We start from the raw sequence: 55,499 nt of genomic DNA, 5'->3' as shown, positions 1-55,499 counted from the left end.
GCTGACCACCGAGGACATGGGCCAGCACGACGACGCGACCGAGGGGCCCGAGAACGCCGTGCTCGCCAGCCTCACCAACGAGATCCTGCTGGAGTCGCTCACCAAGCTCCCCAACGAGCAGCGCGACTGCCTGATCATGCGCTTCCTCCAGGGGATGAGCATCGCCGAGACCGCGGCGGCCCTCGGCCGCAGCGACGGCGCGATCAAGCAGCTCCAGCTGCGCGGTGTCCGCAATCTCGCCAAACTGATGCCGGAGGGCATCCGATGAGCGCGCCGCGGCCGATGGTCATTTCGGGCCATGCCGGTGTGACCTTCCGGACCGTAACCACCCGCCTTGCCAGGTCGTTGGCTGTTCGAGAGAACACGAGGGCGGGCTCCTCCGGGGCGCGGTCCCTCCTGACGCGAGGATGGTCGTGGTGATGCGCGGGAACGCCTGGTCGGGCGGCGCCGAGGAGTTCGACGCTCTGGTCTCCGGTGGTGCCGGGGACGCGGAGGCGCACGCCGAGCTGCTCGAGCTGGTCGCCGCGCTGCGCGCCGTCCCGCCGGTCACCGCTCGCCCCGAGTTCGTCGCCTCCCTGCGCACCCAGCTGGTCGCGGCCGCCGAGCGCGAGCCCGAGCGCGCCGAGCAGGCCCTCGCCGCCCGGCTCACCCCGCGCCAGCGCCGCGGCTCCCGCGAGCGCCGCCTCGCCGCGGTCATCGGCGGCTTCGCGGTGGTGTCGGCGACCGGGTCGATGGCGATGGCGTCCCAGGACGCGCTGCCCGGCGACGTGCTCTACCCCGTCAAGCGTGCGATCGAGAACGCCCAGACCAACCTGCAGTCCGACGGCGCGGCCAAGGCCGACGCGCTCATCTCCCACGCCGACGCCCGGCTGCGCGAGCTCGAGTCGCTGGTGTCGCGCGGTGCGAGCGCCGACGCGGTCAACGTGACCCTGCAGGACTTCACCGACCAGGCCCGCCAGGCCTCCGAGTTCGCGCTCGACGACTACGCCGCCACGGGCAAGGCCGACCGGATCGCCGACCTGCGGGCCTTCGCGGGCGACAGCATGGACGTACTCGCCGGCCTCGGCCAGGTCATCGCGACCGACAGCCGGCCGAGCCTGATCACGGCGTCCCAGACCGTCCGCCAGATCGACGCGGCCGCCTGGGAGGCGTGCCCGTCGTGCGCCGAGGGCGGGGTCGCCGAGGTGCCCGACTTCGCTGCGCTGCCGCTCAGCGCGGTGCTGACCGGCAATGTCACCGCGTCGGTGACCGACGTGGCGCCGATGGTGCCCGAGGCCACCACGCCGTCCTCTCCTCCGCCGTCGAAGGGCCCCGAGTCGAACCCGACCGGAATCCCGCCGCTGCCGCCGGTGGACCTCCCGAAGCCTCCCGACCCGACCAAGACGCCGAAGCCGTCCAACCCGATCGGCGAGACCGTCGACAACGTCACCCGCAACCTCACCGGCACCCTCGGCATCGACGGCGGCAGCCAGACCACCGACGGCACCACCACCGACCCCGGCCTGGTGCCCAACCTGGTCGACGGCGTGACCGGCATCCTCGGCGGCCTGCTCGGCAGCAAGTAGCGGTCGAGAGCGGACTCCCCGTCCGCGCTCGCTCAGCGGAAGACCGACTCCCGCTGCATGAGCAGGCTGTAGAGCGTCTGCTGGATGGTCTCGCGGACCTGGTCGGTCACGTTGAACACCAGCATCGGGTCCTCGGCCGCGCCGTCGTCGTACTCGTCGGTGCGGATCGGCTCGCCGAACTCCAGCAGCCACTTCGACGGGAGCGGCACCAGCCCGAGCGGGCCGAGCAGCGGGAAGAACGGTGTGATCGGGATGTAGGGCACCCCGAGCAGCCTCGCCAGCGACGGGATGTTGCCGACCAGCGGGTAGATCTCCTCGGCGCCGACCACCGACAGCGGCACGATGGGGACGCCGGTGCGCAGCGCCGCCGAGACGAAGCCGCCCCGCCCGAAGCGCTGCAGCTTGTAGCGGTCGGAGAACGGCTTGCCGATCCCCTTGAAGCCCTCGGGCCACACGCCGACCAGCTCGCCGCCACGCAGCATCCGCTCGGCGTCCTCGCTGCAGGCCAGGGTGGCGCCGCCCTTGCGGGCCACCGAGCCCACCACGGGCAGCCGGAACACCAGGTCGGCGCCGAGCGGGCGCAGGAACCGGCCGGTGTGGTCGTGGATCGACACCATCGTCATCAGGCCGTCGACCGGGATGGTGCCGGAGTGGTTGGAGACGACCAGGGCGCCGCCCTCGGTCGGGATGTTCTCGATGCCGCGGACCTCGATCCGGAACCACTTCTGCGCCACCGGCCGCAGCGCGGCCATGAAGAAGCGCTCGGTCACCTCGGCGTCGAAGCCGTACTCGTCGACGGTGTAGTCGCCGGTCACCCGGCGCCGCAGGAACGCGAGGAAGCGGGCCAGCTGGGGCTCCCACTGCTCGCCGAACAGCTCCTTGCTGGCGTGCTGGAAGCCGGCCAGCCAGTCACCCACCGGGATCCCGGTGAGCGGGCTCGCGCCACGCTCCTGGGTGCGGGCCGCCGCCACCAGCGGCGCCTCGGGTACGTCGGCGGGCGGGTCGAGCAGGGACGGCGTCTCGACCACGGGGGTCTCGTCGACCGGCGGCTCCGCCGCGGGAGTGGGCTCGGCCTTCGGAGCCGGCTTCTTGGCCGGAGTCTTGCGCGGCGTACTGGCCTTGGGCGCGAGCCCGCGGGCCGCGGCCGAGGGCCGCTTGCCGGTGCCGCGGCCGGGCTGGCCGCGGGTGCCGATCGGGATGATCTCGGCGTCAGCCATCCGTGCCTCCAGCGAGGGTGAGCTGGGCGGGACGGTCGTCGTCGACCGCGGGGAGACGCTCGGCGAGCGCGCCGAGCACCCGGTCGGTGCGACGCGAGCCGGGCGGGAGGGAGGCGGCGAACTCGGCGAACGCCGAGGCCGTGGAGTAATGGGGCTCGAAGCCGAGCTCGCTGCGCATCCGGGTCGTGTCGACCCCGCGGCCGTAGGTCAAGAAGGCGACCAGCTCGGGCGATAGGTCGGCTCGGCGTACGGACTTGAGGACCGAGCCGAGGCCGCCGAAGGCGACGCCCGGGACGGCGACATTGGGTCGCCCGGAGCGACGCAGCGCCTGGGAGAGCATCAGCAGGCCGTCGCCGGCGACGTTGAAAGTGCCGGCGACGTCGGCCTGGACGGCATGGCGCAGCACCCGGCTCAGGTCGCTCTCGTGCAGGAACTGCAGGCGCGGGTCGAAGCCCAGCACGGTGGGGATGACCGGCAGCCGGAAGTACGACGCCAGCGGGCTCACCACGCGCGGCCCGATGACATTGGCGCAGCGCAGCAGCGTGGTCGTCACGTCCGGCCGCCGGCGGGCGAAGCCACGGACGTACTGCTCGACCTCCGCGACGTCCTTGGCGTAGCCCGTGCGGGCCGGACGGCGCGGCTCCATGTCCTCGGTGAACATGGCGGGGTCGCGGCTGCTGGCGCCGTACGCCGTCGTCGAGGACTTCACGACCAGGGTGCGCAGCCCCTCGGCCTTCTGGCAGGCGGCGAGGAGCTGCATCGTCCCGATGACGTTGAGCTCCTTCATGGTGCCTCGGGCACCGGCGGAGCCGGGGGTCGCGATCACGCTCATGTGGACGACGGTGTCGACGTCCTCCTTCGCGATGACCTTCGCGATGACCGGGTTGCGAATGTCGGCGCGCACGAACATGACGTCGCCGAGATCGCCCCGCGGGGGGACGACGTCGACACCGACGACCCGGTCGATCCCGGGGTCGGTGGCCAGGGTGCGCGCAAGGGTGCGGCCGAGGTCTCGCGAGACCCCCGTGACCAGGACCGTGCGTCCGGCACCCATCTCCACCGACTCCTCGGAATCAGGAAGCTACTGGTCGGCTCGGGTCACTTACCGAGCTTGCGACGCTGGACGCGCGTCTTCTTGAGCAGCTTGCGGTGCTTCTTCTTCGCCATGCGCTTGCGGCGCTTCTTGATGACTGAACCCACGTGGAACCTCTCCAGAGCGCCGGGCGCGGTGGCGCTCGGCGTGACGTACGACGCCCCGGGGACCCCGGAGCACCGGGTCAGCCTATCCGCAGGCTCGTGAGCGCGGTGAATCAGCGCGGGAGATGGGATGAAGATCGCACCGCGGGACTCGGGGGCTCAGCCGGGTGACGGAATCGCCGGTCGACCGGCGAAACCGTCACTTGTCGGCCGTTGCAACGCCCGTCAAGTGCAAGAAGAGCCCGTCAAGTGCAGGAACAATCGGTCAACCGGCGATTCCTGCACCCGGCGAAACCACCCCGCCGACTCAGCCTGCGGAGTAGAACGACTTGCGCAGGTACTCGTTGACGTCTTCCTCGGTGACCCGGAACGAGCGACCCACCCGCACGGCCGGAAGCTCGCCGCCGTGGACGAGCCGGTAGACGGTCATCTTGGAGACCCGCATGACCGAGGCGACCTCGGCGATGGTGAGGAACTTCGGGTCCGGAAGGGACTCGGCGCGCTCGCGCGACGAAGGAGCCATGACACACCAACTTTCCGCGCCCGGGGTCACCGCCTTCCCCAGCTGTGATCCGCCGGACGCCACTTGCGTGAGAATAGGGCCAGATGTGACTCGTGGGGAAGAGATTGATCAGTGAAACTTTCCCGCTCCGGCGTGTCGGCTTGACCGCCAGAACTCCCGGGACGATCGACCCGACTCCTTGTCGAACATTACTGTTCAACTTATGATCTTGAACATCCATGTTCGAGATGATTCCGGGAGGTGTCCGATGACCAGCCGACGGATCCGCAGGTTCGCCCTGCACTACGGCGAGATGGTGGCCGCCATGCTGATCGGCATGGCCGTGCTCTGGCCGGTGTGGCTGCTCGCGACCGGCGCCGCCGGCGACGGCTCGTGGCTGCGCTCGGTGAGCGTCGAGACGCTGGTCATGGCGACCACGATGGCGCTCCCGATGGCCGGCTGGATGCGCGTGCGCGGCCACCGCTGGGCGCCGATCGCCGAGATGTGCGCGGTGATGTACGCCGGCTTCGCGGTCGCGCTCCCCCTCTACTGGACCGGCGTACTGGACGCCGGTGGACTGATGGTGGTCGGCCACGTGGCGATGTTCGTGCTGATGCTGGCCGCGATGGCCTGGCGCTGGGAGGAGTACGCCGGGTGCCACGCCCCGCGCCGCCGCGACCGGAGCGCGACCATGATGGCCTCGTGACGACCCGTACCGACCGTCCCCAGCGCGCCGACGCGCGCCGCAACGTGGAGGCGATCCTCGACGCCGCCACGGCGACCCTGGCCCGGGATCCCGACGCCAGCGTCAACGACATCGCCAAGGCCGCCGGCGTCGGACGGGTGACTCTCTACGGCCACTTCGAGAGCCGCGGGGTGCTGGTGGCGGCCGTCGTCGCCCGGGCGATGCGGGACTCGGAGGCGTCGGTGCGCGATGTCGACCTCTCCGGTGACCCGGCGGCCGCGCTGGTCCGGCTGATCGAGGCGACCTGGCAGGTCACGCTGCGCTACGGCGCGCTCGTCGTCGCCGCCGACCAGAGCCTGCCGGCCGCCGAGATGGACGCCGCCCACCACGAGCCGCGCGAGCGGGTACGCCGACTGCTCGAGGCCGGGCGCGACCAGGGCCGGTTCCGCACCGATCTCCCGGTGTCGTGGCTGCTGACGACCATGCACACGGTGACCCACGCCGCGGCGGCCTCGGTGTACGCCGGCGACCTGGCCCCCGACCAGGGCGCCACCGCCATCGCGGCGACCATGCTCGGCCTGCTCACCCCGCCGGGCCAGGTAGTGCCGGAGCTCGCCGCGCTGTAACACGCAGTCTGCTGGTGTCCCGGACCCGCGTCGGCTGTAACACGTCGTTCGCGGCCCTTCCCTCCCCGTGCCGGCTGTATCCGACCCGTACGGGCGCGGTTTCGCGACGTCTCGGGCCCGGTAGAGCGGCGAACTGCGTGTTACAAGCCCGCCCCGACCCCGACTCCGACCCCGACCCGCCCCCGCCCCACCGTGCGATGATCGTGACGTGTCGAACCCGATGAACCGCTGCTGGTGGCCCGCCTGACGGCGGCCGCCCCTCGACACCTCCCCTCACCGGCCGCCCACGGGCGGCCGTCGTGCCTCTCCGGACCTGCTCCGGCGCCCGTGGGCCCTCACCCAGGAGCTCCACCATGTCCCGACGCCTCTCCCTGCTGACGCCCAGCGGGCGGCTCACCCTCGGCAACCTGCTCGGCGCGCTGCGCCCGATGCGGGCCGCCCAGGCCGACGCCGACTGCTTCTACGGCATCTCCGACCTGCACGCCCTCACCACGCCCCGCTCCCCGGAGGACCTGCGTGCGGCGATCGCCGAGCAGTCCACGCTGCTGCTCGCCGCGGGGCTCGACGCCAGCACCCTGTTCCGGCAGAGCCAGGTGCCGGCGCACGCGGAGCTGTCGTACCTGCTGGAGTGCGTCGCCACCACCGGCGAGCTCGGCCGGATGATCCAGTTCAAGGAGAAGTCGCGCCGCCAGGAGTCGGTGCGCACCTCGCTGTTCACCTACCCGGTGCTGATGGCCGCCGACATCCTGCTCTACCGGCCCACCCAGGTGCCGGTCGGCGACGACCAGCGCCAGCACATCGAGCTCACCCGCGACCTAGCCCTGCGCTTCAACACGACCTACGGCGAGGTGTTCACGCTCCCCGAGATCACCGTGCCTGCGGCCGGCGCCCGGGTGATGGACCTGGCCGACCCGACCCGCAAGATGAGCAAGTCCGGGCCCGACGCGGGCTCGATCGCGCTGCTCGACCCGCCCGACGTCGTACGCCGGAAGGTCGCGCGGGCGGTGACCGACTCCGACACCGGCCCGGGCGCCGTGCGTCCCGACCGGGCCGCGAAGCCCGGCGTCACGAACCTCCTCGAGATCCTCACCGCCTGCGGCGGCTCCCCCGACGGGATCACCACCTACGGTGCGCTGAAGGCGGCCGTCACCGACGCCGTTGTGGCTGAGCTCGAGCCGCTCCAGGATCGGTATCGGGCCCTCGCCGCGGACCCGGTCCACGTGACCGAGGTGTACGCCCGTGGGGCGGAGCGCTGCCGGGCGGTGACCGCGCCCGTGCTCGCCGCGGCGAGGAGCGCGATGGGGTTGTAGCCCTGTCGGCGGCCGCTGGCAGACTGCACCGCATGACGCTCCAGGCCCTGCTCCTCGACCTGGACGACACCCTCGTCGACCACCGCGGCGCCTCCGAGCGCGGCCTGCGGGCGTGGCTCGCCGGCCTCGGCCTGGCCCAGACGCCGGCCGAGCTGGAGGCCCATGTCGAGCGCTGGTTCGTGCTCGAGGCCCGCCACTACGAGCGCGCCCAGCGCGGCGAGGTCAGCTACGTCGAGCACCGCCGGGCCCGGATCCGCGACTTCCTGCCGGGCTGGGACCTCGCCGACGACGCGCTCGCCGACGACGTCTACGCCGGCTTCCTCGGCTGCTACCGCGCCGCCTGGCGGGCCTTCGACGACGCCGCGGCGGCCATCGCCCGGGCCCGCGCGGCTGGGCTGGCGGTCGGCGTCCTCACCAACGGCCAGCTTCCCGTCCAGACCGAGAAGCTGCGCCGCACCGGCCTGCTCCGCCCCGACGTGCCCGTCTTCGCCTCGTCCGCGCTGCCCGCCGCCAAGCCCGACCCGCGCTCCTATCTCACCGCCTGCGCCGCCCTCGGCGCCGACCCCGGGGCGACGCTGATGGTCGGTGACTCGCTGCGTCATGACGTGGTCGGCGCGCAGCGGGCGGGCCTGCAGGCGCGGCTGCTCGACCGCCACGGACGCTACGACGCGCGCCGGGCCGGCGTCCGCGTGACGGCCGTTCGCGGCCTCGCCGAGGTGGCCTAAGACCTGTCCGGGACCTGTCGGTCGAGCGCGGCGATCCAGTCCGACGCGAGCCGGTTGAAGCGGTCGGCCTCCTCCCACATCGGCATGTGCCCGCTGTCCTCGAAGACGACCAGCTCGGCGTTCTTCGCGGTCTCGGCCAGCCAGACGCCGGCCGCGACCGGGAGGCATTTCTCGTCGCTCCCCCACACCGCCAGGATCGGCAGCGTGAGGTCGGCGAGGACCGCTCGGTAGTCCCGCTGCGTCTGGTCCGCCAGGATGCAGGCCGCGGTGTTCGGGAGCAGCTTGAGCTCCTCCTCGACCATCCACGCCTGGTCCGCCTCCGACGGCAGCTCCTTGGTGAAGATCGTCGCCACCTCGGCACACACCGCGCGGTAGTCGTCCTGTGCCGACCTGATCATGTCGCGCAGGCCGTGGCGGTCGGTGAAGCCGTGCTCCCAGCCGTCGGCCTTCAGGTCCATCGGCCCCTGGGACACACAGATCTGGGCGGCGATGCGGCTCGAGCCCGCGGCCTGGGTCAGGTACTCCCAGATCACGAAGTTGCCCATCGACCAGCCGACGGCCACGGCGTCCTCCAGGCCGTGGCTGCTCAGGAAGTGCTCGAGATCGCGCGCGTACTGCGCGACCGTGTTGCCGCCCTGGCTGTCGCTGGAGTCGCCGTGGCCGCGGAAGTCGAGGGCGAACACGTGGAACCGCTGCGCGAGCGCGTCGATGTTCCGCTCGTAGAAGCGTCGCGAGCCGAGCACGCCGTGGAGCAGGACGACCGCGCGGCCCGCGCCGGCCTCGGTGTAGGCGAGGCGCGTCCCGTCCGGCAGCCGGTGGTGCTTCGTGGTCATCGGGTTGCCTCCTCAGGCTCCTCGTCCGCGCCGAACGGGGCGTCGAGCGCGCCGATGCGACGACGGTTGACGAGCAGGACGACGACGCCGATGGCGATCCACGCAGCAGCGTAGAGCGGCAGCTGGTTCAGCGGCGCCGGCGGCGCGGGATAGAACTGCGCTGCCAACGGGATCACCAGCACCAGGGAGCCGGCGACCGGCACGACGACGTGCTTCAGCACGCGGAACTCGTCGTGGTGCTGCCGTCGGTAGAAGCGCGCGAGACAGAGGTTCGACGCGATGAAGACCAGGATCAGCAGCAGGCTGGCGGGCGTCGACACGTAGGTGTAGGCGGTGAGCCCGTCGACGTGGCCCAGCGACAGCAGCAGGGCCGAGATCACGCCGGCCGCGCCGCCGGTGACGAGGGCGACCTGCGGCGTCCGGTGGCGCCGGCTCATCCGACCGAACACCGCGGGGATCACGCCCTCGCGGCCGAGCGCGAAGGCCACCCGGGCGAAGCTGTTGACCACCGCGATCTCCGCGCCGATGAGCGAGTTGATGAGAATCAGGTCGACCAGTGGGCGGATCGGACCGGCGTACTGACGAGCGAGCGTGTCGAACGACGATGCGTCCGTGGCCAGCTGGTCGATGTTCGACGGGCCGTAGCCGATGACCACGGCATAGCTGCCGACGATGTAGATCACGCCGACGACGACGGTGCAGCCCAGGACGGCGATGGGCACGCTGCGCAGCGGGTTGCGGGTCTCCTCAGCCAGGGTCGCCGAGATCTCGAACCCGACGAAGGACAGCACGCCGAACACCATCGCGAGCCGGATGCCCGAGAGACTGCTGTCGCCGAGGTCCAACGGAGCGGCGCTGAAGCCCTCCGCCCCGCCCTGGAGGAAGATCGCGCCGATGACGACCGCGATCGCGACGAGCTCGACGGCCAGCATCACGATGCTGAAGCGCTCGGAGAGCTTGATCCCGCGGATCGAGAGCGCGACCGTCAGCACGAAGACGACCGACGCGCACCAGAAGTAGGAGACGCTCACGCCGAAGTCGGCCTCGATGATCGAGGACAGGAAGGCGCCGGTGATCAGGCCGCCACCGATGGTCGCGCCGAAGTAGGCGCCGAAGGTGGACCAGCCGACCAGGAAGCCGACGCGTGAGCCGGCCGCGCGCTGCACGAAGCCGTAGAAGGAGCCGGCCGAGGCGACCTTGGCGGCGTACTGGGCCACGGCGTATGCCGTGAACAGGATCCCGACCATCGACGCCAGGAACGCGAGCGGCAGTGCCGCGCCGGCGGAGGCGGCCATGACCGGACTGTTGAAGAACAAGGAGATGGCCGGTCCCATGAGGACCGCTGACATGACGACGATGCCGACGACGCCGAGCGCGCCGCTGGGCAAGCCGTGGGTGGACTCATCCTTGGCAGACATGCGGATTGCCTTTCGTGGAGGCTGCTGGAGATCTAGGCAGCGGTGAATCCGCCGTCGACCGGCAACGCGACACCGGTGACGAAGGAGGCGTCGTCCGACGCGAGGAAGAGGACCGCCTGAGCGATCTCGATCGGCTCGGCGAGCCGACCCGTGAGCGGGTGGATGGAGCCGTACTCGGCGAGCGCCCGCTCGCGATCGGGATGACCTTCGAGCACCTCGGTGATCATCGGCGTGCGCACGGCGCCGGGACAGACGCAGTTGGAGCGCACGTACGGCGCGTAGTCGAGCGCGACGCCACGGGTGAACTGGACGACCCCCGCCTTCGAGGGGCCGTAGGCCGTCTCCTGCGGCCAGCCGACCAGCGCCAGCGCCGAGGCGATGTTGACGATGGAGCCGCGTCGCTCGACCAGGTGGGGAAGACAGTGCTTGACCGTGAGGAAGGTTCCGCGCAGGTTGACCGCCTGGGTCTGGTCCCAGTCCTCGACCAGCGTCTCGCCCGCGGCCGACTGAGGACCGGCGACACCCGCGACGTTGACCAGGATGTCGACCGTGCCGAAGGCGTCGGCGGTCGCCGTCACCGCGCGCACGACGTCCCGCTCGACGGAGACGTCGGCCGCGATGGTGATCATCCGGTCGTCGTGCGGTTCCCGCCAGGTCTCCCGAAGCCGGTCGGCGTTGAGATCGACGCAGGCGACCCTGGCGCCCTCGGCCAGGAAGAGGCCGGCGACCGCCGCCCCGATGCCCTGCGCCGCTCCCGTGACGAGAGCGACCTTGTCGCCGAGGCGTGCCGTCCGCCGGGGGCGGTCGTCGGTCGTCATCGCGCCGTCACCCCACCGTCGACCGGGAAGGCGACACCGGTGATGAATCCCGCCTCGTCGGAGGCGAGGAAGGCGATGGCGGCCGCGATCTCCGAGGGGTCGGCCACCCGGCCCAGCGGCTGCTCGGCCGCGATCTCCCGCAACGCCTCGGCGGGGTCCGGGCACTCGGCGATCCATCGTTCGACCAAGGGAGTGCGGGTGAACCCGGGGCAGACGGCGTTGACCCGCACACCGTGCGCGGCGGCGTCCATGGCCGAGGCCCGAGTCAGCCCGAGCACGCCGCTCTTGCTCGCGCAGTAGGCCGCCTGGCCGGGCCAGCCGACGAGTCCGGCGTCCGACGACGTGCTGACGATCGCGCCTCGGCCGGACTCGATCATCGCCGGGATGACCGTCCTGATCCCGTTGAAGACCCCGGTGAGGTTGACGCCGATCACCTGGGCCCAGTCCGTGGAGGTCGTCTCCCAGACCGCTCCGGCCAGCGTCACGCCCGCGTTGTTCACCAGGACGTCGATGCGCCCCTCGCGGCCGAGGATCTCGCGGACGAGTCCGTCGAAGGCATCGGCATCGGTGACGTCGAGCTCGGCGGCCTCGGCCGATCCTCCGGCCGCGTGGATCTCGTCGGCGGCGGCGCGCGCCTGCTGGCCGTCGCGGTCGAGCACCCAGACCCGTGCGCCCTCGTCGGCGAGCCGGTCGCCGGTCGCCCGACCGATGCCGGACGCCCCTCCCGTGACTAGGGCGACCTGGCCCTCGAATCGATTCATGTTGCATATGGTGCAAGTAACTTGCATAGAGGTCAAGACTCTCCATGCAAGCTGTTTGCACCTTGCTCAAGTAGGCGATACTGGGACGGTGACCGGCCATGACGACGAGGACGCCATCGAGCTCGGACGACGCATCCGCGGACTGCGTCAGTCGCACGGGCAGTCCCTCGCGGAGCTCGCGCGGGGCGTGGGCCTCACCGAGTCCTTCCTCAGCCGCCTCGAACGCGGCCAGACGGGCGTGACGGTCGACAACCTGCGCAAGATCGCCAGCTTCTGGAACATCGAGATCGTCGACCTCCTCCAGCGCGAGACCGGCCCCAAGCCCCTCGTGATGCGCAGCGGCGAGGGCCCGGCGCTGGAGGCCGAGGCCAACGGCGGGCTCCAGGCGCGCGCCGAGACCCTCATCCCCCGCGCCGGCGCCGCGCTCCAGGCGACGCTGTACCGGACCGAGGCAGGCAGCGGCCGGTTCGAGGCCTTCGGCCACGCGGGCGAGGAGATCGTCTTCGTGGTCGCCGGCAGGGTGCGCTACTTCGTCTCCGGCGAGGTGCACGAGCTCGCCGAGGGCGACAGCATCTGGCACAGCAGCGAGAGCCCTCACCGCTGGGAGGCCCTAGCCGGAGACTCGGTCACCCTTCACGTCAACACGCCCCCGGCGTGGTGACCGGCACCGTGCCGAGGCTCAGCTGCCCAGCTCGCGCGAGCGGTCCCGCGCGGCCTCCAGGGCCGCGAGGAAGGCCGCGCGCACCCGGTGCACCTCGAGCTCGCGCAGCGCCGCGGCCGTCGTACCGGCGGGCGAGGTGACCTGCTCGCGCAGCACCGCGGGGTGCTCGCCGGTCTCGCGGAGCATGGTCGCCGAGCCCACCAGGGTCTGCACGACCAGCTCCTGGGCGATGGTGCGGGGGAGCCCGAGGTGGACGCCGGCCTCGATCATCGACTCGACCACGAAGAAGACGTACGCCGGCCCGGAGCCGCTGATCGCCGTGACCGCGTCCTGCTGCTTCTCCGGGACCTGGACCACCCGGCCGACCGAGGCCATCAGCTCCTCGGCCTCGGCGAGGTGGCTGTCGTCGCAGTGGGTGCCGGGCGAGATGGCGGCCATGCCCTGGTCGACGAGGGCGGGGGTGTTGGGCATCACCCGGACCACGGCGACGCCGTCGGGCACCCGGGCCTCGACGAAGCCGGTGGTGATGCCGGCGGCGAGGGAGACCAGGAGCTGGCCCGGACGCAGCGCCGGAGCCAGCTCGGCGAGCACGTCGGCCATGTCCTGCGGCTTGACGACCAGCAGCACGGTGTCGGCGGCGCCGGCGGCGGTGACGTCGTCGACGACCCGGACGCCGTACTTCTCGGCGAGCTCGGCGGCCCGCTCGGCCCGCTTCTCGACGACCACGAGCGCGTCGGCGCTCCGGCCGGCCCGGATCAGGCCCGACAGCAGGGTCTCCCCCATCACTCCCGCGCCGATGACGGCGGTCCGCTTCTCGCCCACGCCCTGCTCACTCACCTTCCGGAGACCAACGACGTGACGAAGAGTCTCAGGTCGGCGGGACGCTCCGCCACCCGCCCCATCAGGTACCGGTGCCACTCGGGGCCGTAGGCCAGCCGGACCCGGACCTGCTCCCCGCTCGCCGCCAGCCGGCGCTGCTCGGTGCGGCGGACGCCGTACGGCAGCTGGATCTCGTACGTCGACGGCGCCCGGCCGTACCTGCTCGCCAGGGCGATCGCGATCTCGATCAGCCGCGGGTCGTGGGTCGCGACGACCGGATGCCCGGCACCGCCGAGCAGCACCTTGAGACAGCGCACATAGGCCTTGTCGGTCTCCGCCGCGTCCTTGCCCGCGCCGCGTACGAGACGAACCCGCATGCCCGGTCCGGCCAGCGCGCGGCAGTCGGCCTCGGTGCGCGGGAGGGCCGCGTTCAGCTCCACTCCCATTCCGGGGAGCTCCGCGCGCACGGCCGCGACCAGGGCCAGCCGCACGTCGACGTCGGCGATGTCCGCCCCTGTCGTCACGGTCGCGCCCGCGCCGAGGGCGGCCCGGCAGATCCTGCGGGCCTCGTCGAGGGAGCACGCGCCGATCGTGATGTCGGTGCCCGCCGCGAGGCCGGCGTCGGAGAGCCGGTCGATCAACGTGAGGTGCTCCGCGACCACGGAGCCGGTCGGCTCGCCGAGTCGCTCGACACCGGCAACGAAGCCCGCGGCCCGGAGCTCACCGACGACCCGCACCACGTCCTCGACCCGCTCGCCGGCCACCACCTGACGCAGCAGGCGACGTCCGGGGCTGGTGCGCGACAGCAGCGTCAGGGTGTCCCGGAGCGGTCGCATGCCCCAAAAGTACGGGCCTTCCGGTGACCTCGATCAGTCGGTACGCCGCCGGAGGGTCACCGCGCCGAGCGCCAGGGCGGCGAGCGCGAACGCCACCACGACGCCGACGTCGCGCCACACCGCACCGGTGCGGGTGGTGGTGGCGAGATGCTCCATCGCGTCCACCGCCCAGGTAAGCGGCAGCACGTCGGCGACCACCTCGAGCACCCGCGGCAGCCGGTCTCGCGGCACCAGCAGTCCGCAGAGCAGGATCTGCGGCACCACCACCGCGGGCAGGAACTGCACGGCCTGGAACTCGGTGCGGGCGAAGGCGGAGACGAACAGGCCGAGCGCGGTGCCGAGCACGGCGTCGGCGACGCCCACCAGGACGAGCAGCACGTCGGGTCCGCGCAGGTCGAGGTCGAGCAGCCCGATCGCCACGGCGGCGGCCAGCGCGGCCTGCACGGCGGCGATCGCACCGAAGGCCAGGGCGTAGCCGACCAGGAAGTCGAGGCGACCCATCGGCATCGTGAACAGCCGCTCCAGGGTGCCGCCCGAGCGCTCCCGGAGGGTGGTGATGCTGGTGACCAGGAACATCACGAAGAACGGGAAGATCGCCAGCAGCGCCGGGCCGATCCGGTCGAAGACGAGCGGCTGGTCCTGGAAGATCCACCACAGCAGCGCCTGCAGCAGGCACGGCAGCACGAGCAGCATCGCGAGCGTGCGGTGGTCGCGGCGCAGCTGGGTCAGCACCCGGACGGCGATCGCCAGCGTGACCCGGGGCGTCATGCCGCGCCGTCCTCGACCAGCGCCAGGAAGGCGCTCTCGATGTCGGGTACGCCGAGCCGCGCCTCGAGCGCGGCGGGCGCGCCCTGCGCGATGATCCGGCCCTCCCGCATGAGGAGCAGCTCGTCGCACCGCTCGGCCTCGTCCATCACGTGGCTGGAGACCAGGACGGCGGTCCCGGAGGCCGCGATGCGGTGGAAGAGCGCCCACAGGTCGCGGCGCAGCACCGGGTCCAGGCCCACGGTGGGCTCGTCGAGCACGAGCAGCGCGGGGCTGCCCAGCAGCGCCACGGCGAGGCCGACCCGCGAGCGCTGGCCGCCGCTGAGCCGGCCGACCACGGCGTCACGGTGCCCGGTCAGGTCCACCGCCGCCAGCGCCTCCTCGACCGCGCCGGGAGGCAGGCCGAGCACCCGGGCGAAGAAGCGGAGGTTCTCCCGGACCGTGAGGTCGTCGTACACGCTCGAGGACTGCGTCTGGTAGCCGACCCGGTCGCGCAGCGGCGCGCTCCCCGCGGGCTCGCCGAGGACCGTCACCCGGCCGGCGGCGACCCGCTGCACCCCCACGACCGAGCGCAGCAGCGTGGACTTCCCGCAACCCGACGGGCCGAGCAGCCCCGTCACGCCCGGGCCGATCTCGAGGTCGAGGCCGTCGAGCACCGTCGTGCGGCCGCGGACGACGCGGAGCCCGGCGATCCCGACGACAGAATTCATCATGTGTTGAATAATGCGCCTCCCCCGGTGGGAGCGCAAGGGTCAGGGCAGCGGCGCGGTGAGGAAGCCGTCCAGCACCGGGGCGTACGTCGCCACCAGGCTGTCGACGTCCATCGCGACGATCGCGTCGGCCCGCACGACATAGCGCAGCACGATCACCCCGATCACCTGGCTCGCGACCAGCTGCATCCGCCGCTCGGCCGCATCGATCCCCAGCGCCTCCCCCAGCGGCACCAGCACGACAGGGAGGAAGCCGCCCCGGAACAGCGCGTCGCCACCGGGCTCGATCAGCCGGCGCACCATCGCCAGCAGCGCCGGCCGGACCGCGGGGTCGTCCCAGACGCCGATCAGCGCCCGCAGCAGCCGCTCACCGGCTCCGGCGACCGGCCCGACGACCTGCTCGGCGAGCACCGCTCTCGGATCGACCGGCAGCTCGAGCGCGGCCACGAACAGGTCGTCCTTCGAGCCGAAGTAGTGGTGCACCAGCGCCGGATCCACGCCCGCGTCCCCCGCGACCCGGCGGATCGACGTACCGGCGAAGCCGGACTCCGCGAACCTGGCCCGGGCCGCGGCGAGGATCGCCGCGCGGGTGTCGGGGCTGCCCCGGCGCCGGCCGCGCGCGGCGGCGGTCACGAGCCCTCGTCGGCGTCGACGGCCACGGCGGCGAGGTGCTCGATCGCGAACTCCAGCGACTCGCGCAGATCGGCCTCCCGCTCCTCGCGCGTCGTACAGCGCCGGGTGTTGATCTCGAGCACGACCTCGCCCGTGAAGCCCGTCGCCGCCAGATGGCGCAGGAACGCCGCCGCGCCGATGTCGCCGCGGCCCGGGACGAGATGCTCGTCCTTGGCGGAGTCGGTGCCGTCGGTGAGGTGGATGTGGCGCAGTCGCGGGCCGAGCCGCTCGGCCATCGCGACCGGGTCGGACCGCGCGATCGCCGCATGGGAGAGATCGATCGTGGTGTTGGCATAGGGCTCCGCGGAGGGATCCCAGCCGGGGAGGTACATCTCGAGACTGCGCCGCGAGGCCCGCCACGGGTACATGTTCTCCACCGCGAACGCGATCCCCGACGACTCCTCGAGCGCCGCGATGCCGTTGACGAAGTCGCGGGCGTACTCCCGCTGCCAGCGGAACGGCGGGTGCACGACGACCACCTCCGCGCCCACTGCTCGCGCCATCGCGGCCGAGCGCTCCAGCTTCCCCCACGGCTCGACGCCCCAGACCCGCTGCGTGAACAGCAGACAGGGGGCGTGGATCGCACTGATCGGCAGCTGGTGGTGCTCCGAGAGCTGGCGCACGGCGTCGACCTGCTGCGACAGCGCGTCGATGCCGACCATCACCTCGACCGCCTCGTAGCCGACCGAGGCGGCATACGCGAACGCGTGGGCCGTCGACTCCGGGTAGACCGAGCTCGTGGAGAGCCCGATCCGGGGACGGCCCCGCTCGCTCATGACGGGTCGTTGACGCTGAGCTTGTCGATCCGCTCGAGGATCACGCCCTCCCGCAGGGCCCACGGGCAGATCTCCAGCTCGGACAGGTCGAAGATGTCCATGCAGGCCTCGGCGACCAGCGCCCCCGGCACGATCTGGTGGGTGCGACTCGGGGAGACCCCGGGCAGCGCGGCCAGCTCCTCGGGCGTCATCGCCACCAGCTTGGGGATCCATTGGCGCAGCTCGCCCAGCGGCAGGGTCCGCGGCACCAGCGGGCCGTCGGCGGACGGCGCGGCGCCGCAGATCCGCGCCAGGGAGCGGAAGGTCTTCGACGTCGCCGACGCGCGGTGCGTCGTGCCGGCGCGCAGCAGGTGGCCCGCGTCGCGGGCGATGTCGGCGCGGATCCGGCGCCGGATCTGGCGCAGCTGCTCCTCGTCGGGCTGCGCCGCGAACTCCGCCCGCGCCAGCCGGGCCGCGCCCAGCGGCAGCGACCACGCCACGTCGGGGCGCTCGTCGGAGCCGGCCGCGATCTCCAGCGAGCCGCCGCCGATATCGAACACCGCGAGCCGGCCGGCCGACCAGCCGAACCACCGGCGTACGGCCAGGAAGGTCAGCCGGGCCTCGTCCTCGCCCGGCAGCACGGCGATCCGTACGCCGGTCTCGTTCTCGACATGGGACAGCACCTGCTCGGAGTTGCCGGCGTCGCGGACCGCGGAGGTGGCGAACGAGAGCATCTCCTCGCAGCCCTTCTCCTCCGCCACGACCAGCGCCTGCGCGGTGAACGCCGTCAGCGCGGCGATGCCCGTCGGCGACACGTCGCCCTTGTCGTCGAGGTGCTCGGCCAGCCGCAGCGGCTCCTTGTAGGAGTACGCCGGCAGCGGCGCCGCACCGCCATGGGCGTCGACCACCAGGAGGTGGCCGGTGTTCGAGCCGATGTCGAGCACGCCCAGACGCATGTGTCCACGGTACTAGCCACGAATGCGGCCGCGCCCACACGACCACTACTGTGGGGTGAGTGCCCGAGGTCCCGCTCGACTTCCCCCGTGCGTGGGTGGAGTTCACCAACCCGGCCGACGAGTCCGAGGTCCTCAAGTGCGACCTCACCTGGCTCACGTCGTCCTTCACCTGCATCTTCGGCAGCGGCTGCGCCGGCATCTACGCCGACTCGCCCGACGTCGGCTGCTGCACCCTCGGCGCGCACTTCGCCGACAAGGCCGACGAGAAGCGGGTCGCGGTCTTCGTCGAACAGCTGACCCCGGCGCACTGGCAGTCCCACCCCGGCCGCCCCGTCAAGCGCAAGGACTGGGTCGAGAAGGACGAGGACGGCGAGCGGAAGACCCGCATGCACGAGGTCGACGGCCAGCGCTCGTGCGTCTTCTCCAACCGGCCCGGCTTCGCCGGCGGCGCCGGCTGCGCGCTCCACGGCCTCGCGCTCGAGCTCGGCCGCAACCCGCTCGAGACCAAGCCCGATGTGTGCTGGCAGCTGCCCATCCGGCGTACCTTCCGCGAGATCGAGCGGATGGACGGCACGTCGTACGTCGAGGTCACCATCACCGAGTACGACCGCCGCGGCTGGGGCCCCGGCGGCCACGACCTCGACTGGTACTGCTCCGGCAACACCGAGGCCCACGTCGGCGTCGAGCCGGTCTACGTCACCAACGAGCCCGAGCTGGTGGCGCTGATGGGCCAGGAGGCGTACGACGAGCTGGTGCGCCACTGCGAGGCCCACCTGCGCTCCCGATCGGCGCTCGCGCTGCACCCGGCCGACCCGCGCTGAGCGTCTCGACGTCAAGAGACAACGACCCCGATTCGTCGGACCTCTCGCGGCATGCTCAGAATGTCTGGCATGCGCCTGGACCATCTCTCCTACGCGGCCGGCCCCGACGGACTCGCGAGCACGGCAGCCCGCCTGGGTACGGCGATCGGGCGTGAGTTCGTCGACGGCGGCGTCCACCCCCGCTTCGGCACGCGCAACATGATCCTTCCGCTGACCGACGGCACCTACCTCGAGGTCGTCGAGGCGCTCGACCACCCCGCCTCCGACAAGGCCCCCTTCGGCCAGGCCGTCAAGGCCCGCTCGGCACTCGGCGGGGGCTGGCTCGGCTGGGCCGTCGCCGTCCCCGACATCGCGATCGTCGAGGAGCGCCTCGGCCGCTCGGCCGTCCCCGGCTCGCGGCACCGCCCCGACGGCACCGAGCTGCGCTGGAAGCAGATCGGCATCAACGGCCTCATCGCCGACCCCCAGCTGCCGTTCTTCCTGCAGTGGGACATCCCCACCGAGCTGCACCCCTCCACCGGCGCCGACGGCACCGTCTCCCTGGCCGGCATCGAGATCGCCGGCGACCCGCAGCGGGTCAGCGAGTGGCTCGGCGAGACCGTCGAGGCGCCACTCGAGGACGTCAAGGTCGAGTGGGTCGCGCCGCACGGCACCCCCGGCATCCTCGCCGCGCAGGTGCTCACGCCCAACGGGATCGTACGCATCTAATTGGCTCGCTCCGCTCGCATGTCGGGCGCCCTTTGGGCGCGAGGTCTTCCCTCGCTGCGCTCGCTCGTTCCTCGCTCGCTCCGCTCAGTCCAGACCACGCGGGGCGCCCGACGGGTTCCTGCGACCGGCGGCGCGCAGCCGCCCGCCCCGCGGCCGTTCTCATGCACCTCGCCGTGAAGCAGCTCCCCGGGGCCATCCCGAGCCCCAACATCTGGCACCACACCGCGACCTACGAGCTCGAGAACCGCGCCGCCGACCCCGACGGCCGGCTCTGGACGGCGATGGGGGCGCGGGCCGACTGGACCGGCCGCACCGTGCTCGACCTCGGCTGCGGCACCGGCTACCACCTGCCCGCCTTCGCCGAGACCGCTGGGCGGGTGATCGGCGTCGAGCCGCACGCCGGGCTCGCCAAGCTCGCCGCACGCCGGCTGCGCACCCGCCAGGTCGCCAACGCCGAGGTCCGGCAGGGCACGGCGCAGCAGATCCCGCTCCCCGACGCCTCCGTCGACGTCGTCCACGCCCGGTGGGCCTACTTCTTCGGCCGTGGCTGCGAGCCGGGCCTGGTCGAGCTGGATCGCGTCGTCCGCCGGGGCGGGGTCGCGCTCGTCATCGACAACGACGGCTCACGCTCGACGTTCGGCCGCTGGTTCCGGCGGGGCTATCCCCAGCTCGACGCGCCTGAGGAGACCGAGCGGTTCTGGAGCGTGCGCGGGTGGACCCTGGACCGGGTCGACATGGGCTGGCGGTTCGCGTCCCGCGCGGACCTGGAGGCCGTCGTACGCATCGAGTTCGCGGGCGAGGTGGCGGACCAGGTCCTCGCCGAGCACCAGGGGCTCGAGGTCGACTACGCGGTCAATCTCTGGTCGAAGACGTTCTGATCTCCAGCGACGGCTGGAGCATCACGCCGCTCTCGGCGACGTGACCGGGCGCCAGCAGCGCGCGCAGCGCCGCGACCAGGTGCACCGCGACCTCCTCCAGTGGCTGGCGCACTGACGTCAGGCCCATCACCTGGGCGACCTGCGAGTCATCGAAGCCGACCACCCCGACATCGCGGCCGGGCTTGAGACCGCGGTCGGCCAGCGCGCCGAGGACGCCGACCGCCAAGGTGTCGGACGCGCAGACGAACGCCGTGGGCGCGCTCGACTCCAGCAGCGACGCGGCGGCCCGGCCGCCCGCGAGCACGCTGTCCTCGACCGCCGCCTCGAGACCCGCGGTCGGCAGCTCGAGCGCGGTCATCGCACGGTGCCAGCCCGCGCGCCGGTCCTCGCCGATCCTCGACCCCGGCTGCCAGCCGATCCAGGCGATCCGCTCATGGCCCTGCGCGCGCAGGTGCTCGGTGGCGGCCGCGATGCCGGCGGCACCGTCGACGTCGACCCACGGGTGGGTCGATCCCGGGTCGTCCCAGGGCCGGCCGAACGCCACGAACGGCGCCTTGCGCCGCGCGAGACCGATGGTCTGCGGGTTGCCGAGATAGGTGTCGGTCACCACGAACGCGTCGACCGCGGTGGAGCGGAGCAGGTCGTCGTACCCACCGAGGGGGTCGGGCAGCTCGCCCTCCGCGACCCGCCCGCCCGAGAACAGCAGCACGTGGTAGCCCGCCTCGCGCGAGGCCTCGACCAGCGCGTGCACGAACCGGTCCATCGCCATGTTGGCGGTGAACTCCTGCGCCGGGCTGAGCCGCAGCCCGACCAGGTGGGACGAGCGGGTGCGCAGGTGGCGAGCGGCCTGGTTGGGGGTGTAGTCGAGGTGCTCGATCGCGTCCTGGACCCGGGCCAGGGTGTCGGGACGCAGCAGGTCGGGGTTGTTGATCGCGTTCGACACCGTCTGCCGGGAGACGCCGGCCCGCTCGGCGACGTCGGCGAGGGTGGCCGGTGGGCGGGGGGTGTCCACCACCCGATTCTCCCATGCAGCCTGGCGCGAGCACCCGCCACCGCCCGGCAGGGGTCGGTCAGGCGGAGAGGTCGATCAGGATCTCGGCCATCTCCTGCTCCCCGATGGACCGCACCCGCGCGGCGGCCCCGAGCGGCCCGGCCGCGGCCCGTACGCCGGCCCCGACGTACGGATGCGCGCCGACCAACGTCAGCCGGGCTCCGGCGGGGTCGGGGAAGAGCGTGACGGTGAGGTCGGCGCCGCTCGGCGCATCGGCTACCGCGGCGAGCAGGACGCCGCCGAGGTCGGCGGCGAGGTCGGTCGGCAGGTCCGTGGCGCCCGAGCGCACGACGAGGCGGACCCCGTTGTCGTGGGCATCGTTGAGGGCGCGGGCGAACCACTGGCCGACGTGCACCAGGTCCGGGTGGAGCAGGGTGAGCTGGCGCAGGTAGGCCTCCTCGGCGGCGAACCGCGGCCGCAGGGCGGGATCGCCGGGGTCGTCGGCGGAGCGCGCGGTCTCGAGGAGCTCGAGCGAACGGTTCAGTCCCGCGTCGCGCCAGCGCGCCCGCGATCGGTCGGCGGCCTCCCGCTCGGCAAGCCGCGTGCGGGCCGTCCAGGCCGCGTGCTGGTCGGCCGCGGCCGCCGCGCCGATGGCCGCGATGATGTGCTGGAACCGACGCCAGCCGGCGACCAGCCCGAACGCCGCGGCCCCGGCCATCAGCACGATGATCGCGGCCGGCCCGTCGGACCGGGCGACGAGCGCTGCGACGGTGAGGACCACGGCGCCGTACGCCGCGCAGGCCGCGATCAGCGCGGCGCGGCGTCCGAACTCGGCGATCAGCACGAGCATGCCGGTGGCGCCGACCGCCTGCCAGTTCGGCGCCTCCTCCCGGCCGTAGTCGACCGCCGCCGCCGACAGCACGAAAGCCGTCCCGGACGCGACGACCAGCACGGCCACCACCGACACCGGGAGCACCCCGTGAACGCGCGTGCTGCGCCAGCCGAGGCCGGCACCGAGCAGCGCGAGGGCGGCCATCGCGAGCTCGGGGCTCACCTCGCCGAGATGGTTGGCGACGGCGAGGTAGAAGCCGATGACCGCCACCCCGACGCTGTAGAGCAGGCAGGCACGCCGACGCAGTGCCATGACCACGTCCGCGATGTCGCCCTGCGGGTCGGGGGCGGGCGACGCGACGGCCCCCGCGACATCGACGGTGAGCGCGACCCGGGTGCCGGCCCCGGGCGCGGTGTCGATGACGACACCGACACCGGCGTCGAGCGCCCGCGCCCGCACCGACGTGGCCAGCCCACCGGACGCGCCGACGTGCCCGTCGAAGCCGGCCCCGTCGTCGGCCACGGTGACGCGCAGCTCGCTGCCACGCCGCTCCGCGCGCACCTCGACCTCGTCGACGCCCGCGTGCTTGGCCGCGTTCTGCACCAGCTCGGCCACCGCTCGCTGGAGCGCTCGCCGCTGCCGCGGAGGAAGCCCGGACTCGAGCGCCGCCAGGTCTTCGTCGCTCAGGCCACGGTGATGCACGCGCACCCGGGTGTCGTACGACGCCGCACGCAGGCCGTGGCTCTCGTCGACGTCCGGGTCGGCGCCGTCGCGCAGCGCGGCCACCGTCGCGATGTCACGGGCACAGCGCTCCCGCACGGCCTGGACGTCGCTCACCGCGGCGCCGCCGCTCGCCAGGGCCGCGAGCGTGTTGATCACCGTGTCGTGCAGGACCCGGGCGTCCTCGGCGGAGGCCCGGCTGGCGGCGGCCTGGACAGCCGCCGCGGCCTGGTCCCGCCGCGCGGCCGCGGACGCCTCGTCGGCCAGCGCCGCGAAGTCGTAGAGGTAGGACTGGGCGATCCTGGTCGCCAGCACGATCGAGACCTGCGTCAAGAGGACCGAGACCGGCAGCGCCGGCCCCAGGTCCGGCCGGAGCACCAGCATGGCGCCGGTCACGGCGACCGAGGCCACGGCCGGGACGAGCAGCGCCGAGCGCCCCCGCAGCAGGAAGGTCGGCGTGGCGCCGGCCAGGTTCATCATCCAGCAGGCCGCGAACAGGAGCGGGTCGTTGGCCGAGTCGGCCACGGCCCAGTCAGCGATGAACAGCGCGTAGGTGGTCGCCAGCGGGACCCAGGCCGGCAGCCCGCCCGGGCGCACCAGCCAGGTCAGCACGACGGCCGCGACGTGGGCCGCCAGGAGGGGCAGCAGCCGGGACACCGGCCCGGGCGCCGCGAACACCGCCGCGACCATCAGCACCTGCCAGCCGAGGGTGCCGACCAGGAACGCACGCTGCATCGAGTCCGCCAGGCTCCGGGTGGCGCTGCCGTCTCCCGGGACGAAGGGCGCGGTACGACGCAGCAGCTCGCGAGCGACGCCCGCCGCTCCCGGCCGGCCGGCGCTCGGCCGTGGAACCGTCGTCACGGGGCCAGCCTTTCCCATCGCCCCGGATCCGTCGGCACCGGGCGGCCCGGCCAGGCCCTTTTCCACCACCGCCGCGTGCCACACCGGTTCTGTCGGACCCCTGATCTACTGTCGTGCCATGGCTGGTTCGAAAACACGTTCGACTTACCGCTGCAGCGAGTGCGGGTGGTCCACCGCGCGCTGGGTGGGCCGGTGCGGGGAGTGCCAGGCCTGGGGCTCGGTGTCCGAGGTCGCCACCGCGAGCGCCAGCCCTTCGGGGCGCACGTCCGCCGCCCCGGTGACCAGTGCCGCGGTCCCGATCGGCCAGGTCTCCGCCGAGCGGGCCGTCCACCACCGCTCCGGCGTGCCGGAGCTCGACCGGGTGCTCGGCGGCGGCCTGGTGCCGGGCGCGGCCGTCCTCCTCGCCGGCGAGCCGGGCGTCGGCAAGTCGACCCTGCTGCTCGAGGTGGCGGCGCGCACTGCCGCCGCCCGCCAGCGCACCCTCTACGTCACCGGCGAGGAGTCGGCCGCCCAGGTGCGGCTGCGCGCCGACCGCACGGGCGGCATCCACGACCAGCTCTACCTCGCCGCCGAGACCGACCTCGGCGCGGTGCTCACCCACATCGAGCAGGTCCGCCCGAGCACCGTCGTCATCGACTCGGTCCAGACGATCAGCGCCTCCGGCGTCGACGGGGTCCCCGGCGGGGTCACCCAGGTCAAGGAGGTCGCGCAGGCGCTGGTGCGGATGGCCAAGAGCCGCGACATCACCGTGGTGATGATCGGCCACGTCACCAAGGACGGCGCGATCGCCGGCCCCCGCGTGCTGGAACACCTCGTCGACGTGGTGCTGCACTTCGAGGGCGAGCGCAACTCCCGGTTCCGGATGCTGCGCGCGGTCAAGAACCGGTTCGGCCCGGTCGACGAGGTCGGCTGCTTCGACCTCGGCCCCGACGGCATCCGCACCGTCGACGACCCGACCGGGATCTTCGTCGAGCGCCACCACGGCCGCGTCCCCGGCACGTGCGTCGCCGTCTCGATGGAGGGGCGCCGCCCGCTGCTGGCCGAGGTGCAGGGCCTGGTGACGCTGTCGCCCGCCGAGCGGCCTCGGCGTACCACCTCGGGGATCGACGGCTCCCGGCTGGCGATGATCCTCGCCGTGCTCCAGCAGCACTGCGGCATCCGCCTCCACCAGCACGACGTCTTCGCCTCGACCGTCGGCGGCGCCCGCCTCAGCGACCCCGGCGCCGACCTCGCCCTCGCCGTCGCCGTCGCATCCGCCCACTTCGTCAGCGCCCCGCCCGCCGGCGTCGTCGCCCTCGGCGAGATCGGCCTCTCCGGCGAGCTGCGCCGGGTCCGCGACCTCCCCCAGCGGCTCGCCGAGGCCGCCCGCCTCGGCTTCGCCATGGCCGTCGTCCCCGCCGACCCCGGCACCGCCCAGGGCGTACGCCGCGCCGCCAGCCAGCGCACCGTCGACGGCATGCGCGTCATCGAGGTCCCCGACGTCGCCTCGGCCCTCACCGCCCTCCACCTCGACCGTCGTACCAAGCACGCGTTGGAGGTGGTCGAGTAGCCCACGTCGCTCCCGCCCGCCCGACCGCGCTCGCTGGCCTAGAGTTCCCAGGGTGCTTCCACCGCCGACGCCGAGACTCCGGTTTCGCCCGATGCACACCGGCGACCTCTCCCTGATCGCGACGCTGGACATCGGTGGCACCCGAGGTCCCCAGGGCTGGATCGAGTGGACCCTCCAGAACTACGAGACCTACGGCTTCGGGCTGTGGGTGATCGAGACCCATGCCGGTGAGTTCGTCGGCGACTGCGGGCTGACCCTGCAGCCGGTCGAGGGTGAGCAGCTGGTCGAGGTCGGCTGGCACGTCCGTGCGCCCCTGCGCCGCCGGGGCTATGCGTCCGAGGCCGCGGCGGCCGTCCGCGACGCCGCCCGGGAGGCCGGGATCGACCACCTGGTGGCGATCATCCGTCCGGACAACCTCCCGTCCCAGCGCGTGGCCGCGAGGATCGGCCTGGCCCTCGAGGGCGAGGTGCACGCCCACGGCGGACCGGCGCTGGTCTTCGGCACCGACCTCACCCCGACGGACCCGTTGCCGTGACCGCGCCGGAGCATGACCTCGACGTCGCCCTGGCGGCCCTTGCCGCCGGTACGACGACCGTGCGGGCCGGCTACGGGCAGGCGCTCCGCATCCAGGCGAAGACCGGTCTCGACTTCGCGACGAACGTCGACCTCGAGGCGGAGCACGCCATGCTCGACGTGATCACCGCCGCTCGCCCCGACGACGCCGTCGAAGGCGAGGAGACCGGACGCCGGGGTGCCGCGACCGCGTCCCGCCGGTGGCTGGTCGACCCGCTGTGCGGCACCGTCAACTTCGCCGCACGCACGCCGCTGGTGGCAGTCAACGTGGCGCTCGTCGACGGCGCCCTCACCCTGGTCGCCGCGACCTCCGACCCGATCGCCGGCGAGGTGTTCTGGACCGACGGCGTGCGCGCCGCGCTCCGGAGCGCCGACGGCACCGACCTCCCGCTGGCCCCGTCGCGCGCGTCTCGACTGGTCGACGTCAACTGCGACGGGCCGCTCGACCGTCCGTTCGTGGGCGCGCAGGTGATCGACGCCGCCTTCCGCGCCGCCTTCGGGCCGCGGGTCGGATCGACCACGTTGGCCCTCGCCTGGGTGGCGGCGGGCCGGCGCGCCGGCTATGTCAGCGACGGCGCCGTCGTCGACAGCGTCCACTTCGCAGCGGGAATCGCGCTGTGCCGCGCGGCGGGCTGCGTCGTGACCGATCTCAGCGGCTCCGAGCTCGCCTCCGGACGCGGGCTGATCATCGCCGCCGACGCCGCGACCCACCGACGGCTGACCGACCTGGTCGCCCCGCACCTGGCAGCCGTCACCGCCTCCGACCGCCCCGCCGCGGCCACCATCCACGACAGTCGCCCGCCACGACGACACCACCTACCGAATAACCAGGCATGAGGTGCACCCCGCGCGGATAGGGTGAGACCTGTCCGAGCAGCACATCAGCAGGGAGCACCAGTGGTCACGTCGGCCGATCCCCGACTCCGCGAGGCCCTCGCGTCCATCGCCCCCGGTACGCCCTTGCGCGACGGACTCGAGCGGATCCTCCGCGGCCGCACCGGAGCGCTGATCGTGCTCGGGCAGGACCGGCTGGTCGACAGCCTGTGCACGGGCGGCTTCGAGCTCGACGTGCCGTTCACCGCCACCGGCCTGCGCGAGCTGGCCAAGATGGACGGCGCGATCATCGTCGACGGCGCGGTGAACCGGATCATCCGGGCGGCGGTCCACCTGATGCCGGACCAGAGCATCCCCTCGGAGGAGACCGGCACCCGCCACCGCACCGCCGACCGGGTCGCGAAGCAGACCGGTCACCCGGTGATCTCGGTGTCCCAGTCGATGCAGATCATCGCGGCGTACGTCGGCGAGACCCGCCACGTGCTCGAGGACTCCGGTCAGATCCTGTCCCGCGCCAACCAGGCGCTGGCGACCCTGGAGCGCTACAAGCTGCGCCTCGACGAGGTCTCCAGCACCCTGTCCGCGCTGGAGATCGAGGACCTGGTGACGGTGCGCGATGTCGCGGTCGTCGCTCAGCGGCTGGAGATGGTCAGCCGGATCGCGCGCGAGATCGAGGACTACGTGCTCGAGCTCGGCACCGACGGCCGGCTGCTCGCGCTCCAGCTCGAGGAGCTGGTCACCGGCGTCGACACCGAGCGCGAGCTGGTGATCCGCGACTACGCCCCCTCCCGGCGCCGCAGCCGCGAGCCCGGCGACCTGCTCGGCAAGCTGGAGCAGCTCTCCTCGACCGACCTGGTCGACCCGTCGGCGGTGGCGAAGGTCCTCGGCATCGGCACCGGCGAGCACCTCGACGGCGCCGTCGCGCCGCGCGGCTACCGGCTGCTCACCAAGGTGCCGCGGCTGCCGGCCAGCGTCATCGAGGGCCTGGTCGACCACTTCGGCACCCTCCAGAAGCTGCTCTCGGCCGGCATCGACGACCTCCAGGCAGTCGAGGGCGTCGGTGAGCTGCGCGCCCGCAGTGTCCGTGAGGGGCTGAGCCGGCTCGCGGAGTCGACGATCCTCGAGCGCTACGTCTAGGTCGACCCGAGGGCCTACTCCGCGCAGGTCGCGGTGACGTAGTCGAAGAACGCGAGCACGTCCTCCGCCTCGTCCTCGTCGATCCCGTAGACGTCCGCGAGGCTGGTGACGTCGGCCGCGACCTGGTCGAGCTGGGTGAGCTGCTCCGCGTCGATGCTGCCGAGCTGCTCGACGAAGATCTCGAAGCCGTCGCGGGCGTCGTCGCCGAGGCCGGCCGGCGTACCGACCTCCTCGAGCGCCGCCGCCCGGTCGCGCGCGCCCTCGACTCCGTTGCCCGAGTCCTGCTGCCAGGTGGCACAGAACTCGTGAGCGCTCGCGTCGCCCGGCGGGCCGCCGCAGCCGGTCAGAGCAGCCCCGAGCAGCAGCACCGCTCCGGTCCCGAGAATCCGTGAGACGTCCACCGACTCCTCCTCCCCCGCCGTCCCCGTGACAAACGGTCGGCTCAGCGCCGGATCTTGACCTTCGTCGCCCCGCCGGTCACGCTCGCCACCGCCTTGGTCACCGGCTTCTTGCGGACCTTCTTCAGCCCCTTCTTGGTCAGCTTCACCGCGACCTTGGCCTCGCCGCCCGGGGCGACGGCGTAGGCCTTCGGCGTCGCGACCGGCTTGCCCTTCACCGTCAGGCTCAGCGTGCCCGAGCACGGCGTCGCGCTGACACACCGCACCGTGAGCCGCACCTTCCGCTTGGTGACCTGCACCCCGCGCTTCGGCGCCTTCACCTTGGCCACACCGGCGCCGGTACCGGCGAGGACGTACTTCGCGACGCCGTTCTCGAACGGGAACAGCTTGCCGGCTACGTAGAGCTCGCGCTGCGGGCCGAAGGCGACACCGGTCAGGCCGGTCATGGTGTCTCCGCTCCGCTTGGTCGTCGCGAGTACCGTGCCGAGGTACTGACCGGCGAGGGTGAACACCTGCACCCGGTCGGTGCCGTCGACCACGTAGACCAGGCCGTCGTCGCGCACCTCGACGTTGAAGCTGCTCGCGGCGGTCACGAACTGCCCCGGCCCCGTGCCCGACTGTCCCCAACCGGTGACGTAGACGCCCTCGGCGGTGAACACCTGGACCCGGCTGTTGTCGCGATCGGCGACCACGACGCTCCCGTCGGGAGCCACGTCGAGCCCCCACGGCGACTTCAGCCGCCCCGGCGCAACGCCAGAGCCGCTGAACGTCTTGTACCGCGTGCCGTCGGCGTTGAAGACGACGACCTGGTCGCTGGTCGGGCTGGCGACATAGGTACGCCCGTTGGGCCCGATGCCGATCCCGCCCACGGTCTCGTTGACGTCACAGCAGGGCCGCATCGGGTACCACCGCAGGTAGGCGCCGGCCGGGGAGTAGACGTAGACCCCGGCCGGGACGTCCGACGGGACATGGCCGGAGTAGTCGCCGACGTGGACGTTGCCCGCGGCGTCCACGGTCAGGTCGCCGATATTGGGGAAGGGCACCTCCCACTGGGTCACCAGCCCGCCGTTGGGGTCGTAGGCCCGCACCGTGGAGTTGTCGTCGCCGTAGCCGGAGTTGGGGCCGACCGCGTAGACCCTTCCGGCCGCGTCGGTCGCCACGGCCTGCGGCACCTCGGAGGCGTCGGTCGAGTAGATCCACTCCGTGGCGTACGCGTAGCCCGCGGGCCCCGGGTCGGCCGCCACCGCTCCCGGCGCCGGGCTCAGCACACCCACGCCCACCAGCCCGGCGACAGCGGCACCCAGCACCCTCGAACGAAGCCCTCTCGACACCATCGAACCCACACCCTTCACCGACCGTCGGACAGAGATCGTCCGCCGGGTTCCCGGGCGGGTCCGGGAACCAAACGTCGAGAGCCCGTCGCGTTCGCAGATCGTCGATACGCCGGCCGGCCCCGGCCGACGCCGGTCAGTTGACCGGGGTCTTCGACTTCTTCGGCTTCTTGGTCTTCTTCGCGTCCGGTGTGACCTGGATCGTCTCGGCGACGGGTGCATTGAGGACGAAGTCCGCCTCGGCGGGCTCACCCCCGAGCGCGGCCGCGGCGACCGTGAAGGAGCCGGGGTCGGCCCAGCCAGCACGGCGGGTACAGCCGTCGGTGGACTCCCGGGCCTCGGCCCAGGTGAGCTGGATGGCGGCCGGCACCGCCCGACGTACGACGACCGACTGCGCCGCGACGGCCTGCGGGCACTGGCTGGTGGTCCAGACGTTCCGGCCGCCCTCGGCGACCTTGACGACCAGGCTGTCGGCGCTGACCTGCCAGGTGCAGGCCTCGGACTCGCGGGTCTGCAGGGACAGCGTGATCGCGACGTCGCGGCCGGCCACGGCGCCCTCGGCGATCGACGGGGTGACCAGGACGTCCGCGGCCGCGCACTCGCCGTCGGGCACGGCGAGCGTCGGCGTCGTCGGCACGCTCGGCGGCACGGCGCCGTCAGCGGCATCGGTGCCACGGCTGCCCTCGGCGCCGGCCGACTCGGTGTCGTCCGAGCTCGGGTCCGCCGCCGGGTCGACCTGCCCGCCGGCCTGCTCGGCGGCCGGCTGCTCCCCCGAACGGCCGTCGCTGCCGGCGGTGAGCACCCGGGCGATCACGAACACCAGAGCGAACGCGATGCCGAGCACGAACACCCGGCGCCGCCAGTAGACCCCGGGAGGGAGCTGGCGGGACGTGGGCATGGGACGACGGTAGTCAGCCGCGCCGTACGAACCCGGCTGACCCGCCGAGGCCGCCCGTGATCGACGGCGGGAGGCAGGTCACAATGGAGCCGCGATGACGACGAGCACCCTGGTCGACGCGGTCCTGGACTGGTACGACGCGAACGCCCGAGACCTGCCCTGGCGCCGCCCCGAGGCGAGCCCGTGGTCGGTGCTGGTGAGCGAGTTCATGCTGCAGCAGACGCCGGTGGTGCGGGTGCTGCCCGTCCACGAGGCCTGGTTGACCCGGTGGCCGACCCCCGCGGCGCTGGCGGCGGAGTCCTCGGGCGAGGCGGTCCGCGCCTGGGGACGGCTGGGCTACCCGCGCCGGGCGCTGCGGCTGCACGCCGCGGCGGTGGCGATCACCGAGCAGCACGGCGGCGAGGTCCCGGCGTCGTACGACGACCTGCTGGCCCTGCCCGGGATCGGCGACTACACGGCCGCGGCCGTGGCGGCGTTCGCCTACGGGCAGCGCCAGGTGGTGCTCGACACCAATGTCCGGCGGGTCCTGGCCCGCACGATCACCGGCACCGAGTTCCCGCCGCGCTCGGTGACCCGCGCCGAGCGCGACCTGGGGGCGGCGCTGCTCCCCCAGGACGCTCCCACCGCGGCGACCTGGTCGGTCGCCGTGATGGAGCTGGGCGCGCTCGTGTGCACGGCCGACCGGCCGCGCTGCGCCGGCTGCCCCGTCGTGGACCTGTGCGCGTGGCAGCGGGCCGGGGCTCCGGCGTACGACGGACCACCGCGGCCGGTGCAGACCTATGCGGGAACCGATCGGCAGTGCCGGGGCCGGCTGCTCGCGGTGCTCCGCGACGCTCCCGGCGCGGTCCCGAAGGCGCGCCTCGACGTCGTGTGGGAGGACGCCGGCCAGCGCGAGCGGGCGCTGGCGTCGCTCGTGGCGGACGGCCTCGCGGCCCTCGACGCCGACGGGCGCTACCGGCTCCCCTGACCCGCCGCGGCGATCGCCCCGACCGCGTCCGCGAGGTCGGCGACGGACTGCTCCAGGGTGGCCGTGCCGCGGTCGAGCGGCAGGTCGAGCTGGAGTCCCATCAGCGCCGCGTCGAGCAGGTTCGCGGCCCGCGGCGCGAGCTCGGGGCTGCACCCCGCCCGCACCAGGAGGTCGGCGAGCGCCCGCAGCCAGGTCCGGTTCGACTCACCCACGACGCTGGCGTAGGGCTCCTTGCCGAGCAGGCCGAGGGCCGCCGCCTCGACGTACAGGCGCTGGCAGCTCTCGAGCTGACCCTGCGTCGTCGACGCCTCCCACAGCGCGATGACGGTCTCGCGCACCGACGGTGCGGCCGGCAGCGAGCGGACCAGCCCGACGGACCGCTCGTTCGAGGTGTGCAGCACGGTCGCGACCAGGTCGTCCTTGCCGGAGAAGTGGTAGAGCAGCATCCGGTCGCTGGTGCCGAGCGCGGCGGCGAGCGGGCGCAGGCTGAGCCCGATCAGGCCGTGGGCGAGGACGTGGTCGGTCGCCGCCTCGGCGAGCTGTCCCCGCCGGTCGCCCTCTCGAGCCGTCGTCGCCGTCTCCACGCGTCGAATGTAGCAGGTGCTACAGTATGTAGCAGTTGCTACACGCCCCGCGGAGCGGGCAGAGAGGAAGGTGCGCCATGGCGATCGCCTGGGCGCTCCTGATGGCCGCCATCGGGGTCGAGGTCGCGGCGAGCGCCGCCCTCCCCCGGACCCAGAGCTTCCGCGACCCGCTGTGGACCGTCGTGGTCCTGGCGGGCTACGCCACGTCCATCTGGCTGCTCGCCATGGTGGTCAAGCACCTGCCGGTCTCGGTCGCGTACGCCGTGTGGGCCGGGCTCGGCACCGCCGGCATGGCCGTGGTCGGCGTGCTCTTCCTCGGCGAACGCGTGGACCTGCTGAAGGCGGCCGCCCTCGCTCTGATCGTGCTGGGCGTCGTCCTGCTCAACCTCGCGGGCACCCACTGACCCGGCAGAAACTGGCGCGAAAAGTGCGCCGACCCGGCAGAAAGTAGCGCTACTTTCTGCCGGGTCGGCGTCATTCAGAGGCCAGTTAGTGCCGGGTCAGTCGTTGCCGGCGGCCGGGAGGTCGCTGTCGCCCAGGTCACCCGGCTCGGCGATGGTCTCGGCGACCGTCTCGAGCGGCGGGAGGTCGGGCAGGGCGCCGACCTTCTGTCCCTCGAAGGTGAAGGTGGCGTTGGCACCCTCGCCGTCGACGTCCACGAGCACGATCTGGCCGGGGCCGACCTCGCCGTAGAGCATCTTCTCGGCGAGCACGTCCTCGATCTCGCGCTGGATCGTGCGGCGCAACGGCCGGGCACCCAGGACCGGGTCGAAGCCCCGCTCGGCGAGCAGGTTCTTGGCCTTCTGGGTCAGCTCGAGCTGCATGTCGCGGTCCTTGAGCCGGACCTCGACCGCGTTGATCATGTTGTCGACCATCGCGACGATCTGCTCCTGCGACAGCGGCGGGAACACGATGATCTCGTCGACGCGGTTGAGGAACTCGGGGCGGAAGTGCTGCTTGAGCTCCTCGGAGACCTTGCCCTTCATCCGCTCGTAGGAGCCAGCCGCGTCACCGGCCTGGTTGAAGCCCAGGTTGATGCCCTTGGCGATGTCGCGCGTGCCGAGGTTGGTAGTCATGATGATGACGCAGTTCTTGAAGTCCACGACCCGGCCCTGCGAGTCGGTCAGGCGACCTTCCTCGAGGATCTGCAGCAGGCTGTTGAAGATGTCGGGGTGGGCCTTCTCGACCTCGTCGAAGAGCACGACCGAGAACGGCTTGCGGCGCACCTTCTCGGTGAGCTGGCCGCCCTCCTCGTAGCCGACGTAGCCCGGAGGCGAGCCGAAGAGCCGCGAGACGGTGTGCTTCTCGCCGAACTCCGACATGTCGAGCTGGATGAGCGCGTCCTCGTCGCCGAACAGGAACTCGGCCAGCGTCTTGGACAGCCAGGTCTTACCGACACCGGACGGACCGGCGAAGATGAACGAGCCGCCGGGGCGCTTCGGGTCCTTCAGCCCCGCACGGGTACGACGGATCGCCCGGGAGAGCGCCTTGACGGCCTCCTCCTGGCCGATGACCCGCTTGTGGAGCTCGTCCTCCATCTTGAGCAGCCGCGTGGACTCCTCCTCGGAGAGCTTCACGATCGGGATGCCGGTCGCCACGGCGAGCACCTCGGCGATCAGCTCCTCGTCGACCTCGGCGACCTCGTCCATGTCGCCCGCGCGCCACTGCTTCTCGCGCTCGGACTTCTTCAGGATGAGCTGCTTCTCCTCGTCGCGCAGGCGCGCGGCGGCCTCGAAGTCCTGGCCGTCGATGGCGGCCTCCTTGCGCTGGCGGACCTCGGCGATCTGCTCGTCGTACTCACGCAGGTCGGCGGGCGCCGTCATCCGGCGGATCCGCAGCCGGGAGCCGGCCTCGTCGATCAGGTCGATCGCCTTGTCGGGCAGGAAGCGGTCGGAGATGTAGCGGTCGGCCAGGGTCGCGGCGGAGACCAGCGCCTCGTCGGTGATGGTCACCCGGTGGTGGGCCTCGTAGCGGTCGCGGATGCCCTTGAGCATCTCGATGGTGTCGGCGATCGACGGCTCGGGGACCTGGATCGGCTGGAAGCGGCGCTCCAGGGCGGCGTCCTTCTCGAGGTACTTGCGGTACTCGTCGAGGGTGGTCGCACCGATGGTCTGCAGCTCGCCGCGGGCCAGCATCGGCTTGAGGATCGAGGCCGCGTCGATCGCGCCCTCGGCCGCGCCGGCGCCGACGAGGGTGTGGATCTCGTCGATGAACAGCACGATGTCGCCGCGGGTGCGGATCTCCTTGAGCACCTTCTTCAGGCGCTCCTCGAAGTCACCGCGGTAGCGCGAGCCGGCGACCAGGGCACCCAGGTCGAGGGTGTAGATCTGCTTGTCCTTGAGCGTCTCGGGCACGTTGCCCTTGACGATGTCCTGGGCCAGGCCCTCGACGATGGAGGTCTTGCCGACGCCGGGCTCGCCGATGAGCACCGGGTTGTTCTTGGTGCGGCGCGACAGCACCTGCATCACGCGCTCGATCTGCTGCGCGCGGCCGATGATCGGGTCGAGCTTGCCCTCGCGGGCGTCCTGGGTCAGGTTGCGGCCGAACTGGTCGAGCACCAGCGAGGACGACGGCGCGTCACCTCCGCTGGAGCTGCCGGTGCTGGCCGCCGCGGCGGTGCCCTCCTTGCCCTGGAAGCCGGAGAGCAGCTGGATGACCTGCTGGCGGACCCGGTTGAGGTCGGCGCCGAGCTTCTGCAGCACCTGGGCGGCGACGCCCTCGCCCTCGCGGATCAGGCCGAGCAGGATGTGCTCGGTCCCGATGTAGGAGTGGCCGAGCTGGAGCGCCTCGCGCAGCGAGAGCTCGAGGACCTTCTTGGCACGGGGGGTGAAGGGAATGTGGCCCGACGGCGCCTGCTGGCCCTGGCCGATGATCTCCTCGACCTGGGCGCGCACGGCCTCCAGGGAGATGTCCAGCGACTCGAGCGCCTTGGCGGCGACACCCTCCCCCTCGTGGATGAGGCCGAGCAGGATGTGCTCGGTCCCGATGTAGTTGTGGGAGAGCATGCGGGCCTCTTCCTGGGCCAGCACGACCACCCGGCGGGCACGGTCTGTGAACCGCTCGAACATCTGCACGCTCCTCACACGTCACACGGTTGTCCACGGGGAACAACTCCGCTCCCACCCTACGCGTTCCCCCGCACGCCCCCATCTCCGTCCGCTGTCAGCGAACGCCCGCCGATCCGGCCGATTTCCCGTGACCTGTTTCACCGGGCCGAGGTGGGGCACGTGTCCACCTCGACTGGGGAGTCTCGGGCAGGAGAGGAAGAGCGTGACCACGTACTCGAGCCAGGCGATCACCGACTTCAAGAAGAAGATCGCCCACAACGCCATCAAGATGATGTTCGAGGAGAAGGGCGTCGGCTGGGAGGGGGACGCCTCGACCGGGTTCAACCAGGGGTCGATGATCCCCTATCCGGCCCTGGCGGGGAACACCCTGCCTCCGGTCAACGGCCCGACCGGCACCGTCCAGTTCTTCGTTCCCGGGGTGTCGATGAACGCCCACGGCCAGTGGGACCGCGCCGACGGCGCCGCCCTCACCTCCTCCAGCTTCCCGCCGGGCACCACGCTGGTGCGCGAGGAGGAGATCGACAACCTGCCCGGCTACATCTGCCAGGTCGACCCGTGGACGTCGTGCTACCAGCCCTGGCTGGAGCGGATCGAGTCCATCCTCGAGGGCTGGGACACGCTGCCCGACCACGGCCGGTTCGCCCAGGAGGCCGGGAAGGCCAACGCCGCCGTGCAGGAGCTGACGCCCACCAGCGGCTTCGGCAGCCCGAACGCCGAGGAGTGGCGACCGACCTTCGCCGACCCGAACCGGACCACCGCCTTCGACCTGTTCTCCGAGTACGTCGGCGGCGACGTCGACTCCGACATGGTCTACGCCTTCCGCAGCAAGTACGGCCCGGTCCGGGTCGGCACCGTGCTGCAGAACCAGGGCCAGATCGCCTACGGCCTCACCCTGATCCTCGGCGGCGAGGCCAAGATGTGGGAGGAGGCCGGCAACGACATCATGGCGCTGTGCGCGGCCGCCGAGGCCGCCTTCAACTACGAGCCGCCCGCGTTCGACTTCAACATCGACCTGAAGATCGTCAAGGCCTTCACCGACCTCGCCGGCACCTTCGTGCCGGCCCCGGCCGGCACCGTCCTCAAGGGCGCGTCGGCGGTCGCCGGCTTCCTGCAGGCGGTGATCCCGGAGAACAAGGCGAAGCCCGACCCGCCGAAGCCGCTGTCGGCCGGCACCGCCGAGCAGGTGGCCAAGAACTTCGAGGAGGCGATCCTGACCCTGCGCCGGGCCACCTTCGCGCAGGAGGAGGAGCTCTACCACTGCGCCCGCCGGCTCGACGAGGCGATCGGCACCGTGAAGCTCGACTACCTCCACATCCATCCGGACGCCGGCCTGGACCCGGGCGTCGCCACCACCGAGCAGATCCAGGTCCACACCGGCGCCCTGCGCGACATCGGGATCAACCAGATCCCGGTCATCGCCAGCATCTTCGCCCGCGCGGCCGAGGACGCCTACGGCCTGGCCCCGGCCAGCATCTGGGCCCGCGGCTGGCCGCTGGGCTACGGCACCAGCGGCCCCCAGGAGAAGGTGGCCGAGATCCTGACCGAGTTCGACAAGATCACGACCGGCTCCGGCCGCGAGCTGGTCGACGCCGGCCGGAACCTCGCGATCGCCGCCGGCTGGCTCGCGGGTGCCGACCAGGACAACCAGGGTGCGCTCAGCGGTCTCCACGACGACCTGGGGCGCGGCGAGTCCTCGTGGGCGCCGACGCCGGAGCCCGAGCCGCTGCCGTACGGCGGCTACTGACGCGCCACCAGGCCGTGCTCGTAGGCGTAGACCACGGCCTGGATCCGGTCGCGCAGGCCGAGCTTGCGCAGCACCTCGGCCACGTGCGACTTCACGGTCTCCGGGGCGATGCCCAGCTCGCCGGCGATCTCGGCGTTCGAGCGGCCGGTGGCGAGCTCGAGCAGCACCTCCCGCTCCCGAGGGCTGAGCTCGCGGGCGGCGGCCGGCTCCGGGCGGGCGCCCGGCACCTCGGCGAACCGGGCGGCCACCAGCTGCCGGCTGACGGCCGGCGCCAGCAGCACCGCGCCCTCGGCGACCATCCGCACCGCCTCGACCAGCCGCTCGGCGGTCGCGTCCTTGAGCAGGAAGCCGCTCGCGCCGGCGCGGACGGCGTCGTACACGTAGGCGTCGAGGTCGAAGGTGGTGAGGATCAGCACCTTCGTGGGGTGGTCGGCCGTGATCAGCCGGGTCGCCTCGATGCCGTCGAGCTCGGGCATCCGTACGTCGACCAGCGCCACGTCGGGGCGGGTCGCGGCGACCAGGGCGACCAGCTCACGGCCGTCGCCCGCCGTGCCGACCACCTCGAGGCCCGGTTGGGCGTCGAGCAGCGCGGCGAAGCCGGCGCAGATGACCGGCTGGTCGTCGGCGACGACCAGCCGCAGCGGCTGGTCGGCCGCTGTCACGCGGCACCGCCCGTCGGGATCGTCGCCGCCACCTCGAACCGGTCGCCCGCCGCCTGCACCCGGAGTCGGCCGCCGAGTGCCTCTACCCGCTCGCGCATCCCGATCAGGCCGCGCCCGGTCCCGAGCTCGGCGCCCGGCAGCGCGACCGGGTTGGCGACCCGGACCTCCAGCAGGTGCGAGGTGGTCGTCACCTCGACGTCGACCGGTGCGCCGGGCGCGTGCTTGCGCGCGTTGGTGAGCGCCTCCTGGACCACGCGGTACGCCGCATAGCCGGGAGCCGCCCCGACCGGCGCCCGCACGTCTCCCGAGAGGCGGACCTCCTGGCCCGAGCGCCGGGTGCGCTCGACCAGCGCGGCGACGTCGGCGAGGGTCGGCTGCGGCGCCCGCTCCGCGTCCCCGGCGCGACCGAGGATGCCGAGCACCCCACGCAGCTCGTCGAGCGCGAGCCGCGCCTCGGCCGCGACCTCGGCGAGCACCCGGCGTCCGGCCGGTTCCAGGTCGGGCTCGGTGTACGGCGCGGTCTCGGCCCGCACCGCGATCAGGGAGACGTGGTGGGCCACCACGTCGTGCAGGTCGCGTGCCAGCCGGGCCCGCTCGGCGACCACCGCACCCTGCGCGGCGACAGCGCCCTCGCGGGCCACCAGCCGGACCCGCTGCTCCTCGCGCAACGCCGTCGAACGCAGCCACAGCACGAAGCCGAGCAGCAGCAGGAACGCGATCCCGTAGACGATCCCGACACCGGCCGCGCCGGCGCCGTAGGCGAGGTCGATGTGGGAGGCGAAGGGTGCCTCCATGTCGATCCCGGTGACCACCCAGACCCCGACGACGAGCAGGGCGAGCGTCACGGACACCACCGACATCACCGGCCGGCGCCACGAGCAGGTCAGCGCGACCGCACCGAGGTTGGCCAGCACGCCGAAGTGGAGCGGCGCGGTGCTGGGGCTGAGCAGGGTCGCGGCCAGGGGCAGCCCGGCGATGGCGAGGGCGAAGGCCGGCCACCGGAAGGCCACCCAGCAGGCAACCGCCATCGGGGTAGCGATCACCAGGCCGGGGCCGATCCCGAAGAGTGTCGGCACGACGTAGGCGACCGACGTCTGCTGGACGAACCACGGGAACCACTGCGCCGTGGCGAAGCAGACGAACACGAACAGCGAGGCGGTGACGCCCGCGAGGAGGTACGACGCCGGGACCGGTCGGTCGTGGGGTTCCAGGAGCGCGGGCTTCATGACCTCATCCTCGGGCGGCCCGACCGGCCGCGACCACCCTCGCCGGAGCGGATCGCGGCCTCCCCCGGGCGGGGGACCGGCTCAGTGCGCCGACTCGTAGGCCTCCCGCACGTCGGCGGGGATCCGGCCCCGCTCGGGGACGGCGAAGCCGTTGTCGCGGGCCCACTCGCGGATCTCCTTCGCGGAGGTGCCGCCGGCGGCCGCCGCCCGGCCACCGCTCCGCTTGCCGGCGCCGCCGCGGCCGGACTTGCGGCCGTGGCCGACGTACGGCGCCAACGCCTCACGCAGCGCGGAGGCATTGTCGTCGTTGAGATCGATCTCGTACTGGGCGCCGTCGAGGCCGAAGGAGACGGTCTGGGTGGCCTCGGTGCCGTCGATGTCGTCGACCAGGACGATGTTGACCTTCTGTGCCATGAATTCCTCGCTGGGAGAAGTAGGGATATTCGAACGAACACCGACAATGTCGGATATCGGTAGCGAATTCACACTAGCAGTCATTCGACGCAAAGATCAGGGTCGTACCCTGATGTCGGAATTCCTCGCGCTATCTAGCGTCGAGAACGTGATCGCCAGACTCTGCACCCTCGCCGCGCTCGTGTCGCTGGGCCTCGCCGGCGTCTCCGTTCCCGCGCCGGCGCTCGCCGCGGCGGCGACCGTCGTCAACGCACCCGCCCTGTCGGTGGCGGAGACCGCCGGGCACGTCACCGTGAAGGTGCGGCTCGCCAAGCCGGCCAGGAAGGCCGTCCGGATCCGCTGGAAGACGCTCGCCGGCACCGCGAGCGCCGGCGCCGACTACAAGGCGGCCAAGGGCACGCTGACCGTCGCGAAGGGCGCCCGCAAGGGGAAGGTGCGCGTCGGCATCGTCAACGACACCCGACCCGAGCCCGACGAGACCTTCACCGTCAGGTTCAAGCCGGCGCACGGCGCGGCGGCGTCGGCGACCGTCACGATCCGGGCCAACGACGGCGGCTCGGGCTCGGCCGGCGGAGGCGACGGCACGGGAAAGACGCTGCGGATCCCCCGCGTCATCACCGGCACCTTCTCCGGTCAGAAGGGACCGGCGTACGACCAGACCATGACCTGGAACGGCACCGTCACCTACGTCTACGACCCGACCTCGGACGGACGCGACCACCCGGAGTGGAAGCTGCAGAGCGCCACGCTGAACTGGAGCTATCAGAACACCTTCAACGGCTGTACCGGATCCGGCGCGGTCGGCACCTCGGGCTTCACCGGGACCTCGGGCGCGCGGATCCTCTACCCCAGCTACCACGACGGCGCGCCCTACGACTACGTCGTCGAGGCCGAGCTCACCAGCGCCGCCAAGACCCTCCCGATCACCTGCAACGGCGACCCGAGCGAGTACCACCAGGAGATCTATCTCGAGACCTACCAGCAGTCGACGGCGAGCCTCTTCGCCTACGCCGGCTCGCGCAGCGAGGGCTCGAGCCGCCAGGAGACCTGGAACCTCACCGGCAGCGACCCCTTCGACTGGAAGATCGCCTACGCCGCGCCGTGATCAGCGCTGGTTGCGGACGAACACCTTCTCCAGCCCGCGCAGGGTCAGCCACGGGGCCCGGTGGGTGAAGCACCGGCACTCGTCGGTGACGAGCGGGGCGAGATAGCCGGTCGAGATCACCGAGACCTCGCCGGGCGTCGCGCCGAGCGCCGCGGTGAGCCGCTCGACCATGCCCTCGACCTGGCTGGCGACACCGAAGACCATGCCGGACTGGAGCGCCTCGACGGTGTTCTTGCCGATCACGCCGCGGGGGCGGACCAGCTCGACCATCCGCAGCTGGGCTCCGCCACGGCTGAGCGCGTCGAGCGAGATCTCGATTCCGGGCGTGATCGCACCACCCACATATCGGCCCTGCTCGTCGACCACGTCGTAGGTCGTGGCGGTCCCGCCGAAATCGACGACGATGGCCGGGCACTCGAAATCGGCGGCGGCCGCGAGGGCGTTGACGATCCGGTCGGTGCCGACCTCGCGCGGATTGTCGACGAGAATCGGCACGCCGGTGCGAATACCGGGTTCGACGATGACGCAGGGAATGTCGGGAAAATGCACCGGCAGCATCTCGCGCCACGCATTGAGCACCGCCGGGACCGTCGCGCACACCGCGATTCCGGTGACCTCGTCCTCGCGGGTGCCGAGCAGCCCGCGCAGCAGCACCCCCCACTCGTCGGCGGTGCGGTGCTCGGCCGTCGAGACCCGCCAGTCGGCGTGCACCGCGCCGTCGGACACCAGTCCGAGGACGGTGTGGGCGTTGCCGATGTCGGCGGCGAGCAGGGGCATGTCAGTCGGTCCGGAAGTCCAGGCCGAGGTCGAAGACGACGACCGAGTGGGTGAGCGCACCGACCGAGATGAAGTCGACGCCGGTCTCGGCGACCTCGCGGGCCCGGTCGAGGGTGAGCCCCCCGGAGGCCTCCAGGGTGGCCTTGCCGCCGGCGTCGGCGTTGATCCGTACGGCCTCGGCCATGTCGGCGGTGGACATGTTGTCGAGCAGGATCTCAGTGCAGCCGGCGGCGAGCACGGCGCGCAGCTCCTCGAGGTCCATCACCTCGACCTCGACCCGCAGGCCCGGGTGCTTGGCGACGACGGCCTCGTAGGCCGCCACGACCCCACCCGCGGCGACGGCGTGGTTGTCCTTGACCATCGCCCGGTCGACCAGGCTGAACCGGTGGTTGACCCCGCCACCGCACCGGACGGCGTACTTCTGCAGCGCGCGCCAGCCCGGCAGGGTCTTGCGGGTGTCGAGCACCCGGGCCCGGGTGCCGGCGAGCGCGTCGACCCACCGGGAGGTGGCCGTGGCGATGCCGGAGAGGTGGGAGGCGAAGTTGAGGGCGGTGCGCTCGGCGGTGAGCACCCCCCGCACCGGCCCCGACACGGTGAGCACGACGTCGCCCGGCTCGACGTGGGTGCCGTCGGCGACCCGGCCGCTGATCGTCACGGTGTCGCCGAGCGCGTAGGCGAACGCGAGCTCGGCGATCGCCAGGCCCGCGACCACGCCCGACTCGCGCGCGGCGAAGTCGGCCACCGCGGTGCCCATGTCGGGCATCGCGTCGCTGGTGACGTCGTCGACCCCACCGGGCAGGTCCTCCTCGAAGGCGACGGCGACGTGGTCGTAGACGGCGCGTGGGTCGAGCCCGGCGCCGGCGATCTCGTCGAGGAGCGCGGCCGGCAGGTTGTCGTACGGCGTGCGGGCGATCATGCGGGCAGGTCCCCGTCGGTCGCGGGAGCGGCGACGAAGGCGACCGTCGTGGCGCCGTCGTCCATGGTCACGTCGAAGTGGCCGGCCCAACGCGCGTCGTCGCGCTCGGGGAAGTCGTCGCGCCAGTGGGAGCCGCGGGTCTCCTCGCGCAGGGCGGCCGCGTCGGTGAGCGCGGCACTGATCGTCAGCAGGTTGGTGGCCTCCCACGAGGCCTGGTCGACGGTCTCGGCGGCCCGGCCGGCGAGCTTGTCGAGCACCGCGGCGGCCTCGGCCAGGCCGGGGGCGGAGCGCAGCACGCCCACCCGGGAGCTCATCGTCTCCTGCAGCTCGCGGCGGATGTCGCCGGCGACCAGGCCCGCGGTACGACGCTCGGCGTCCGGCTCGCGCCACGGCCCGAGCTCGCCCGGCAGCACCTCCGCGATCCGCCGCGAGAACACCAGGCCCTCGAGCAGCGAGTTGGACGCGAGCCGGTTGGCGCCGTGGACGCCGGAGCAGGCCACCTCGCCGGTGGCGTAGAGCCCCGGCACGTCGGTGCGGCCGTGGAGGTCGGTGCGCACCCCGCCGGAGGCGTAGTGGCAGGCGGGCGCGACCGGGATCAGCTGGGTGACCGGGTCGATGCCGTAGGAGCGGGCGGTGGCCAGGATGGTCGGGAAGCGACGCTCCCAGAACTCCTTGCCGAGGTGGCGGGCGTCGAGCCACATGTGGGGCCGGCCGGTCTCCAGCATCCGCTTCATGATCGCCTTGGCGACGACGTCGCGCGGCGCGAGGTCGGCGAGCTCGTGCACGCCCTGCATGAACCGGTGACCGTCGTCGTCGACCAGGAAGGCACCCTCGCCGCGCACCGCCTCGGAGATCAGCGGCTGCTGGCCGCGCGAGTCGGGGCCGAGGTACATCACCGTCGGGTGGAACTGGACGAACTCCAGGTCGCGCAGGGTCGCGCCGGCGCGCAGCGCGAGCGCCATGCCGTCACCTGTCGACACGGCCGGGTTGGTGGTCTGGGTGAAGACCTGACCGAGGCCGCCGCTGGCCAGCACCACGGCGCGGCAGTGCACCGCGCCGACGCCGTCGCGCTCGCCCTCGCCGATGACGTGGAGGGTGAGGCCGGCGACCGTCGCCGGGCCGGTGCTGCCGTCCTCGGCCACGTCGCCGGCGCCGAGCAGCAGGTCGACGGCCAGGGCGTGCTGGATGACCTCGATGTCGGGGGCGGCCTCGATCGCGGCGATCAGGGCACGCTGGATCTCGGCGCCGGTGGCGTCGCCGCCGGCGTGCGCGATCCGGTCGCGGTGGTGGCCGCCCTCACGGGTCAGCGACAGCTCGCCGTCGTCGGTGTGGTCGAAGTTGGTGCCGAGCGCGATCAGCTCACGCACCGCCTCCGGCCCCTCGTTGACCAGCACCCGCACCGCCTCGCGGTCGCAGGCGCCCGCGCCGGCGACCAGGGTGTCGGCCTCGTGCTGCTCGGGGGTGTCGCCGGGACCGAGCGCGGCGGCGATGCCGCCCTGGGCCCACTGGGTCGACCCGGCGTTGAGCACGTCCTTGGTGACGACCAGGATCTTGTCGACCTGCCCGCGCAGGCGCAGGGCGGCGGTGAGTCCGGCGATGCCGGAGCCGACGATGACGACGTCCGCCTGCGTCGTCCAGCCGGGGCTCGGGGCGGTGAGGCACCCGGGCAGGTGCAGCTGCTGTGGCATCCCCGCAGGCTACTCAGCGACCGGCGGTCACGTCGCCCCGGGACAGGCTCGGGTCGCCGAAGGTCTCGGCCGGGTCGAAGCCGGTGGCCATGATCTTGTTGTCGGCGTCGACGAAGACGACGTGGGGCTGGTGCTCCTTGGCCTCCTCGGTCGTCATCTGGCCGTAGCCGATCAGGATGACCAGGTCGCCGGGGTGGACCAGCCGGGCCGCGGCGCCGTTGATGCCGATCACGCCACTGCCCCGCTCCCCGGCGATGGTGTACGTCTCGAGCCGGGCGCCGTTGGTGATGTCGACGATGTGGACCAGCTCGCCGGCCAGCAGGTCGGCGGCCTCGAGCAGGTCCTCGTCGACGGTGACCGAGCCGACGTAGTGGAGGTCGGCCTGGGTCACCGTGGCCCGGTGGATCTTGCTCTTCATCATGGTGCGCAGCATGGGAGTCTCCCTCGAGGGTTCAGAACTGCAGCGGAAGGTTGTCGATGAGGCGGGTGGTGCCGACCCGGGCGGCGACGAGCACCCGGCCCTCGGTGCCGGGCTCGGGGTAGTCGGGCAGCTCGCCCAGGCCGGTCGTGGTCAGCGCGAGGTAGTCGAGCTCGACGCCCGGCTCGGCCTTGAGCACGGCCATCGCCGCCCAGCGCGCCGCCGGGACGCCGTACGCCGCCCGGTCCTGGGCCGCGCGCAGGGCTCGGCTCAGGGCGACGGCCTGCTGCCGCTGCTCGGCGTCGAGATAGCGGTTGCGGCTGGAGCGGGCCAGGCCGTCGGGCTCGCGGTCGGTGACGGCGCCGACGATGTCGATGCCGAGGCACAGGTCGGCGGTCATCCGGCGGATCAGCGCGAGCTGCTGGTAGTCCTTCTCGCCGAAGACCGCGACATCGGGCCGGACCAGGCCGAAGAGCTTGGCGACGACGGTCAGCACGCCGCGGAAGTGCCCGGGCCGGCTGGCGCCCTCGAGCAGGTCGGCGAGCGGGCCCGGCTGGACGGTGACCGCCTCGGAGGCGACCCCCTCGTGGGGCACGCCGTCGGGGTACATCTCCGCGACGACGGGGGCGAACACCACGTCGACGCCCTCGGCCGCGGCGAGGTCGAGGTCGGCGTCGAAGGTGCGGGGGTAGCGGTCGAGGTCCTCGCTCGGGCCGAACTGCAGCGGGTTGACGAAGATCGAGACCACGACCGTGCCGTCGGCGCCGGCCCGCTCGCGGGCGATCCGCATCAAGGTGGCATGACCCTGGTGAAGGGCGCCCATGGTCGGCACCAGCACGACCGTGCCGCGACCGGCGAGCAGGCCCGCCAGGTCGGCCCGGCTGCGTGCGACAGCGGGCCTGGTCAGGGTCGTCACGCCGACTCCACCCGCGGGGTGGGCAGCACCCGGCGCTCGCCGTACGCGCTGAGCACGGAGGCGATGGCCTGGGCGCGGATCGGCAGCAGCCGGCCGTCGATCACCACCCGGTCGAGGGTGGCCCACGCCATCGCGACGTACGACGGCACGGTGTCGGGAGCGTTGGCCGAGATGTCCTCGAGATGGGCGGCGACGGTCTGCACGTCGCCGCGCACGATCGGTCCGGTTAGGGCGGCGTCGCCGTGGGCGAGCGCGTTGTCGAGGGCCGCGTCGAGCAGCGGACGGAGGGTGCCGGCCGGGTCGTCGACCCCGGCGGCGCCGAGCAGGCCCATCGCCTCGCTGACCAGGGTGACCAGGTGGTTGGCGCCATGGGCCAGGCCCGCGTGGTAGAGCGTGCGCATCTCCTCGGGAACCCAGGTCGGGCGACCGCCGAGATCGGCGACCAGCGACTCGGCGAGGGCGCGCTCCTCGGGGCCGGCGGTGAGACCGAAGACGCAGCCGTGCAGCCGCTCGAGGTCGACGGCGGTGCCGGTGAAGGTCATCGCCGGGTGCAGCGCGATCACCCGGGCGCCGACGGCGACGGCCGGGGCCAGCACCGCGAGCCCGTGGCGGCCCGAGGTGTGGGCGACCACCTGGCCGGCGTGCAGCGCGCCGCTGTCGGCGAGGACCTTGACCACATTGGGCAGCATGTCGTCGGGCACGGTGAGCAGGAGCAGCTCGGCCTCGCGGGCGACATCGCTCGGCTTGCGCAGCTCGACGCCGGGCAGCAGCGCCGCGGCGCGACCTCGCGAGGCGTCGGACTCGCCGGCGGCGGCGACGACGGGATGGCCGGCCGCGCGGAGACCCGCGGCGAGCACGGCGCCGACGCGACCCGCGCCGACCACACCCACAGTGAACTTGGGGGACATCGTGAACCTTTCGTTCCCGTCCCGCCGACCACTCGCGCCCGGGGGTGCGAGCCGGTGTGGGTACCGGACGTTGTGCTCAGTGGTGTCGTCCCGGGGTTCCGGGACGCCTCAACGGTACGCCTGCCCGGGGAGCCCCGGAACGGCTCGGTCCGGTGGCTTGCGTCACACGCCCGGGGTGTCTCCTAGGCTCGGCCCCATGTCGACGCCGTCCGTCCTGCCCGCCGGCGCCCGCCTGCTGCACGTGGGACCCCACAAGACCGGGACCACGGCCTTGCAGAGCGCGTTCGACCTGGCGCGCGCGGACCTCGGCCCGCAGGGCGTGCACTACGCGTCGCGCAGCCGGCACGACGCCCGGGCGGCGCGCTATGTCACCGACCGCATGGTCGCCGGGCGGGACCCCGCGCGGGCCGAGCAGGCCTGGCGGGCCGTGGTGGGCACGCTCACCGCGGCGGGGCCGGAGCGTCGGGTGTTCAGCAGCGAGTTCCTCTCCGACGCGACCGACGAGCAGATCGCTCGGATCGTCGGCGACCTCGGCACCGACGAGCTGTGGGTGGCGATCACCCTGCGACCGCTGGCCCGGATCCTGTCGTCGCAGTACCAGCAGGGCCTGCAGAGGCAGAGCCCCCACACCTTCGACGCCTGGCTGCGGATGGTGCTCGCCGACGACGTGTCGGCGCCCGAGCCGCGGGAGTTCTGGAACCGGCATCGCCACGACGCGCTGGCGCGCAGGTGGGCCGCGCATGTCGGCGCCGAGCGGGTGCTGGTCGTCGTCCTCGACTCCCGCGACCACGCCTTCCTGCCCCACACCTTCGAGCAGCTCCTCGGCCTCCGCGCCGAGACCCTGGCCGGTCAGGACGCCCGCGAGAATCGCTCACTGACCGCCGACGAGGCCGAGCTGCTGCGCCGGTTCAACACCGGGTACGCCGAGCTCGGGCTCCCGCCGGACCACTACGTCCGGCTGTTCCGCCATCTCAAGGACCATCTCAAGGAGCGCGAGCCGGCGCCCGGCGAGGCCCCGCTCGTGACCCCGGACTGGGCGATCGAGCGCGCCAACGCGGTCGCGGCCGAGATGGCCGCCACGATCCGGGACCTGGGCGCGACGGTCTACGGCGACCTGGACTCGATCTCCGCGACCCCGCTCGGCGGCGTCGCGGCCACCCCCGAACCGCCGGCGGCGATCGACGCGGCGGTCGCGGGGTGGTTCGGCGCCGGCCTGGCCCTGGCGGCCGAGCGGCTCACGGCGCGCGAGGTCGCCGCGCCGTCCCGGCCGACACCGGCGGAGGTGGCCGCGCCCGTGCGCGGGCTGCGCGCGCGGCTCAGTCGCCGAGGCTGAAGGGGTCGTCCTTCCGGACGTCGTAGACGTGCCCCGACTGGTCGGAGATGAGCACGTCGACCGAGGTGCGCGCGACCGTCTGGGAGTCGAGCAGGGTGCCGGGGGCCTCCTGGCCGAACGCCTTGGTGCGCATCGGGGTGGCGGTCCGCTCGGGGTTGATGCAGTTGACCCGCACGCCCGCGTCGGCCCACTCGTCGGCGAGCGCCTGGGTGAGGTTGACCGTCGCCGCCTTCGCCGAGGAGTAGAGGCTGTAGCCGCTGCGGCCGCGGGTGTAGGAGCTGGAGGTGAAGAGCAGCAGCGCACCCTGGCTGGCGGCGAGGTGCGGGTAGAACTCCTGGGCGATGAAGATCGGGCCGAGGTAGTTGATCTCGGTGGCGGCGTAGACCGTCTCCTCGGTGGTCTCCAGGAGCTCGCCGCGCGGCAGCACGCCCGCGGTGTTGACCACGAAGTCGATGGTGCCGGCCTTCGCGACCGCCTCCTTGGCGGCGGCCGCCACGTCGGCACGCCGGCCGACGTCGGTGTTGGTGGTCGAGCGGCTGAAGGTGAGCACGGTGGCGCCGTACGACTGGGCGAGCTCGGCGATGTCGGCACCGATGCCGTAGCTGCCGCCGAAGACGACCATGGTCTTGCCCTCGAGCGCGGCGCGGTAGCCGGCGTCGTCCTTGGCCCGGGGCAGGTCGATGCCGGTGAGCTGGAAGAGCTTGTCGGCGATGTAGACGTCGATCGGCTCGGTGACCTTCATGTTCCGGTCGTCGCCGTGGACCACGATGATCGGCTCGTCGGGCAGGTACTTCAGCACGACGCTGCAGTCGTCGGTGGCGGTGAAGTCGGGGTCGCCGGCGGCGACCTGGTAGGCCCGGGCCAGCACGTCGAGCCGGAAGGCCTGCGGCGTCTGGCCGCGGCGCAGCGAGGCGCGCGGCGGGATGGAGCGGATGGTGTCGTCGGTGGCGACCTCGATGATGGTGTCGGCCGACGGGATCGCGACGTCGACGGCGGGATAGCGCTCGAGCGCGGTGAAGCACTCGCCGATGATCCGCGGCGTCACGAGCGGGCGGACCGCGTCGTGGAGCAGGATCCGGGTCTGAGCCGCGTCGCCGGTCGCGACCAGGTGGTCGATGGCGCGCTGGGTGGTGTCGTTGCGGGTCTCGCCTCCCTCGAGGATCGCGGTGACCTTGGGGTAGCCGCCACCGCGGGTGATGTCGCGGACCGCGTCGGTGTGGCCGGGCGTCATCATCACGACCACCTCGTCGACGTCGACGTGGTCGTGGAGCGCGAGCAGGGTGTGCTCCAGCAGGGTCTTGCCGGCGACCTTGATCAGCTGCTTCGGGATGTCCAGTCCGACCCGGCTCCCGACACCACCGGCGAGCAGGACGGCGACATTCCTCGTCATGGCCCGCAGTCTCCCACGCGGCGCTGTCAACCGCCGAGTCGGCGGCGGGCGCGGCGGGCCAGCTCGCGGGCGGCCGTACGACGAGCGCCGGCCTGGTCGCGCTCGGCGTCCCAGCGCTCGGTGACGGCGCGGTGCCGGGACCACGCGGCCCGCTCGACCGGGCCGGCGAGGTCGCGGGGCTCGGGGCGCGGATGGACGCCGGTGAGCTTGGTGATGATGCCGACCGCGAGGGCCGCGGCGGCGCTCGGGTCGATGGCGCCGACCGGCGCGTTGTCGCCCTCGGCGGGAGCGAGCGCCCGGTCGGAGAGCAGGCCGAGGTCGCCGATCACGCGCGCGCCGGAGGCACCGATCCGCTCAGCCATCGCGGCCCCGACCTCGAGCGCCCGGTCGATCGCCCAGCCGGGGGTGAGCAGCCGCTCGGCCGCGGGGTCGGGCGGCGTGGCCTGGAGGCCCCGGGCGGCGCCGAACCGGACGAACCGGCCGTGGTCGGCGCTGGTCCACGGCGGCTGCGAGGTGCGCTCGACCAGCTCCCGCATCAGCGTGGCCTCGGCGAACGTCAGCGACCGGTTGGTCTTGTCGGCGGGCGGCCGGAGCAGACCCTCGGGCAGGCCGAGCAGACCCTCGAAGGCCGCCGGGAGCCCGCGGTGGTCGCGGTCGTCGACCACGATCACGCTGACCCGGTCCGCGCCGACCAGGCCCACCCAGCGCTCGACCAGCAGGTCGTGGCGGTGCCGTTGCCAGAAGGACGGCGTGACCGCGCCTCCGTCGGGAGAGTCAGCCTGGTCGAGGATCGCGCGCAGCCACTCGGCGTACGGCGGCACGGGGACGTTCTGGCCGTACTGCTGCCACTGCGAGCCGAGCAGCCGCACGATCGGCCGCACCGTGATCACGATCTGGGTGCGCGGGCCGAGCTCGTCGAGGAGGGTGCGGGCGCCCTCGTCGGTCGCCTCGCAGTAGACCTCGCTGCTCAGGACCCCGATCCGCGGCGCCGTCGCGCGCAGCTCGGCCACCAGGGCGTACCAGCGCTCCCGGAAGGCCTCGACGTCCTTGCCGGGGTCGACCCGGCCGAGGGCGAGCGCCATGGCGGCGTTCATCTCGTGGGCCAGCTCGCCGGGATAGGCGACGCCGTGCGCGGCCAGCGCGTCCCGGGCCTCCCACAGCGCGCCCTGCATCGCGGTGGTGCCGGTCTTGTAGGGCCCGATGTGGACCAGCGTGGAGCCATCGGGCAGCGGCTGGATCCGCGCGGTCATCGGCTGCCCCTCAGTCGGGTGAGGAGGACGCGGGCCGGCAGCTCCTCCACGGGTACGACGACCGGCCGGTCCGGCGCGAGGTCGGCGGGCCGCTCGACCAGGCCGAGCATCACCTCGAGCGCGGCGTCGGCCGCGACATCGATCGGGACCAGGCCGCGCTCGGCGGGGACCGGCCACAGCAGCGCGTCGCGAGGACCGCTGATCACGACCCCGTCGGCCTCCAGCTCCGCGAGCGCGGCCCGGCAGGCGTCGCGCATCGCCCGCGCCTCGGCGGGACCGAGGTCGGGGTCGGTGTCGAGGGAGCGGCTGATGCAGGCGGTGGCGTCGGCGGCGCCGTCGACCGCGGTCTGCCGGCTCGGCGGCAGCAGCACCTCGACCTGGGCGACGATCGCGTCGGCGTACGCGCGGGCGGTGTCCTGCCCGCCGGGCACGCTCTGCGGCGGCACCGGGTCGGCGTCGGTGTGGGCGGCCGCGGCGGCCACGTCGAAGCGCGGCCAGCGACGGCCGGCGGCGAGGGTGAGCAGCTGGTCGAGGGAGACCACCTCGTCGAGAGAGACCACGAGGTGGACCGGCGCGGCGGCGGAGTGCAGCGCCCGGACGTCCGCCACCCAGGCGGCCAGGCCCTCCGCGGTGGGCTCGGACAGCAGCTCGGCGACCGCGCCCACGACCAGCAGGGTGCGGTCCCCGGCGAGCTCGGAGAGCTCGACCAGGGTGACGTCGGGCAGCTCGTCGTCGTCGCGGGTGACCCGCTCGTCCTCGAGCGAGGCCCACCAGGTCGGGACCGCGAAGGCGTTCATCCCGGCGTGGGCGTCGGGCACGTGGAGCCGGCTCATCGCCTCGCCACCCTTCGGCGGGCGCGACGGCCGAGCTCGCGGACCAGCTCGCGACCGGCGTACGACGAGAGGTCGGGCGCCTGCGGCGTCGCCGCCGGAGCCTCGGGCGCGTGCCGAAGCGCGGCGGTGAAGGCGACGTCCATCAACCTGCCGGCGCTCTCGACGTCGACCGTGGTCGGGACATCGACCTGCTCGGCGTAGCCGGACGGGTCCACCACGAGGTCGGCGAGGTCGCCGACCACCGTGACGCCGGAGGCTTCGACGGCGGAGTTCCAGGCGGCGGCGTACTCGTTGGCCTTCTCGGCGACCCAGCGCGGAGCGCGGATCGGGTGGGGGGTGGTGGTGGCGGTGTAGTCGCGCAACGGGATCCGGGCCAGCACGCCGATCACCTCCATCCAGGTGGGGTGGTCGCCGCCGTGGTCGGTCCAGGCGCGGTTGAAGTGCCGCAGCATCTCCGCCTCGGGATAGGGCAGCGAGGCGTTCCCCTCGGGAACCGGCTGCAGGATCTCCGGAACCCCCATCAGGCGCTCGAAGACCCGGAAGTTGCGCAGCCGGTCGACCGGGTCGGGGACGACGAGGACGATCCGCTCCTCGCCGAAGACCGGGCCCCACTCCTCGATGATGCGACGCAGGCTGAACCGGTGGAGCGTCGGCATGAACTTCACGTAGTCGACGTGCACCTCGCCCTCGACGTCCACGGCGGAGAACTGTCCGCTCGCCCAGTCCTCCAACGACTCGGTGCCGCGACGTCGCAGCCATTGCTGCCACTGCGAGACCAGGAGCGGCGCCAGCGGACGGAGCGTGACGACGACGTGCGTGTCGGCGCCCAGCTTGTCGGCGAGATAGGAGATCCGCTCACCCTTGGCGTGGCTGAGCGACTCGCTCGACCAGAAGGTGCATCGGGCGTCGGACTCGCGGAACTCGGTCGCGAGAGCCTCCCACCGTCGTTCCCACGACCCCTGCCAGAACTCGGCGAGGCCGCCCGCCGCGACCTGGCCGACCCTCATCTCGTGCCGGCCGTGGTTGACGTTGTGGGCACCGAGCGCCTCGAGCTCGGGGCGCGCCTGGTCGAGCGCGCCCTGGAGCGCCGTCGTCCCGGTCTTGGGCAGACCGATGTGGATGAACCGCGAGCCGTCCGGGAGGGCGTCGGGCAGGTCGACGATGCGCATCGCGGGAAAGGCTCCTTCGGTCGGCGGCGGAATCGAGGGCGTGGTCACGACGGATCATTCCCCGACCTGAGCCAGTCACCCAGTCCGGGGATGGTGAACCGCACCGAGTCTCCCTCAGGGAAGATCGTGCCCTTCTGGATCAGGCTCTCGCGGATCCAGGAGACGGCCTTGGCGGGCTTGCCGAGCGCGGCCGCGACCTGGGCGCCCGTCACTCTCGGCTCGAGGGACAGGAGCTGGGCGAGGGCGCGGAGGTACTCGCGCTCGCGTTGGGAGGAGTCCTCCCAGCGGGCGGCGTAGAGGCCGGCGGCGAGCTCCTCCTGTGCAGCCGGAATGGCCGCCGAGGCGTGCTCGGTGGTGATCTCCTGGGCTCCGCTGGACGCGCGCCAGGCGTGATGGCCCATCAGCTGGATCGCGTAGGGATAGCCGCCCGAGGCCGCGGCGAGGCGTGCGGCCGCTGCGTCGTCCATCGGCCGCTCGGCCATCGCGGCAGGGACGCGGAGGGCGTCCAACGTGTCCGCCTGGTCCAGCAGGCCGATGCTGTGCCACTCCGCACGTTCGAGATAGGTCACCCCCTGGTGGCTTCCCCGCAGGCTGGGCAGACCGGCCAGCAGGACGACGAGGGGCCAGTCGTCGGGGACGTGCTCCTGGAGCGTCGCGGCCAGTTCGCCGAGCTCGGGCTTCGACGCGAGCTGCAGCTCGTCGATCGTCACCACGACGCCGGCTTCCAGGGCATCCGCCGCGGCGCACGCCTCGGCGAGGGCCGCTTCCAGGGACGGCCGTCCGGACCGGTCGGCGTCATCCCGCGTGAGCGCGATCTCGCCTCCCACCCCCAACACGCTGGCCCGGACGGTCGCGCCGGTCACCCGGAGCCGGGTTCCCGGCTTGGCCTGCCGGTAGAGATCGCGGATCGCGAGCAGCCGGTCGGCCAGCAGGGGCAGGAACGGGCGGCCGGGCCGAACCTCCACCGGGGCGGTCAGCCACGCGTAGGTGTCCGCGGCGCGGGAGGCCGCCTCGCCCAGGATGACCGTCTTGCCGACTCCCCGTGGACCGGTCAGCGCCAGCGGGCGCGGCGTGCGAGCGTCCAGCGCGGCGATCGCCAGCACCTCGTCGATCGCGGCCGTGATCCGGTGCCGTCCCGCGAGTGCCACCGGAGCCTGGTTGAAGCCCGGGCGGTAGGGATTGGGCACCCGTCTCGACACGGTGGCCAGGCTAGGTCGATCGAGGACGTCTAGCAATGTCTAGGGCGTCTAGGAGCGACTAGGAGTCTCCAAAGAAGGCCGCCGCCACCCGCTCCGCGGCATGGCCGTCCATGAACCGGCTGAACCGCGCGTGGAAGGCGGCCAGGTCGTCGGCGTAGCGGCTCCGCAGCCCGTCGAGGTCGCGCAGCAGGTCGACGACCTGCTCGGCGGTGTCGACGTGGGGGCCCGGGGCGGTAGGGGCGTAGTCGTAGAGGAAGCCGCGCACGCCACCGACATAGGTGTCGAGGTCGGGGACCAGGAAGACCATCGGTCGGTTGGTGAGCGCGAAGTCGAAGCGCAGCGAGGAGTAGTCGAGCACGGCCGCGTCGGCGGCGAGGATCAGGTCGTTGATCTCGGGGTACTCGGTGACGTCGAGGAAGCGGGTCGCCCCGGCACCGTCGCCGGCGGGGTTGTGGAAGCGGTGGCCACGCAGCAGCAGGACGTAGTCGGGACCGAGCTCGCGGGCCGCGGTGGCGACGTCGAGGTGGTGGACGGCGTCGGCGGCACGCCAGTTGGTGGCCTGGTCGTCGCGCCAGGTGGGGGCGTAGAGGATCGCCTTCTGATGGGGCTGGATCCCGAGCCGACGGCGTACGTCGTCGCGCACGGCCGCGGCCCGCTCCCCCACCAGGACGTCGTCGCGTGGGTAGCCCTCGTTGTGGATCGCGCCGTCGTAGGCGTACTCGCGGCGGTAGTACTGGTCCATGTCGGGATCGGGCGTGAGGATCAGGTCCCATTGGTGGGAGGTGCGGGCCAGCTCGAGCTCGATGCGCCGGGGCGGGTAGTGCTTGGCGTCCCACATCCGGATGCCCATCGACTTCGAGGGGTAGCCGTGGAAGGTCTGCAGCAGCCGCTGGCCGGGGCGCTTGCGGAACCAGCGCTCGGGGTCGATGTTCATGCACAGCTGCCCGGCCGCCGCCAGCACGCGGTACCACTCGCGGGTGGTCAGCACGACCGGCACGGCGCCTTCCGGGACCCAGGACGCGGCCGAGGCCACGCCCCAGTAGAGCGTGAGGTCGGGGCGGGTGCGTCGCAGCTCGTGGTGGAGCGCGAGCTGGCTGTCGGTCGCCGACGCCCCGACATAGGACTGGAAGTAGACCGCGTCGGGCTCGAGCGGGATCTCGGCGTCGGCGTACCACTCCTGGAGCTGGGTCTGGCCGTAGGGCACCCGCTCCTCGACGGGAACCGGCGGGAGCAGCTCGATCCCGGCGACCCGGGCCTCCTGGACCACCCGGGCGGAGTAGTCGGCGCCGACCATGAAGTGGTGGAGCCGGTCGATGCCGGCGTCGCCGAGGAGGGCTCGGGTGGTGGCGCCGGCGTGGGTGACCGCGAGCCAGAGCCAGCCGGGGGCGAGCGGGCGCTCGCCGAGGCCCCAGCGGTCGGTGGTCAGGGTGAGGCTCACCCGGACGGTGCCGTCGTCGGCGGCGGGCGGCAGGTCGGTGGCGAGCACCTCCGCGCCGCCGACCTGGGCGAGCAGGGCGAGCCGGGCGTCGGGGGTGGGGAGGCCCAGCCAGCGTGCGGTCACGTCGAGGCGCCGGCCCTCGACGAACAGGTCGTCGACCACGAGCGTGTCGGCGGCCTCGTAGAGCTCGGTGTCGCCGGAGGGGGCGCGGGAGCCGACCACCTCGCCCGCGCCGACCCCCAGCCACTGGGGGGCGCCGGCGGGCCAGCCGAGCGCGACCTCGCGGCCGTCGGCGGTGAGCGCCTCGACCCGCCAGCGACGCTGTCCGGTCCACGCGGCGGGCAGCTGGAGCCGGAAGGACCGCGCGCCGTCGGGCTCGTCGGCGAGCTCGGCACGGACCTGCTGGGTGCCCTGGGTGACCCGGAGGCCGATGACGGGGGTGTCGGCGGGGTCGATGACGCCCCGGACCGCGCGGCCCTCGACGGCGAGGGTCCGCAGGCGTGGCCCCTGGTCGGGGCGGATGCGCAGGCCGACCACGTCGGAGCGCGGGTTGAAGGCGACCACCGAGCCGGCGACCGGACGCGGCGCGAGGTGGTCGCGGCCGATGAAGCCGGCGGAGGCCTGCTCGTCGATGAGCGGGACGGCGCCGGAGCGGCGCACGCCGTCGACGTCGATGTCGACCTCGAGCACCCAGGTGGCGGTGTCGGCGCTCGCGGCGACCACCTCGGCGACCGGGACCACCGCGTCGAAGGCACCCCAGGAGAAGTCCTGGTGGCGGCGCAGCGCCTGGTTGGCGCGCGCGTCGCGGAACTGCCGGATCTCCAGCTCGATCCGCCGTCCGGCGGCGCTGTCGACCAGGGCGCAGGCGATGGTCGGGGTGGTGGTCATGTGGACGAAGTCGACGGCCGCGAAGACGGTCAGCTCGAGGGTGGTGGCGTCGACCCAGCGCGCCTCGCGCAGCATCGCGCGGAACCGGGTCTCGTCGGCGGTCATCTCGAACAGCTCGGGCGGTATCGCGAGCTCGACGTCGTCGTGGTGGGGCAGCAGCGCCCACACCTTGCCGTCGCGCACCTCGGTGGGCCGGTTGCCGCGGGTGAACAGCCGGGCGCCGAGGAAGTCCTCGAGCGCCTTG

56 protein-coding genes (2 of these 56 running past the window's edge) are annotated in these 55,499 nt (G+C 72.9%); 19 read left to right on the top strand and 37 right to left on the bottom strand.

Annotation, left to right across the window (positions count from 1 at the left end; genetic code table 11):
* Both JOD66_RS15875 and JOD66_RS15870 read left to right on the top strand, forming a co-directional pair.
* Positions 1–268, top strand: the end of a protein-coding gene (locus JOD66_RS15875; RefSeq protein ID WP_204837823.1) for a sigma-70 family RNA polymerase sigma factor. Its footprint begins 521 nt before the window's first position; only the last 268 of its 789 coding nucleotides appear in the window; its start codon lies off the left edge, out of view; it ends in the stop codon at positions 266–268.
* Positions 269–419: 151 nt separating this feature from the next.
* Entirely contained in the window at positions 420–1,565 is a 1,146-nt protein-coding gene (locus JOD66_RS15870; RefSeq protein ID WP_239546359.1) for a DUF5667 domain-containing protein, read from the top strand.
* A gap of 32 nt (positions 1,566–1,597) precedes the next feature.
* Here JOD66_RS15870 and JOD66_RS15865 read toward each other — a convergent pair whose 3' ends face one another.
* The 4 genes from JOD66_RS15865 to JOD66_RS15850 all read right to left on the bottom strand — a co-directional run bounded on the left by JOD66_RS15865 (position 1,598) and on the right by JOD66_RS15850 (position 4,502).
* Positions 1,598–2,782, bottom strand: coding sequence for a lysophospholipid acyltransferase family protein (locus tag JOD66_RS15865; protein ID WP_204837821.1), 1,185 nt, complete (start codon positions 2,780–2,782; stop codon positions 1,598–1,600).
* Positions 2,775–3,836 (bottom strand): NAD-dependent epimerase/dehydratase family protein, encoded by a 1,062-nt coding sequence (locus tag JOD66_RS15860; protein WP_204837820.1) that lies wholly within the window; start codon positions 3,834–3,836, stop codon positions 2,775–2,777. The genes JOD66_RS15865 and JOD66_RS15860 overlap by 8 nt, the downstream gene beginning before the upstream one ends.
* A gap of 44 nt (positions 3,837–3,880) precedes the next feature.
* Complete coding sequence (locus JOD66_RS15855) at positions 3,881–3,982, bottom strand: 30S ribosomal protein bS22 (RefSeq protein ID WP_008356322.1); 102 nt, start codon at positions 3,980–3,982, stop codon at positions 3,881–3,883.
* A gap of 304 nt (positions 3,983–4,286) precedes the next feature.
* Positions 4,287–4,502, bottom strand: a complete 216-nt coding sequence (locus tag JOD66_RS15850; protein WP_204837819.1) for a helix-turn-helix domain-containing protein — start codon at positions 4,500–4,502, stop codon at positions 4,287–4,289.
* A 247-nt stretch (positions 4,503–4,749) separates the two neighbouring features.
* On the opposite strand from JOD66_RS15850, the gene JOD66_RS15845 reads away from it, so the two are divergent.
* The 4 genes from JOD66_RS15845 to JOD66_RS15830 all read left to right on the top strand — a co-directional run bounded on the left by JOD66_RS15845 (position 4,750) and on the right by JOD66_RS15830 (position 7,827).
* Positions 4,750–5,187, top strand: coding sequence for a hypothetical protein (locus tag JOD66_RS15845; RefSeq protein WP_204837818.1), 438 nt, complete (start codon positions 4,750–4,752; stop codon positions 5,185–5,187).
* Positions 5,184–5,792 (top strand): TetR/AcrR family transcriptional regulator, encoded by a 609-nt coding sequence (locus JOD66_RS15840; protein WP_204837817.1) that lies wholly within the window; start codon positions 5,184–5,186, stop codon positions 5,790–5,792. The genes JOD66_RS15845 and JOD66_RS15840 overlap by 4 nt, the downstream gene beginning before the upstream one ends.
* Positions 5,793–6,145: 353 nt before the next feature.
* Entirely contained in the window at positions 6,146–7,102 is a 957-nt protein-coding gene (gene trpS / locus JOD66_RS15835) for a tryptophan--tRNA ligase (protein ID WP_204837816.1), read from the top strand.
* A 32-nt stretch (positions 7,103–7,134) separates the two neighbouring features.
* Positions 7,135–7,827 (top strand): HAD family hydrolase, encoded by a 693-nt coding sequence (locus tag JOD66_RS15830; protein ID WP_204837815.1) that lies wholly within the window; start codon positions 7,135–7,137, stop codon positions 7,825–7,827.
* Here JOD66_RS15830 and JOD66_RS15825 read toward each other — a convergent pair.
* The 4 genes from JOD66_RS15825 to JOD66_RS15810 are packed head-to-tail and all read right to left on the bottom strand — an operon-like array spanning position 7,824 to position 11,657.
* Positions 7,824–8,660 carry an alpha/beta fold hydrolase gene (locus JOD66_RS15825; protein ID WP_204837814.1) on the bottom strand — a complete coding sequence of 279 codons (837 nt, stop codon included), beginning with the start codon at positions 8,658–8,660 and terminating at the stop codon, positions 7,824–7,826. The genes JOD66_RS15830 and JOD66_RS15825 overlap by 4 nt on opposite strands.
* Positions 8,657–10,078: an APC family permease gene (locus JOD66_RS15820; RefSeq protein WP_204837813.1), complete on the bottom strand. Its 1,422-nt coding sequence runs from the start codon at positions 10,076–10,078 to the stop codon at positions 8,657–8,659. Before JOD66_RS15820 ends, JOD66_RS15825 begins: the two co-directional genes overlap by 4 nt.
* 32 nt (positions 10,079–10,110) lie before the next feature.
* Positions 10,111–10,896, bottom strand: a complete 786-nt coding sequence (locus JOD66_RS15815) for an SDR family NAD(P)-dependent oxidoreductase (protein WP_204837812.1) — start codon at positions 10,894–10,896, stop codon at positions 10,111–10,113.
* Positions 10,893–11,657 carry an SDR family NAD(P)-dependent oxidoreductase gene (locus JOD66_RS15810; protein ID WP_204837811.1) on the bottom strand — a complete coding sequence of 255 codons (765 nt, stop codon included), beginning with the start codon at positions 11,655–11,657 and terminating at the stop codon, positions 10,893–10,895. The genes JOD66_RS15815 and JOD66_RS15810 overlap by 4 nt, the downstream gene beginning before the upstream one ends.
* Before the next feature lie 88 nt (positions 11,658–11,745).
* Between JOD66_RS15810 and JOD66_RS15805 the strand changes: the two genes are divergently transcribed.
* Complete coding sequence (locus JOD66_RS15805; RefSeq protein WP_204837810.1) at positions 11,746–12,318, top strand: helix-turn-helix domain-containing protein; 573 nt, start codon at positions 11,746–11,748, stop codon at positions 12,316–12,318.
* An 18-nt stretch (positions 12,319–12,336) separates the two neighbouring features.
* On the opposite strand, the gene proC is transcribed toward JOD66_RS15805, so the two are convergent.
* From proC to JOD66_RS15770, 7 genes are read right to left on the bottom strand one after another with little or no spacing between them, the layout of a single operon-like run.
* Entirely contained in the window at positions 12,337–13,155 is an 819-nt protein-coding gene (gene proC / locus JOD66_RS15800) for a pyrroline-5-carboxylate reductase (RefSeq protein WP_307823567.1), read from the bottom strand.
* Positions 13,152–13,973 carry a proline dehydrogenase family protein gene (locus tag JOD66_RS15795; RefSeq protein ID WP_204837809.1) on the bottom strand — a complete coding sequence of 274 codons (822 nt, stop codon included), beginning with the start codon at positions 13,971–13,973 and terminating at the stop codon, positions 13,152–13,154. The genes proC and JOD66_RS15795 overlap by 4 nt, the downstream gene beginning before the upstream one ends.
* A gap of 33 nt (positions 13,974–14,006) precedes the next feature.
* Positions 14,007–14,741 (bottom strand): ABC transporter permease, encoded by a 735-nt coding sequence (locus JOD66_RS15790; RefSeq protein ID WP_204837808.1) that lies wholly within the window; start codon positions 14,739–14,741, stop codon positions 14,007–14,009.
* Positions 14,738–15,451 (bottom strand): ABC transporter ATP-binding protein, encoded by a 714-nt coding sequence (locus JOD66_RS15785; RefSeq protein WP_204837807.1) that lies wholly within the window; start codon positions 15,449–15,451, stop codon positions 14,738–14,740. The genes JOD66_RS15790 and JOD66_RS15785 overlap by 4 nt, the downstream gene beginning before the upstream one ends.
* 39 nt (positions 15,452–15,490) lie before the next feature.
* Positions 15,491–16,081 (bottom strand): TetR/AcrR family transcriptional regulator, encoded by a 591-nt coding sequence (locus JOD66_RS15780; protein WP_204837806.1) that lies wholly within the window; start codon positions 16,079–16,081, stop codon positions 15,491–15,493.
* Positions 16,078–16,896: a sugar phosphate isomerase/epimerase family protein gene (locus JOD66_RS15775; RefSeq protein WP_204837805.1), complete on the bottom strand. Its 819-nt coding sequence runs from the start codon at positions 16,894–16,896 to the stop codon at positions 16,078–16,080. Before JOD66_RS15775 ends, JOD66_RS15780 begins: the two co-directional genes overlap by 4 nt.
* Positions 16,893–17,831: a Ppx/GppA family phosphatase gene (locus tag JOD66_RS15770; protein WP_204837804.1), complete on the bottom strand. Its 939-nt coding sequence runs from the start codon at positions 17,829–17,831 to the stop codon at positions 16,893–16,895. The genes JOD66_RS15775 and JOD66_RS15770 overlap by 4 nt, the downstream gene beginning before the upstream one ends.
* A 59-nt stretch (positions 17,832–17,890) precedes the next feature.
* Between JOD66_RS15770 and JOD66_RS15765 the strand changes: the two genes are divergently transcribed.
* From JOD66_RS15765 to JOD66_RS15755, 3 genes are all read left to right on the top strand, one after another.
* Positions 17,891–18,652 carry a DUF3109 family protein gene (locus tag JOD66_RS15765; RefSeq protein WP_204837803.1) on the top strand — a complete coding sequence of 254 codons (762 nt, stop codon included), beginning with the start codon at positions 17,891–17,893 and terminating at the stop codon, positions 18,650–18,652.
* 69 nt (positions 18,653–18,721) lie between these two features.
* Complete coding sequence (locus tag JOD66_RS15760) at positions 18,722–19,360, top strand: VOC family protein (protein ID WP_204837802.1); 639 nt, start codon at positions 18,722–18,724, stop codon at positions 19,358–19,360.
* Positions 19,361–19,533: 173 nt separating this feature from the next.
* Positions 19,534–20,238, top strand: coding sequence for a class I SAM-dependent methyltransferase (locus JOD66_RS15755; RefSeq protein WP_307823565.1), 705 nt, complete (start codon positions 19,534–19,536; stop codon positions 20,236–20,238).
* Here the strand turns inward: JOD66_RS15755 and JOD66_RS15750 are convergent.
* Both JOD66_RS15750 and JOD66_RS15745 read right to left on the bottom strand, forming a co-directional pair.
* The gene (locus JOD66_RS15750) at positions 20,213–21,250 is read right to left on the bottom strand and encodes a LacI family DNA-binding transcriptional regulator (RefSeq protein ID WP_307823564.1); all 1,038 of its coding nucleotides are present in this window, start codon (positions 21,248–21,250) and stop codon (positions 20,213–20,215) included. The two genes, JOD66_RS15755 and JOD66_RS15750, sit on opposite strands and share 26 nt — an antisense overlap.
* 58 nt (positions 21,251–21,308) lie before the next feature.
* A complete protein-coding gene (locus JOD66_RS15745; RefSeq protein ID WP_204837799.1) occupies positions 21,309–23,642 on the bottom strand; it encodes a sensor histidine kinase in 2,334 nt (777 codons plus the stop codon).
* A gap of 118 nt (positions 23,643–23,760) precedes the next feature.
* On the opposite strand from JOD66_RS15745, the gene radA reads away from it, so the two are divergent.
* The 4 genes from radA to disA all read left to right on the top strand — a co-directional run bounded on the left by radA (position 23,761) and on the right by disA (position 27,735).
* A complete protein-coding gene (gene radA, locus JOD66_RS15740) occupies positions 23,761–25,191 on the top strand; it encodes a DNA repair protein RadA (RefSeq protein WP_204837798.1) in 1,431 nt (476 codons plus the stop codon).
* A 91-nt stretch (positions 25,192–25,282) separates the two neighbouring features.
* Positions 25,283–25,726 carry a GNAT family N-acetyltransferase gene (locus JOD66_RS15735; protein WP_204837797.1) on the top strand — a complete coding sequence of 148 codons (444 nt, stop codon included), beginning with the start codon at positions 25,283–25,285 and terminating at the stop codon, positions 25,724–25,726.
* Positions 25,723–26,601 carry an inositol monophosphatase family protein gene (locus JOD66_RS15730; RefSeq protein WP_204837796.1) on the top strand — a complete coding sequence of 293 codons (879 nt, stop codon included), beginning with the start codon at positions 25,723–25,725 and terminating at the stop codon, positions 26,599–26,601. The genes JOD66_RS15735 and JOD66_RS15730 overlap by 4 nt, the downstream gene beginning before the upstream one ends.
* A gap of 60 nt (positions 26,602–26,661) precedes the next feature.
* Entirely contained in the window at positions 26,662–27,735 is a 1,074-nt protein-coding gene (disA, locus tag JOD66_RS15725; protein ID WP_307823560.1) for a DNA integrity scanning diadenylate cyclase DisA, read from the top strand.
* Positions 27,736–27,749: 14 nt separating this feature from the next.
* Here disA and JOD66_RS15720 read toward each other — a convergent pair whose 3' ends face one another.
* From JOD66_RS15720 to JOD66_RS15710, 3 genes are all read right to left on the bottom strand, one after another.
* Positions 27,750–28,136 carry a hypothetical protein gene (locus JOD66_RS15720; RefSeq protein ID WP_204837794.1) on the bottom strand — a complete coding sequence of 129 codons (387 nt, stop codon included), beginning with the start codon at positions 28,134–28,136 and terminating at the stop codon, positions 27,750–27,752.
* A 41-nt stretch (positions 28,137–28,177) separates the two neighbouring features.
* Entirely contained in the window at positions 28,178–29,440 is a 1,263-nt protein-coding gene (locus tag JOD66_RS15715; protein ID WP_204837793.1) for an NHL repeat-containing protein, read from the bottom strand.
* Positions 29,441–29,600: 160 nt separating this feature from the next.
* On the bottom strand, positions 29,601–30,362 hold the full coding sequence (locus JOD66_RS15710) for a hypothetical protein (protein ID WP_204837792.1): 762 nt from the start codon (positions 30,360–30,362) through the stop codon (positions 29,601–29,603).
* A gap of 94 nt (positions 30,363–30,456) precedes the next feature.
* Between JOD66_RS15710 and JOD66_RS15705 the strand changes: the two genes are divergently transcribed.
* On the top strand, positions 30,457–31,329 hold the full coding sequence (locus tag JOD66_RS15705; protein WP_204837791.1) for an HhH-GPD family protein: 873 nt from the start codon (positions 30,457–30,459) through the stop codon (positions 31,327–31,329).
* On the opposite strand, the gene JOD66_RS15700 is transcribed toward JOD66_RS15705, so the two are convergent.
* Entirely contained in the window at positions 31,314–31,913 is a 600-nt protein-coding gene (locus tag JOD66_RS15700) for a TetR/AcrR family transcriptional regulator (RefSeq protein ID WP_307823558.1), read from the bottom strand. The genes JOD66_RS15705 and JOD66_RS15700 overlap by 16 nt on opposite strands.
* A gap of 77 nt (positions 31,914–31,990) precedes the next feature.
* On the opposite strand from JOD66_RS15700, the gene JOD66_RS15695 reads away from it, so the two are divergent.
* Positions 31,991–32,317: a DMT family transporter gene (locus JOD66_RS15695; protein WP_239545256.1), complete on the top strand. Its 327-nt coding sequence runs from the start codon at positions 31,991–31,993 to the stop codon at positions 32,315–32,317.
* A 96-nt stretch (positions 32,318–32,413) separates the two neighbouring features.
* Here JOD66_RS15695 and JOD66_RS15690 read toward each other — a convergent pair whose 3' ends face one another.
* Entirely contained in the window at positions 32,414–34,981 is a 2,568-nt protein-coding gene (locus tag JOD66_RS15690) for an ATP-dependent Clp protease ATP-binding subunit (RefSeq protein ID WP_204837790.1), read from the bottom strand.
* A 202-nt stretch (positions 34,982–35,183) separates the two neighbouring features.
* Here JOD66_RS15690 and JOD66_RS15685 point away from each other — a divergent pair, with 202 nt between their 5' ends.
* The gene (locus JOD66_RS15685; RefSeq protein WP_204837789.1) at positions 35,184–36,725 is read left to right on the top strand and encodes a hypothetical protein; all 1,542 of its coding nucleotides are present in this window, start codon (positions 35,184–35,186) and stop codon (positions 36,723–36,725) included.
* On the opposite strand, the gene JOD66_RS15680 is transcribed toward JOD66_RS15685, so the two are convergent.
* From JOD66_RS15680 to JOD66_RS15670, 3 genes are all read right to left on the bottom strand, one after another.
* Positions 36,719–37,387, bottom strand: a complete 669-nt coding sequence (locus JOD66_RS15680) for a response regulator (RefSeq protein ID WP_307823557.1) — start codon at positions 37,385–37,387, stop codon at positions 36,719–36,721. The genes JOD66_RS15685 and JOD66_RS15680 overlap by 7 nt on opposite strands.
* Positions 37,384–38,613 (bottom strand): sensor histidine kinase, encoded by a 1,230-nt coding sequence (locus JOD66_RS15675; RefSeq protein WP_204837788.1) that lies wholly within the window; start codon positions 38,611–38,613, stop codon positions 37,384–37,386. The genes JOD66_RS15680 and JOD66_RS15675 overlap by 4 nt, the downstream gene beginning before the upstream one ends.
* Positions 38,614–38,694: 81 nt before the next feature.
* Positions 38,695–39,027: a histone-like nucleoid-structuring protein Lsr2 gene (locus JOD66_RS15670; RefSeq protein ID WP_204837787.1), complete on the bottom strand. Its 333-nt coding sequence runs from the start codon at positions 39,025–39,027 to the stop codon at positions 38,695–38,697.
* Between the two features lie 148 nt (positions 39,028–39,175).
* Between JOD66_RS15670 and JOD66_RS15665 the strand changes: the two genes are divergently transcribed.
* Positions 39,176–40,132, top strand: coding sequence for a Calx-beta domain-containing protein (locus JOD66_RS15665; RefSeq protein ID WP_204837786.1), 957 nt, complete (start codon positions 39,176–39,178; stop codon positions 40,130–40,132).
* Here the strand turns inward: JOD66_RS15665 and JOD66_RS15660 are convergent, their stop codons facing one another.
* From JOD66_RS15660 to JOD66_RS15635, 6 genes are read right to left on the bottom strand one after another with little or no spacing between them, the layout of a single operon-like run.
* A complete protein-coding gene (locus JOD66_RS15660) occupies positions 40,133–40,909 on the bottom strand; it encodes a type III pantothenate kinase (RefSeq protein ID WP_204837785.1) in 777 nt (258 codons plus the stop codon).
* Between the two features lies 1 nt (position 40,910).
* The gene (nadC, locus tag JOD66_RS15655) at positions 40,911–41,825 is read right to left on the bottom strand and encodes a carboxylating nicotinate-nucleotide diphosphorylase (RefSeq protein WP_204837784.1); all 915 of its coding nucleotides are present in this window, start codon (positions 41,823–41,825) and stop codon (positions 40,911–40,913) included.
* Positions 41,822–43,513 (bottom strand): L-aspartate oxidase, encoded by a 1,692-nt coding sequence (locus JOD66_RS15650; protein WP_204837783.1) that lies wholly within the window; start codon positions 43,511–43,513, stop codon positions 41,822–41,824. Before JOD66_RS15650 ends, nadC begins: the two co-directional genes overlap by 4 nt.
* 13 nt (positions 43,514–43,526) lie before the next feature.
* On the bottom strand, positions 43,527–43,946 hold the full coding sequence (gene panD / locus JOD66_RS15645) for an aspartate 1-decarboxylase (RefSeq protein ID WP_204837782.1): 420 nt from the start codon (positions 43,944–43,946) through the stop codon (positions 43,527–43,529).
* A 19-nt stretch (positions 43,947–43,965) separates the two neighbouring features.
* Positions 43,966–44,847, bottom strand: a complete 882-nt coding sequence (panC, locus tag JOD66_RS15640; protein WP_307823556.1) for a pantoate--beta-alanine ligase — start codon at positions 44,845–44,847, stop codon at positions 43,966–43,968.
* Positions 44,844–45,755 (bottom strand): Rossmann-like and DUF2520 domain-containing protein, encoded by a 912-nt coding sequence (locus JOD66_RS15635; RefSeq protein WP_204837781.1) that lies wholly within the window; start codon positions 45,753–45,755, stop codon positions 44,844–44,846. The genes panC and JOD66_RS15635 overlap by 4 nt, the downstream gene beginning before the upstream one ends.
* A gap of 196 nt (positions 45,756–45,951) precedes the next feature.
* Between JOD66_RS15635 and JOD66_RS15630 the strand changes: the two genes are divergently transcribed.
* Positions 45,952–47,088 carry a hypothetical protein gene (locus JOD66_RS15630; protein ID WP_204837780.1) on the top strand — a complete coding sequence of 379 codons (1,137 nt, stop codon included), beginning with the start codon at positions 45,952–45,954 and terminating at the stop codon, positions 47,086–47,088.
* Here the strand turns inward: JOD66_RS15630 and JOD66_RS15625 are convergent.
* The 6 genes in view from JOD66_RS15625 to JOD66_RS15600 are tightly spaced (at most 58 nt apart) and all read right to left on the bottom strand, a layout consistent with a single transcriptional unit that may run on beyond the window.
* Positions 47,072–48,478, bottom strand: a complete 1,407-nt coding sequence (locus tag JOD66_RS15625; protein ID WP_204837779.1) for a bifunctional cytidylyltransferase/SDR family oxidoreductase — start codon at positions 48,476–48,478, stop codon at positions 47,072–47,074. The genes JOD66_RS15630 and JOD66_RS15625 overlap by 17 nt on opposite strands.
* A 26-nt stretch (positions 48,479–48,504) precedes the next feature.
* A complete protein-coding gene (locus JOD66_RS15620) occupies positions 48,505–49,728 on the bottom strand; it encodes a hypothetical protein (RefSeq protein WP_204837778.1) in 1,224 nt (407 codons plus the stop codon).
* Positions 49,725–50,561 carry a hypothetical protein gene (locus JOD66_RS15615; protein ID WP_204837777.1) on the bottom strand — a complete coding sequence of 279 codons (837 nt, stop codon included), beginning with the start codon at positions 50,559–50,561 and terminating at the stop codon, positions 49,725–49,727. Before JOD66_RS15615 ends, JOD66_RS15620 begins: the two co-directional genes overlap by 4 nt.
* On the bottom strand, positions 50,558–51,730 hold the full coding sequence (locus tag JOD66_RS15610) for a hypothetical protein (protein ID WP_204837776.1): 1,173 nt from the start codon (positions 51,728–51,730) through the stop codon (positions 50,558–50,560). Before JOD66_RS15610 ends, JOD66_RS15615 begins: the two co-directional genes overlap by 4 nt.
* A gap of 44 nt (positions 51,731–51,774) precedes the next feature.
* The gene (locus JOD66_RS15605) at positions 51,775–52,929 is read right to left on the bottom strand and encodes a DUF8462 domain-containing protein (RefSeq protein ID WP_204837775.1); all 1,155 of its coding nucleotides are present in this window, start codon (positions 52,927–52,929) and stop codon (positions 51,775–51,777) included.
* A gap of 58 nt (positions 52,930–52,987) precedes the next feature.
* Positions 52,988–55,499, bottom strand: the 3' portion of a protein-coding gene (locus JOD66_RS15600) for a bifunctional glycosyltransferase/CDP-glycerol:glycerophosphate glycerophosphotransferase (protein WP_204837774.1). Its footprint extends 1,058 nt past the window's final position; only the last 2,512 of its 3,570 coding nucleotides appear in the window; its start codon lies beyond the right edge, outside the window; its stop codon occupies positions 52,988–52,990.

Origin of the sequence: Nocardioides nitrophenolicus (assembly GCF_016907515.1) — a bacterium.
Taxonomy (GTDB): domain Bacteria; phylum Actinomycetota; class Actinomycetes; order Propionibacteriales; family Nocardioidaceae; genus Nocardioides; species Nocardioides nitrophenolicus.
The sequence above is the reverse complement of the archived record's forward strand: the minus strand, read 5'-3'. Positions and strand labels throughout refer to the sequence as shown.

Excerpts from the sequence above, each read along its gene's own strand:
- JOD66_RS15870 (WP_239546359.1), top strand. The coding sequence starts at position 420 with ATGCGCGGGAACGCCTGGTCGGGCGGCGCCGAGGAGTTCGACGCTCTG.
- JOD66_RS15865 (WP_204837821.1), bottom strand. The coding sequence starts at position 2,782 with ATGGCTGACGCCGAGATCATCCCGATCGGCACCCGCGGCCAGCCCGGC.
- JOD66_RS15860 (WP_204837820.1), bottom strand. The coding sequence starts at position 3,836 with ATGGGTGCCGGACGCACGGTCCTGGTCACGGGGGTCTCGCGAGACCTC.
- JOD66_RS15850 (WP_204837819.1), bottom strand. The coding sequence starts at position 4,502 with ATGGCTCCTTCGTCGCGCGAGCGCGCCGAGTCCCTTCCGGACCCGAAG.
- JOD66_RS15845 (WP_204837818.1), top strand. The coding sequence starts at position 4,750 with ATGACCAGCCGACGGATCCGCAGGTTCGCCCTGCACTACGGCGAGATG.
- trpS (WP_204837816.1), top strand. The coding sequence starts at position 6,146 with ATGTCCCGACGCCTCTCCCTGCTGACGCCCAGCGGGCGGCTCACCCTC.
- JOD66_RS15830 (WP_204837815.1), top strand. The coding sequence starts at position 7,135 with ATGACGCTCCAGGCCCTGCTCCTCGACCTGGACGACACCCTCGTCGAC.
- JOD66_RS15825 (WP_204837814.1), bottom strand. The coding sequence starts at position 8,660 with ATGACCACGAAGCACCACCGGCTGCCGGACGGGACGCGCCTCGCCTAC.
- JOD66_RS15820 (WP_204837813.1), bottom strand. The coding sequence starts at position 10,078 with ATGTCTGCCAAGGATGAGTCCACCCACGGCTTGCCCAGCGGCGCGCTC.
- JOD66_RS15815 (WP_204837812.1), bottom strand. The coding sequence starts at position 10,896 with ATGACGACCGACGACCGCCCCCGGCGGACGGCACGCCTCGGCGACAAG.
- JOD66_RS15810 (WP_204837811.1), bottom strand. The coding sequence starts at position 11,657 with ATGAATCGATTCGAGGGCCAGGTCGCCCTAGTCACGGGAGGGGCGTCC.
- JOD66_RS15795 (WP_204837809.1), bottom strand. The coding sequence starts at position 13,973 with ATGCGACCGCTCCGGGACACCCTGACGCTGCTGTCGCGCACCAGCCCC.
- JOD66_RS15790 (WP_204837808.1), bottom strand. The coding sequence starts at position 14,741 with ATGACGCCCCGGGTCACGCTGGCGATCGCCGTCCGGGTGCTGACCCAG.
- JOD66_RS15785 (WP_204837807.1), bottom strand. The coding sequence starts at position 15,451 with ATGATGAATTCTGTCGTCGGGATCGCCGGGCTCCGCGTCGTCCGCGGC.
- JOD66_RS15775 (WP_204837805.1), bottom strand. The coding sequence starts at position 16,896 with ATGAGCGAGCGGGGCCGTCCCCGGATCGGGCTCTCCACGAGCTCGGTC.
- JOD66_RS15770 (WP_204837804.1), bottom strand. The coding sequence starts at position 17,831 with ATGCGTCTGGGCGTGCTCGACATCGGCTCGAACACCGGCCACCTCCTG.
- JOD66_RS15760 (WP_204837802.1), top strand. The coding sequence starts at position 18,722 with ATGCGCCTGGACCATCTCTCCTACGCGGCCGGCCCCGACGGACTCGCG.
- radA (WP_204837798.1), top strand. The coding sequence starts at position 23,761 with ATGGCTGGTTCGAAAACACGTTCGACTTACCGCTGCAGCGAGTGCGGG.
- JOD66_RS15735 (WP_204837797.1), top strand. The coding sequence starts at position 25,283 with ATGCACACCGGCGACCTCTCCCTGATCGCGACGCTGGACATCGGTGGC.
- JOD66_RS15710 (WP_204837792.1), bottom strand. The coding sequence starts at position 30,362 with ATGCCCACGTCCCGCCAGCTCCCTCCCGGGGTCTACTGGCGGCGCCGG.
- JOD66_RS15705 (WP_204837791.1), top strand. The coding sequence starts at position 30,457 with ATGACGACGAGCACCCTGGTCGACGCGGTCCTGGACTGGTACGACGCG.
- JOD66_RS15695 (WP_239545256.1), top strand. The coding sequence starts at position 31,991 with ATGGCGATCGCCTGGGCGCTCCTGATGGCCGCCATCGGGGTCGAGGTC.
- JOD66_RS15690 (WP_204837790.1), bottom strand. The coding sequence starts at position 34,981 with ATGTTCGAGCGGTTCACAGACCGTGCCCGCCGGGTGGTCGTGCTGGCC.
- JOD66_RS15675 (WP_204837788.1), bottom strand. The coding sequence starts at position 38,613 with ATGAAGCCCGCGCTCCTGGAACCCCACGACCGACCGGTCCCGGCGTCG.
- JOD66_RS15670 (WP_204837787.1), bottom strand. The coding sequence starts at position 39,027 with ATGGCACAGAAGGTCAACATCGTCCTGGTCGACGACATCGACGGCACC.
- JOD66_RS15660 (WP_204837785.1), bottom strand. The coding sequence starts at position 40,909 with ATGCCCCTGCTCGCCGCCGACATCGGCAACGCCCACACCGTCCTCGGA.
- nadC (WP_204837784.1), bottom strand. The coding sequence starts at position 41,825 with ATGATCGCCCGCACGCCGTACGACAACCTGCCGGCCGCGCTCCTCGAC.
- JOD66_RS15650 (WP_204837783.1), bottom strand. The coding sequence starts at position 43,513 with ATGCCACAGCAGCTGCACCTGCCCGGGTGCCTCACCGCCCCGAGCCCC.
- panD (WP_204837782.1), bottom strand. The coding sequence starts at position 43,946 with ATGCTGCGCACCATGATGAAGAGCAAGATCCACCGGGCCACGGTGACC.
- JOD66_RS15635 (WP_204837781.1), bottom strand. The coding sequence starts at position 45,755 with ATGTCCCCCAAGTTCACTGTGGGTGTGGTCGGCGCGGGTCGCGTCGGC.
- JOD66_RS15630 (WP_204837780.1), top strand. The coding sequence starts at position 45,952 with ATGTCGACGCCGTCCGTCCTGCCCGCCGGCGCCCGCCTGCTGCACGTG.
- JOD66_RS15625 (WP_204837779.1), bottom strand. The coding sequence starts at position 48,478 with ATGACGAGGAATGTCGCCGTCCTGCTCGCCGGTGGTGTCGGGAGCCGG.
- JOD66_RS15620 (WP_204837778.1), bottom strand. The coding sequence starts at position 49,728 with ATGACCGCGCGGATCCAGCCGCTGCCCGATGGCTCCACGCTGGTCCAC.
- JOD66_RS15615 (WP_204837777.1), bottom strand. The coding sequence starts at position 50,561 with ATGAGCCGGCTCCACGTGCCCGACGCCCACGCCGGGATGAACGCCTTC.
- JOD66_RS15610 (WP_204837776.1), bottom strand. The coding sequence starts at position 51,730 with ATGCGCATCGTCGACCTGCCCGACGCCCTCCCGGACGGCTCGCGGTTC.